Raw genomic sequence first — 55801 nt, 5'->3', positions numbered from 1 at the left:
GCCACGCCGACGGCCCGTTCGAGGAGGACGGACTGCGTCTCGTCCACATCGGTGACGACCCGATCTACCTCATCAGCCGGCAACCTGACGACAGTCTCGCGAACCACCGCCACTCCCCCTGGATCGGCGGTTGCGGCCGGTGCCGGGACGAACTGGAGGCCGTGTGCCTGCGCGAGGGCTTCACCCCTCGCATCGCCTCGCACAGCGACGACATGGTCGTCGTGCAAGCCCTCGTCGCCGCCGGCATCGGCGTCACGATCCTGCCCGGCCTCGCGCTCCGGGCCCATCGCCGGCCCGACATCCACGCCACCGAGGTGCCGCGTTTCCGCCGCCAGATCCACGCCGCCACGTACGGCGACCCACCCGACCCACCGGCCATCGCCGCCGTGCTGGCCGCACTCGCCGACGGCGCCTAGTCCGCGACCTGTCCAGGCGCCGCGGCACTCACAGCCGGCGCAGCGCCTGCATGGCGTCCGTCTCGACGCGGGAGAGCTCGTGGAGGAGGACGCCGGCCTGGTCCAGATGTCCGGGGTCGCCGGTCTCGCCGGCCTTCGTGATGAGGGTGGCCACGTCCGTCCACAGGGTGGCGGCCTCGGTGTACAGCTTGTGGCCGGTACGCAGGTGGGTGTCGTCGACCAGGTCGGCGCACTCGCCGAGGAAGTCGCGGTAGAGGTTGCGGAACAAGGCGCCGCCGGTGCCGGCCTTCTCCATGAGGAGTGCGGCCTGCGGCAGGTCGTGTCGCGGGTCGGCGACACGCGACAGCCACGTGGGGACCAGTTTCGCGGCTTTGCCGATGTCGCGGTGGCCGAGGTTGGCGATGGGTGGGGTGAGGAAGGCGTCCGCGCAGGCTCTGATGGCGGGGACGACCCGGGTCCGCCAGTGGAGCTCGTGCTCCGGCAGGGTGATGGTGAAGGACCGGTTCCTCGCGGTCATGGGGCCGCGTTCGGCGCGTGCCGCGGCCAGGCTCGCTCTGCTGGTGCGCACCGCTCCTCCCTGCTGAGCGGTGTCCACCAGGTGGACGTCGTGGTCGTCGTAGCCGTACATGGCGACGACATGTCCCCCGAAGTGCACCTTCGACCCGAAGTACTCCAGGTGGTGGCTGTCGAGCTGGAGGCCGACGGGACGGCCGGCGTCGACGACGGCGGCGACGTCGTCCCACGCCTTGCGGGGTGAGGTGGTCTCCGCCACGTGGAGGGTCAGTCCGAGCCTCGCGGCCAGGTTCCTGGTGAGCTCGAAGGGCTTGACCCGTCCCCCGAGGAAGGGGAACGGCATGCTCTTGCTGTCCCAGTAGACGAAGGACAGGCCGGAACCGAGCCCGAACAGCATGGGCTCGGACAGGTCGAGTCCTTCGTGCCGCAGCAGCACTCCGAGCGCCGTCGTCTCGCAGTGCTGCGTGCCGCGAGCCTCGACGTCCTTGACGATGGTCACGCGTCGCCCTCCTCACCGGCCCTGCGGACCATGTCTCGGCATCGGTGAGGTCTGGCCGCCTTTCCTCCATTATCCGCCGGTGTGGTCAGGAGATGGTGAGGGTGCCGCCTGAGCCTCGGGTGCAGGTGACGGTGGTGCGAGGGCCGGCGGTCAGTGCGGCGGTGAGGCACTGGCCGAGGACGGCGTGGCCGGCGGCGTTGGGGTGCCAGGACTCCTGGCAGGTCTGGAAGTAGGTGATGCAGGTGTTGGCCATGCGCTGGATGGCGATTTTGTCGCGGCCGGAGAGGCTGGTGACGAAGGTGCCGGAGGGGCCGTCCTGGACGCGCAGCGGGGTGGCGAGCGTGCCGTCGGGGCTGCCGGGGTTCTCGCAGAGGCGTGCGCCGTCGAAGGCTCGTTGGACGTCGAGGACGCGGAGGTCGGCGGTGGGTCGTTCGGCGGCGAGGGTGGTGTAGGTGTTCTTGACGAGGGTGGCGAGGTTCTGGGAGAAGACGTGGCCGGGGGCGAGGCTGGCGCGGTGGATGGGGCAGCCGGCGGCGTAGCGTTCGGCGCCTAAGGCGCGGAACTTGTCGCGGGTGTCGGTGCGGTCGTCCTCGTCGCGGTACTGCGGGGCCACGTCCAGCGGCAGGGGGTTGGTGTAGGTCTGCAGGACCACGCGGTGGTCGCCGTCGGCGTCGACCTGAGCGAGGGTGTCGAGGATCTGGCGTACGGCGGCGGTGGTCTCCGCGGTGGCGGCGGCGACCTCGGCGTCGGTGGCGAGGTCGGAGACGGTGCACGGTTCCTGCGGCACCTCGCCGTTGAGGTAGGCCCAGAACTCCCACCAGCCGGTCCAGGCGTCGGCGATGAAGCGGTTGGCGCACAGCGAGGCCACGTCGCCGAAGGTGAACTGGCTGTTGTTGGAGCCGAGACCGATGAGGACGACGTCGATGTCGTGGGTCTGCGCGACGGCGCGTAACTGGTCGAGCTGCGAGGCGACCGAACGGCCGCCGGCGCGTGCGCTCGACGGGCTCGCGACGTCGGCGGGCCTGCCGCCGGAGCACGCGAGGTTGAAGCGGGCCTGGATGCCGGGGAGTGACGCCTTGAACAGGGAGGCGTTCGCCGAGCGGTGACAGAAGTAGGCGTTGCTGTTGGCCGCGGACCAGCCGGGGAAGCTCTGCGCGGTCCCCGAGGTGTCGGTGACCGGCTGGTAGTCGCCGGCGCCTTCTCCGCTGATGAAGCTGTCGCCGAGCGCGACGGCGGCGGTGGGGAGGGCCGCCTGTGCCGCTCCGCTGTGGATGACCTGGATGCCGGCCGCACCGGCAAGGAGCGCGGCCATGGCGACCGCACGCCGGAGACCCTTCACGCCGTCCTCATTTCCTACTTTGCCAGCATGAAATAACGGGCTTATGGATCTCACCACGCCGTGCGGACGGCGTCAAGATCTCCGTCAGGCCGCTTCACCCTAAGAGATCGCGGATTGTGCGGATCGTCAAGGGTGCGTCTGGTCTCCGGTGGGGACCGGTCAGTCCCCTTCGGACGCCTGGGCCGTCGCGGCGTCGGCGACGGCCGAGAGGTCCTCGATCGTGTCAGGAGCACTGACGACGACGAGGAACCTCTCCGTGTACGAGGCGATCTCCACCTTGCCGTCGTGGCGGGCCACGTGCTGGGGGCCGGGTTCGCTGGACACCTTGCCCACCGCGCCGCATTCGGCGTAGAAGCGCTTGAACGCCTGGACCGGGTCCACACCGGACACCACCAGTTCGTGGAGCGAGGCGCCGCCGGCGGAGGTGAACAGCCGCAGACGTACCGTGGCCTGCTCCGGTGCGATGACGCGCTTGCCGCACGGGATGAACGCCTCGTCCAGCGCGGACCAGCGGACCGAGTCGGTCACGGTGGCCCGCCACGGGCCCCCCGGCACCTTGGCCGGGTCGAGCAGGACCTCGGCAGGGGACGCCGCGGGGGTGGCCGCACCCGCGGCGCAGGACGACAGGGCCAGCACGGCGCAGGCCAGGGGAATCAACGTCCAACGCGTCATCTCGAACCTTTCGCCGGTGCTGGATGGACGGTCCTAGTACTGTCCCCGGCCACCTGAGGTTCCCGTGAGCTCGGCCACCCGTGTCGCGACGACCACCAGCAGCGCCGCGAAGGCGGCAGGCGCGACATGGAGAAGGCGCGTGACCGGTTCCTGCGGCGGCGGGACGGCGCAGGCCGCCGCGCTCGCCGCCGCCAGCAGCACACCGAAGGCGATCTTCACCGGTGACACGCGGCTCACCTCGTCGAGGCAGCCGCACGGCACCCGTCCCCGCACGCGGAGCAGCACGGTGAGGTACACGGCGAGCGCGGCGTGCCACACCGCCGCCGGCACCCAGACGTACCAGGTCCGGCCGCCGGCGACCCACGTCAGGACGGCCGCGGCGCCGATCAGCGGCTCGGCCACCACGGCGCACCGGATGACCCACGGCGGCAGCAGCCCGTGCCCGCGGAGGATCGCGTCCCCGCGGGCACGGCGCCGCAGACCGGCCACCACCAGGAGCACGGCTCCCGCCAGGGCCAGGTCGGCGATGAGGATCATCGGTCAGCCACCCAGCAGGACGACGAGCAGGGCCAGCAGGAATCCGGCCGCGCAGATCCGCCCCACCCAGGCGAGCCGGCGGAGCAGGACGCGATCCCAGCCCTCGGGGTCCCCGCTGAACGAGCGGGTGACAGGCATCAGCACCCGGCCGAGACCGAAGCCGAGCCCGGCGAGCACCCCGGGAAGCAGACCGCCGATCAGCACGATCACCAGCACCAGCGCGTGCGGCAGCGCCGTCGGGGAGAAGGTGCGCACCCCGGTGCCCATCTCGAAGCCGAACTGGAACGGCCCTTCGAACCGGCTACGCGGGATGATCTCCTGCGGGACGAGCCTGCGGTTCTGGATGAGTTGCAACGGCCGGCCCGCGAGCTCGAACACCATGATGACCGCGACGAGCGGCACGAGAACCCAGAACCGCCCGATCTCGGGCACCACTGAAACGAGGCCTCCGAAGGCCCCGACGATCGTCCCCGAGACCAGCCCGCCTACGACGAGACCGGTCGAGAACGCCGTCACCTGTCCCCGCCAGACCGACGAGGTGAGCAGATCCGCCGAGTTGAGGCTTCAAACGGATCCCGACAGGGAGAACCCCGCGGTGATCCCCATCAGCGTCCAGGCGAGCAGGTCGAAACGGCCCGTCAGGACCTGGTCCGTCGCGGTGAGCGCGAGCGCCGCGAGGAGCAGGAGGACGGCCACCCGTGGAGCGGTGAGTGCGCGTGTGCTCATCGGTCAGGGGTTCGCCCGTGAGCAGATGTAGAACGTGGTGCCGGCCCCGTACACCGTGAAGGTGCCGTCGGCGCAGCGGTACGGCGTGCCGCTGTAGGTCCAGCGCCATGCGTTCTTCTTGGTGGCGCTGCCTTCGCCGCAGGCCTTGACGGGGGTGTAGTACGAGTAGGAGTTGCCGTCGGTGCGGAACCAGCCGTCGCTGCCGCAGTAGCCGCTGGAGTACGGCGCGCCGACGCAGGCGGTCTGGGTGGTGCCGTCCTTGTAGCCGGTCCAGTTGTTGTACCCAGGGTCGCCGCAGTTGCCGTACTCGTTCCCCACGGTCGCCGAGGCACCCTTGAGCCGTGCCGGAGGCAGGGCCCCGACGACGTTCAGCGCGAGCGCGCCGCCGAGCACGCCGACCGATTTGAACATCGTGCGGCGGGACACCTTCGGCCACGCCGCGCGCCGCGGCCCCGGGGACGACGGGGTGTCGTCGTCCTCCGCCGACGGCACGTCGGACCAGTAGTCGATCGAGTTGATGGTCATGCGTTCACCTCACGTTCGGGACGTTCGACGATTCGGTCACGCCGAGGAGCCGCTCCAGGTCCCCGTCGGACCCGACGACGCGGCGCCATTCCTCGGTGCCGTCGGCGGCGTACTTCACCAGCGACGGGGTGGCGCCGACGGCGACGGCGCCGAGCAGCTCGGCGTCGGCGACGACGGTGATGTGGTCGGCGCCGTGGACCCACCGCGCGCCGGCGTCGGTCGAGCCGAGCAGCGTCAGGTGGCCCTGGAGGAGGCCGGGTGGGATGACGGCCAGGTGCGCGGCGCGTTCACGGCAGCTCAGGCACTGCTCGGTCACGACCAGGACGTACGTCGGCCGCTCGTCGGGTGACTGGAAGCGCGCGATCCTGCGTACGGCCGGGGTCGCGGGGACGGGGGTGGCGAGCACCGCCTGCCGTAGTTCCCGCACGGTACGCAGCAGTGCGGAGATGGCGAACAGCGCGATGACCATGCCGAGGAACGCGAACACGGCCAGGGAGTTGACGACGTTCTGCATGGCCGTCAGTTGAGCTTGAACTTGATGGAGTCGGCGACGGCCGCGAAGCCCGGGTCGTCGGCCCGCCGTGCGACGAGGGTGGCGGTCGTCGTCTCGTTGACGATGATGGCCGACCGCAGGACCTTGCCGTCCGCGCGCCGCTCGTCGAGCTTCCACAGCGAGCCGCCGCGCACCCGCTTGCCGGTGCCGCCAGGCGCCGGCAGGTCGGCCACGGGGTTCACCTGGACCGAGCACACGTCTCGTAGCGTGTTGAACGCGAGCAGGTTGGTGAGCCGCGTGGCCGAGCCGGGCCGAGGCGCGAGGACGACCCCGTCAGGAGCGTCGTCGATCTCGAAGCCGGAGAGCAGGCCCATGAACGCCTCGAAGGCGACGTTCACGCCGGGGACGTAGGTGTAGATCTCGTGGTGCGGGCCGATCCACAGCATCGTGGTCCCGCCGTTCGCGGGGTCCTCGTGCGACACCAGCCGGGCTCCGTTCCAGGAGACCTCGCGCACGGTGAACCGGTCGTACTCGCCGAGCTGGCGCGAGATGAGTTCCCGCGCTCCGGCGGCCGCGGTGTGGAAGCGGAAGTTGCCGTCCGCGCCGTAGGCCCAGACCATGTAGCTCCAGCCCATGGTGAACGGCTGGGGGCTGTCGACCATCAGGGTGCGGCCGTCGGGGGTTCGTGCCGGCATGGCATCACTCCTAGTGATTCGTGGGTTCCCGCCTCAGCGTCATCGATCGATCCCCACGATCACCACACAGCCGCCATACGGCCGCCACATCGCCGGTTCTACAGGCTCTGGTCCTCCATCAGGATCCGGTCGTACAGGGTCGTCAGCGTCTGGGACGGCCCGACGCCGATCCGTTCGACCATCGCGGCCCGGCATTCGTGGTAGGCGAGCAGCGCGTCGGCCCGCCGGCCGCTCTTGTGCAGCGCCAGCATCAGCTGAGCGCGCAGGTCCTCCCGCAGCGGGGCCCAGGTGACGGCGAGCCGTAACTGGTCGATGGCCTCCTCGTACGCGCCGAGCCGCACGCATCCGGCCGCGTAGTCGCTCACCGCCGCCATGCGGCGCTCGTTGAGCTGGAGCGCGGCGTTCCGCAGCGCTTCGGAGCTGTCGGCGAGGTCCTGCAGCGCCGAGCCGCGCCACAGCACCAGCGCGTCCCTGAGCGTACGCACGGCCGCCGCGTCGTCACGCGCGCTCGCGGCCATCGCGGCTTCCGACCGTTTGGACTCGAACGCCGACAGGTCGAGGCGGTCGGCGACGTCCGTCACCCGGTACCCACCCGGCACGGTCTCGATGGCCACGCCGGAGCAGGTGAGGCCTTTGCGGAGGTCCGCGACGTACGTCTGCAGGTTCCTGCGTGCCGACGCCGGGGCCTGTTCCCCCCAGAGGGTGGCGATGCAGCGGTCGGTCGAGACCGCGTGCGGCGCGTCGAGCAGCAGGAGTGCGAGCAGTTGACGGTGCTTGATCCTGGTGACGGCGAGGAGCCCGCCGTCCGGCCGATGGATCTCGAAGTGCCCGAGCAGGAGAAATCTCATGCGAATTCCAGCCGACCTCACGAGTTGGTTGGCGAACAACCTCATGTCAAGGGGATCGGTGCTCACGACAGGCAGCGGAGACGGACGGGAATCGAACCCGCCGCGCCGAGATCCTCGGCGCCACCGGTTTTGAAGACCAGGAGGGCCACCAGGCACCTGGACGTCTCCACCGGCAAGGTACCAAGATCTTGATCTTTTTTCACTTATTGAATTTCATAGCACTCTGTGAAATATGCCTTGAACGGCATCCTCAAGACCTATGACGGTATTTCCCGGAGCGACGTGTCCGTCCGCCTCGTGACCCCCACCCGGTCGAGGTGTTCGAGCAGCGGGATGACCACCCGGCGGGACGTGCCGAGCGCGACCCGCGCGTCCGCCGCCGTGAACGGCTGAGGCAGCCGCGCGAGCACACCGGCCGCCGCCTCCACCGCGCCGGGTGGCAGCACGACACCGGGGGCCAGGCGCACCAGTGCTCCGGCCGCCTCCGCCGCCGCCAGGGCCCGCGCGTCCAGGCCGAGCGCCGCGAGCCGGTCGGCGTCCGGCGCGGCGAACGGCTCGGCGGCCCAGCCCCGCCGCAGCTCGCCGATCCCCGGAGCGAGCGCCGGCGGCGCGGCCGTCAGCCGGCCGCGTACCCGCCGCAGCGTGGTCCCCTCGGCCAGCGCGCGCACCAGCGCGAGGTCCGGCAGGCCGAGCGCCTGCCGGACCTCCTCCACGGCCATCCCCGGGTCCGCCGGGTCGCGCGCGGTGCGCGCGGTCACGATCTCCACGAGCCGTACCCGCAGCGCCTCCCAGTGCGCCGGATCGGCCACCCACTCCCCCGCGACGGGTTCGATCGTCACCGGAGCCCCCATGGCGGCCAGCTCGCCGCGCCTGGCGAGACCCCGCCGCCGCAGCTCGGCCGTACCGTCGGGGGCCCCGCGCAGGCCGGCCAGCTCGGCGGCGCGGGCCTTCGCGGCTCCTCTGCGGCGCAGCTCGGGGGGCCGTACGTCGAGCACGTCCGCACGCCACACGCGGCGGCTGCCGGGATCGCGGAGCAGCGCGCGGTCGCCGGCGCGCAGCGGCAGCCTCCTGGCCGGCGTCACGCGTGCGGTGTCGTCGCCGAGCGGACGCAGCCGCGCGGGTTCCGCCGCGGTCCCGATGTGCCAGATGACGTGCTCAGGCGGCCGGTCCTCGCCGGTGAACCGGATGTCGGCCACCGTCACGTCGAGCCACTTCCCCGGTGCCACCAGCGCGTCCCCCCGGCGGGGCCGGTCGCCGCCGCGCAGGTTCACCGCGACCCTGGCGGGGCCGGTGACCTCGTCGCGAGCGCGCTGGAGGCTGTGCAGGCCGCGGACGCGCACGTCGCCGCTCCCCAGGCGGAGCCGGTCACCGGTCCTGATCGTCCCCGCGCCGAGCGTCCCGGTGACGACGGTCCCGCGTCCCTCGACGGTGAAGACCCGGTCGATCCAGAGGCGCACGTCCGCCTCCGGCGCGGGCTCCGGTGGCGCGAGCGCCGTCAGCGCCGCGCGCAGCTCGGGGAGGCCCTGGCCGGTGACCGCGCTGACCGCGACCACCGGCACGTCCGCCAGGCCGGTGCCGGCGAGCCGTTCGCGGCAGTCCGCCATGGCCGGCGCGGGGTCGGCGAGGTCGGCGCGGGTGACCGCGAGCACACCGCACGAGATGCCGAGCGCGTCGATGATGTCAAGGTGCTCCTCGGACTGCACGGCCCACCCCGCGTCGGCGGCCACCACGAACAGCACCGCAGGCGCGGGGCCGACGCCGGCGAGCATGTTGGCGACGAACCGCTCGTGGCCCGGCACGTCCACGAAGGCGAGCCCGCCGGTCCACACGAAGCCGAGGTCGATGGTCAGCCCGCGGCGGCGTTCCTCCTCCCAGCGGTCGGGCTCCATGCCGGTCAGCGCGCGCAGCAGGGACGACTTGCCGTGGTCGACGTGGCCCGCCGTCGCGATCACGAGCACGCGGCCACCACCGCGGCGAGCAGGTCCTCGTCCTGTTGCGGCGCGACGGCCCGCAGGTCGAGCAGGCAGCGTCCGCCTTCGACTCTGCCTGCCACCGACGGCGACCCGAGGCGCAGCGGCCCGGCCAGGGCCCCGTCCACGGCGACCGCCGCGCTCGGCAGCTCGACGCCTGGCGCGCCGCCGCCGCCGACCGCGGCCCCGGTGTCCACGGCCTCGGCCTTCACCCCGGCCGCGGCGAGCCGTACGACCAGCGCGCCGGCGCGGCGGCGCAACTGCGCGGGGTCGGCGCGCAGCGCGTCACGTGTGGGGTTGGCGGTGTGGACGAGTGTGGCGGTCAAGGCGGCCAGGGTCAGTTTGTCGACGCGCAGCGCGCGGGCCACCGGATGCCTGCGCACGGTCTCCACCGGTCCGGCGCGGCCGAGCAGCAGGCCGCACTGGGGGCCGCCGAGCAGTTTGTCGCCGCTGGCCGTGACCAGGTCGGCGCCGGCGCGCAGCCACGTCGCCGCGTCCGGCTCGTCCGGCAGGAGCGGCTCAGGCGCGAGCAGCCCCGAGCCGATGTCGCCGACCAGCGGGACGCCGAGACCCGCCAGCTCGCCGACGGACGGTGTGGCGGCGAATCCCTCGATCCGGTAGTTCGAGGGATGGACCTTCAGCACGAACCCGGTACGCGGGCCGATCGCGGCGGCGTAGTCGGCCACCGACGTCCGGTTGGTGGTGCCGACCTCGCGCAGCCGTGCGCCGGTGGACTCCAGCAGCTCCGGCAGGCGGAAGCCGTCGCCGATCTCGACCAGTTCGCCGCGGCTGATGACGATCTCGCGGTCCCGGGCCAGCGCGGTCGCGGCCAGCACCAGCGCGGCGGCGTTGTTGTTGACCACGTGCACCGCCTCGGCGTCCGGTACGGCGTGCGCGAGCGCCGCGAGCGCGGCCCCGCCGCGCCTGCCCCGGCGGCCGGTGCCGACGTCGAACTCGACGTCGGTGGTGCCGCCGGCGACGCGGATCGCGTCGAGCGCGGCCGTGGACAGCGGCGCGCGGCCGAGGTTGGTGTGCAGGAGCACACCGGTGGCGTTGATCACCTGGCGTGGCGCGTCACCCGGCAGCGCGCGCAGCGTCTCGTCGCGGACGTCGGAGGGTCTTATCTCGCCGTTCCTGGCTTTTCGCTGCGCGGCGTTGACGGCCGCCTTCACCCGGTCCCTCCCCATCCGCAGGACGAACGGCGCGAGGCGGGGGTCGTCCAGCACGGCATCGGTCCGTGGAATCTGCCGACGATGATCAGTCACGATTTATCGGGATATCGCAATCGCGGTGAGCGCGCAATGATTCGATCATGCTGAGGTTGACTCAATACGCTCAAGGCGGCGGCTGCGCGTGCAAGATCCCCCCGGGGGAACTGGAGGACGTCCTCGCCGGCATGGGGCTCACCACCCCGGACGACCCGTCAGGTGAGTTGCTCGTCGGGCTCGACACCGGGGACGACGCCGCCGTGGTCCGCATCGAGCGCGGCACGGCCGTGGTGAGCACCGCCGACTTCTTCACCCCCGTGGTGGACGACCCGTACGACTGGGGACGCATCGCCGCCGCCAACGCGCTCTCCGACGTGTACGCCATGGGTGGCCGTCCCCTGATGGCACTCAACCTGCTGTGCTGGCCCCGCGAGACCCTGCCGTACGACCTGGCCCGCGAGGTCCTGCGCGGCGGCGCCGAGGTGGCCGCGCTCGCCGGCTGCCACGTCGCCGGCGGCCACAGCGTCACCGACCAGGAGCCGAAGTACGGCATGGCCGTCACCGGCCTCGCCGACCCCGCGAAGCTCATGCGCAACGACGCCGGCCGTCCCGGCCTCCCGCTGTCGGTGACCAAGCCCCTCGGCCTCGGCGTCCTCAACAACCGGCACAAGGCGACCGGCGAGGTCTTCCCCGAGGCCGTCGCGACCATGACCCGTCTCAACGCCGACGCCGCCGAAGCCGCGGTGACCGCCGGCGTCCGCTGCGCCACCGACGTCACCGGCTTCGGCCTCCTCGGCCACCTGTTCAAACTGGCCCGCGCCTCCGGCGTCACCGCCGTGCTCGACCCCTCCGCCGTCCCCCTGCTCGACGGCGCACGCGAAGCCGTCCGCGCCGGCTACGTCCCCGGCGGAACCCGCCGCAACCTCGACTGGGTCACCCCTCACCTCACCGGCGACGCCGACGAGGAGACGATGCTCCTGCTGGCCGACGCGCAGACCTCCGGCGGCCTGCTGATCGCCGGCGAGGTGCCGGGGGCCACGGTGATCGGCGAACTGACGGTGCGGGGAGAGCATGTGATCGTCGTCCGCTGAGCCGAAAAGACGTTGCGAGAGCGGACCGAGGCGCGGAACGCTCTTCGGCGTGGAGATGCACGCGGGCCAGTTGACCGTGACGGTGGAGACCGTGCGGGCTCTGGTCGACCAGCGGTTTCCCGAGTGGCGTGCGCTGCCGGTCCGGCGGGTCGCGGGGCCGGGGACGGTCAACGCCATCTTCCGTATCGGTGAGCGGTTCGCGGCACGGTTCCCGTTGCGGCCGGGGGACGCCGGTGAGACGCGGCGGCTGCTGGCGGCCGAGGCGGAGGCCGCGCGCGAGCTGGCGGCGTGCACGCGGTTCGCCACTCCTGAACCGGTCGCGCTCGGGGAGCCCGGTGCGGGGTATCCACTGCCGTGGGCCGTGCAGACGTGGCTGCCTGGTGTCGTCGCGGCCGACGAGGACCCCGGCGGATCGGTCGCGTTCGCTCACGACCTGGCCGGTCTCATCGGCGAGTTGCGTGCCGCCGGCACCGGTGGCCGTACGTTCGCCGGTACGGGCCGGGGAGGTGACCTGCGGTCCCATGACGCCTGGATGGAGACCTGCTTCGAGCGCAGCGAGCACCTGCTCGACGTACCCGCGCTGCGCCGCACGTGGCAAGCCCTGCGGGATGTGCCGCGCGCGGGGCCCGACGTGATGACGCACGGCGATCTGATCCCGGGGAACGTCCTCGTCTCCGGCGGCCGGCTGGCCGGCGTGCTCGACGGCGGCGGCTTCGGCCCGGCCGACCCGGCGCTCGACCTCGTGAGCGCGTGGCACCTGCTCGAGACCGGGCCGCGGCTCGAACTGCGCCGGCTACTGGGGTGCGGCGAGCACGAATGGCGGCGAGGCAAGGCGTGGGCCTTCGAACAGGCCATGGGTGCCGTCTGGTACTACGTCGACAGCAACCCGGCGATGAGCGGAATGGGACGGCGCACCCTGGAACGGATCGTGGCCGACGAGTCGTCCTGAGCCGGTCAGCCGGAGCCGGTCGTGCGGGAACGTCGGCGGCGGTGGGACTGCCAGAGCAAGGCGGCGGCGGTGAGGAGGACGGCGAAGGCCGCCGCTATGGCGGCGGGGCCGGTGTGGTCGAGGAGTTCGGACAGGCGGCGTTGTACGGACGTGGCGGTGGTGATCACGGGGTCGGTGGTGGTTGCGCCGTTGAAGAGACGGATCTCGTACCAGCCGTACCAGGCGACGTAGGCGCCGGCGAGGACGAGGAGCGCGCCGCCTAGGCGGGACAGCACGGGGGACGCGCGGCGCACGCGGCGCAGCAGGCCGTCGCGGGCCAGGGCCACGGCGAGCGCGGCCACGGCGACGGTCAGGCCCATGCCGGCGGCGTACGCCACGAAGAGGGCCACGCCGGAGACGAGGGAACCGGCGCGGAAGCTGGTCACGACGATGGCGAGGAACGGGCCCACGGTGCACGACAGGGACGCCACCGCGTACGACATGCCGAACAGCGCCATCGAGAGCGGGGAGGGGCCGACGGCCGGGCCGCGTGACACGAGCGTGCCGAGGCCGGGAAGGCGCCTGCCGGCCAGGAGCAGCATGCCGAGCACGGTCAGCAGGACGCCGACGACGATCGTGACCCACGGCAGGTGCCGCTGCACGGCGCCGGCGACCGGTGTCAGGACGAGGCCGAACACGCCGAACACCGCCACGAAACCGGCGGTCATCGCCGCGGTGGCGGCCAGCGCGCGGCCCACCGCCGCGCCGCGGCCGCCGTCCCCCGCCACCAGGAGCGACAGGTAGGCGGGGAGGAGCGCGAACCCGCAGGGGTTCACCGCGGCCACCGTCCCGGCGGCGACGGCGAGCGCCAGGGGTGCGTCCGGCATCTCAGCCCGCCGTCGGGCGGTGGACGATGTCCGGCATGCCGTGTGCCAGGCGGTGGACGGTGTCGCCGTGCGTCGGGCCGTGCGGAGCGTCCGGCATGTCAGCTCGCCAGCAGCTTGTCGAGAGTCCCAGGCAGGTCGGCGGGGTCGAGGTGGCCGCGTGCGGTGACCTTGCCGTCGGCGTCGAGGACGACGAAGGTGCTCTGCGCGGTCATGCCGAAGCGTTTCCACACCAGGCCCTGCTCGTCGGCGAGCTGGGGGAAGCCGGACAGTTTCGCCATGCGGACGAACTCGTGCATCGCCGGCACCTCGTCCAGGCCGGCCACGCCGACCACGTTGGCCTTGCCGGCGTAGCCGGCGGCCAGCGCGTTCACCTGTTTCGCCTGGCCGAGGCAGGTGGGACACCATGGGGCCCAGAACCACAGCACGGCGGGCCTGCCGGCGAGGCCGCGGCCCTCGAAGGTGCCGCCGTCGAGGGTCGCCACGCTGAAGTCGTACACACCTGTGCTCGCCGTCGCGGCCGGGGCCGGCGCGGCGTCACCCGCCGGGGCCGCGTCACGTGCCGGTGTGCCGCAGCCCGCGAGCCCCAGCGTTCCCGCCATGACGAGACCGGTCACCGCCAGCCGTGCTCTCATCGTCGGCTCCTCGTTGTCGGCGTGCGCCAGCCAGTCTCACCGGTGGACGGCCCGGTGGCCAGAGCGAGGACCGAGCCGTAAGGAACCGATAAGGGGTGGGACGGGGTCAGCCGATGCGCTGCAGTGCCTTCTCGCGGCGTTCGGCGACGCGGGAGCCGGACTCGCGGCGGGCCATGCGGCGCAGGACGACGGGGGCCAGGAGCAGGCCGATCACGGCCCAGGTGCCGAGGACCGCGATGGTCTCCAGGTGGCGCCAGGACTGGCCGACCTCGATGGCGACGGCGTCGGCGGGGAGCAGCGCGGAGCGCATGCCGAGGCCGAGCCAGTACATCGGGAAGGTCTGTGCGATCCATTGCAGCCACTGCGGCAGCGCCGTGATGGGGTAGAAGATGCCGGAGATGGCGATCAGGCCCAGGACCGGCAGGGTGAGCAGGCCCTGGCTGCGGACGCTGGCGAAGACCGAGCCGAGCACGGCGCCGAGCGGCAGGGTGGCGACCAGGCCGAGGGCCAGGACCCAGGCCAGGGTCAGCCAGGAGGCGAGGTCGCCGATCCTGAGTCCGGGGACGAGGAGCAGGCCGGGGACGAGGAGCAACGTGAGGTCGGCGACCAGGCCGAGGGACACTGAGATGATCTTGCCGACGAGGTAGCCGGTCATGCCGTCCGGTGTCGCCTTGGCGCGGAGCAGCGTGCCGTCCTCACGGTCGGCGGTGAGGTGCTGGCTCATCATCGTCATGGCCATGGCGGCGTTCATGCCGAGGATGCTCGGCATGGCCAGGGTGGCGAGCCCGAGACCGGTCTGGCCGAAGGTGGAGCCGCGCATGAAGAACAGGGTCACCAGCATCACGACGGGCCAGAAGAAGTGGTTGAACAGGTCGGCCGCGTTGGTGAACGACTGCCGCAGCTCGATCATGCCGCGGGACCAGCCGGCCCGCCATGCCATGGTCATCGGTCTCCGCCTTCGGTGTGGTCCGCGGACTCGGCCCTGCGCACCAGGGTGAGATAGGTGTCCTCAAGTGAGGCGCGGCGCACCTCGAGGTTCTCGATGGTCTCGCCGTACTGCTTGAACAGCTCGAAGACGAACCGGGTGGAGTCCGTGGCGGTGTGCCGGAAGCTCTGGCCGTCGCGGTCCCAGCGCACCTCGTCCTCCCCCGCGATCTTCCTGGCCAGCTCCGCCGCCGTGCCGTCGGCGACGATGCGGCCCCGGTCGAGCACCATGATGCGGTCGGCGAGCTTCTCGGCCTCGGCGAGATCGTGGGTGGTGAGCAGCACCGTGGTGCCTCCCTCGTCGACGAGCCCCTCGATGAGCTCGTGGAAGCCGTGCCGTGCCACCGGGTCGAGACCCGCCGTCGGCTCGTCGAGGAACACCAGCTCGGGACGGCCCACGAGCCCGATCGCCACGTCCAGCCGCCGGCGCTGGCCCCCGGACAGCGTCCTGACCTTGTGTCCCGCCTGCCGCGTGAGCCCGACGGCCTCGATGAGCAGGTCCACGTCCCACGGCCGCTGGACCGTCTCGGTGGAGTAGGCCACGTAGTACATGCCGAGGTGCCGCAGTAACTCACGCACCCGCCACTTGCCGTGGTCCCGCCACGACTGGAGCACGATCCCGACCCGTGCGCGCCACTGCTCCCCCGCACGCGCCGGATCGGTGCCGAGCACCTCGACCCGTCCCGCCGACCGTGTGCGGAACCCCTCAAGAATTTCGATCGTGGTGGTCTTCCCCGCGCCGTTCGGCCCGAGCAGGCACACCACCTCGCCTTGACGCGCCTGGAAGGTCACGTCACGCAGGACGTCGACGGGGCCGTACCGCATGCGCAGCCCTTCGACGTCGAGCACCACTTCGCCTGTGGCCATCTCTCGCCTTTCCTGTCACGACATCACGCGAAGCAACCGTAGTTGACAAGCTCGAAAATAGTCAACCTGAGTTGCTTAGCTGTGCATCGAGGAGCCGAGGACGCCGAAGGCCCAGGTCAGGAAGGTGTTTCCGACCCGGGCCTTCCGGACGGCGCCGATGTCACGCGCCGGCGACCCGGCGGTACACGCACGCGTTGACACCCTTTTCGCTGGTGGTCACCGAGACCAGCTCGAACGTGCGCAGGTCGCCACCCTCGGAGAAGATCTTCTTGCCGCCGCCGACGAGCACCGGCTCGATCGCCAGGCGCAGCTCGTCCACCAGGTCGGCCTCGACGAGAGCACGAGCGAGCGTCGCGCTGCCCATGACGAGCAGGTCTCCCCCGTCCTTCTCCTTCAGCTCGCGGATGCGGTCCAGGGCCTCACCGCCGGGGATGCGCGTGGTGTTCCACGTCATCTCGTCGTCGCTCAGGCTGTCGGACACGACGTACTTCTGGATGGCGTTCATACGGTCGGCGAACGGGTCGCCGGCCCGCGGCGGCCACGCCACCGACATGCCCTGCCAGGTGCGCCGGCCGTAGAGCAGGGCCTCGGCGGTGGCGAGCCCGCCGTCGAACAGGCCGCCGACCACCTCGTTGTCGAAGAACGGGATCGACCAGGCCCCGTTGGCGAAGCCGCCGTCGGTGTCCTCGTCCACCCCGCCGGGGGCCTGCACGACGCCGTCGAGGGTCATGAACTCAACGATCACGATCCGCATCTCACTCACTCCTTGGTGGTGGTCTCACTTGCCGATGTCCCAAAGGTAGCAGCCGACAAATTTATTTGTCAAGACGCTTTTTGTCGTCGGTGGAGAGGCGGACGTGGACGCGAGGCGGCACGTCGATCCGGCCGCGCTCACCGCCGTCCGCTCCGGTCTCGACTGAGCCATTAATTAGGAAAGCTTCCTATTGACAAGACTTGTGACCCCGGTGTTACATCCTCTTAATCCAGGCAGTGGACGAGCTTCCGGCAAGCACAGAAACAGGACCGGCACACCGTGTCCCGGCTGGTGAGGGTGCCGTGGTGGCCGGAGGGCCGTGCTGCGTGAGAGTCAGCGACCGGAGGTCCTCATGCGTAAACCCCGGCTTCTTCTCGTGGCGATGGCCATGGCCGTCGCGTTGTCCGGTGGGCTGGTGGCCGGCGGTGTGCCGGCGCGGGCCGCCATCGGGCCTGTGGTGTGGTCGGACGAGTTCAACGGCGCCTCGGGGGCGGCCGTCGACGGGTCGAAGTGGAAGTTCGACACCGGTGGCGGCGGGTGGGGCAACAACGAGCTGCAGTACTACACGAACTCCACGCGGAACGTGTACCAGGACGGCCAGGGCCACCTCGCGATCACGGCGCGGAAGGAGAACCCGTCCAACCTGCAGTGCCACTACGGCACATGCCAGTACACCTCAGGTCGCATCCTCACGGCGGACCGGTTCACGCAGGCGTACGGACGGTTCGAGGCGAGCATCAAGATCCCGCGGGGCCAGGGCATCTGGCCGGCGTTCTGGATGCTCGGCGGCGGCAACTGGCCGAACACCGGTGAGATCGACATCATGGAGAACGTCGGCAGCGCGCCGAACACCGTGTACGGCACGGTGCACGGACCCGGCTACTCCGGCGGCTCGGGGGTCGGCGGCAACCGCTCCATCGGCGCGCCGCTGGCGGACGCGTTCCACAACTACCGTGTCGACTGGTCCCCCAGCCTGATCGTCTGGTACCTCGACGGGTCGGAGTACTTCCGCGTGACCCCGGCGAACATCCGCGGCAACCAGTGGGTCTTCGACCACCCGTTCTTCATGATCCTCAACGTGGCGGTCGGCGGCAACTGGCCCGGCCCGCCGAACTCGAGCACGTCGTTCCCGCAGACCATGCTCGTCGACTACGTGCGCGTCTCGGCGTGGACGTCGGACGGCGGCGGTACCGGCACCGCGCTGCGCTCCAACCTCAACAACCGCTGCGTCGACATCCCCGCCGCCAATCCCGCCGACGGCGCGCGCCTGCAGATGTACGACTGCAACGGCACCGTCGCGCAGCAGTGGACGATCAACGGCGACGGCACGGTGCGCGCGATGGGCAAGTGTATGGACGCCGCGGCGGCGGGGACCGCCAACGGCACACCCATTCAGCTCTACACGTGCAACGGCACCAGCGCGCAACGCTTCACCCTCAGTGGCGCAGGCGACCTGGTCAATATCGCCGCCAACCGATGCGTGGACATCGCCGACCGCAACACCGCCAACGGGGCCCTGCTCCAGCTCTGGGACTGCACCGGCGGGCCCAACCAGAAGTGGACCCGCGCCTGATCCACGGTGCGCGCGAAGGCCGGCAGCCACCGCTGCCGGCCTTTCGCGCGGTCGTGCGGATTTTTCTGGTGAGATGTAGAGAACGGGTGGGCCGCTCCGACCGGGGGGTGACGGTGCGCCACCGGGGTGCGCTCGGGAAGGGAAGTGCCGAGATGAAGTACCTCCTGATGATCTACGGGAACCAGGAGAAGTGGGGCGAGGTGCCGCAGGAGACGTGGCCGGAGGAGATCGCCAAGCAGGACGCGTGGAACCGCAAGTACCAGGAGACCGGTGAGCTCATCGGCGCCTACGGCCTGGCGGACGCGGTGAACGCGCGGCTGGTGCGGCGCGAAGGCGGCGCGCCGGCCGTCACCGACGGGCCGTACCTGGAGACCAAGGAGTACGTCGCGAGCTTCTACCTGCTCGACGTCGAGAGCGAGGAGCGCGCGCTGGAGATGGCGGCGGACATGCCGTGGGCCGACCGCGACCCGGTCGAGTTGTGGCCGATCCTGCACGAGGCCCCGGCGGTCCCGTGAGCGACGGCGTCGAGGACCTGCTGCGTGAGCTCGCGCCGCAGGTCCTCGGGGCCCTGGCCCGCCGGTACGACCAGTTCGACGCGTGTGAGGACGCCACGCAGGAGGCACTGCTCGCCGCGGCGACCCGCTGGCCGGCGACGGGGTTGCCGGAGAACCCGCGTGGGTGGCTGCTGACCGTCGCCACGCGCCGGCTGCTCGACGAGTTCCGCAGCGACTCGGCGCGGCGCCGCAGAGAGACGGCCCTCCTCGCGGCCACCCCCCAGTCGGCGTTACTGGAGACACCCGCGGAGCCGGACGTCGGCGGCGACGAGACGCTGACCCTGCTGTTCCTGTGCTGCCACCCCTCGTTGTCCTCGCCGAGCCGGATCGCGCTGACGCTGCGCGCGGTCGGCGGCCTCACCACCGCGCAGATCGCGGCGGCCTTCATGGTGCCGGAGGCCACGATGGCGCAGCGGATCAGCCGGGCCAAGCAGACCATCAGGGCCGGCGGCGCCGCGTTCACGATGCCGGAGGCCGCCGAGCGAGGGGAACGCCTGCTCGCCGTGCTGCACGTGCTGTACCTGATCTTCAACGAGGGCTACACCGCCAGCACCGGCACCGATCTCACCGCGCCGCGCCTGTCGGACGAGGCGATCCGTCTCACCCGCCTGCTGCGCCGCCTGCTCCCCGGTGACGGCGAGGTGGCGGGCCTGCTGGCCCTGATGCTCCTCACCGACGCGCGCAGACCCGCGCGCACCGGCCGCGACGGCTCCCTGGTGCCGCTGGAGGAGCAGGACCGCGACCGGTGGGACCAGGCCCTCATCACCGAAGGCGTCACCCTCGTCACCGAGACCCTGCCGAAAGGAGCGGTCGGCCCCTACCAGTTGCAGGCCGCGATCGCCGCGGTCCACGACGAGGCCAAGGACGTGGACTCCACCGACTGGCCGCAGATCCTCGCCTTGTACGAGCTCCTGGAACACGCGGCCCCCGGCCCGATGGTCACCCTGAACCGCGCCGTCGCCGTCGCCAAGGTCCGCGGCCCCGCCGAGGGCCTGGCCCTGCTCGCCACCTTGGAGTCCGACCCCCGCATGGCACGCCACCACCGCCTGCTCGCCACCCGCGCCTTCCTGCTGGAACTGTCCGGCGACCCCGCGGCGGCCCCCACCTACCGCGAGGCCGCGCGCCGCGCCACCACCGTGCCGGAACAACGCCACCTCACTCTGCGCGCCACCCGCCTCGCGGCGGCCGACGACAAGGCGTCCGAGCGTGCCGGATGAATTCCAGCAGCTCATACGGTTGTGTACGACATGGGACAGAGCGTGCGTGATGCGGAGCTGAGGTTCGAGGTGCTCGGGCCGGTGCGCGCGTGGCGGGACGGCGCGGAGCTCGATCTCGGCGCGCCGCAGCGGCGTGCGCTGCTGGCCGCGTTGCTGCTGCACGGCGGCAGGCCCGTGCCGGGGGACGAGCTGGTGGACGCGATCTGGGGTGACGACCCGCCGCGGTCGGCCGCTCAGGTGATCAGGTCGCAGGTCTCGCGGTTGCGGCGCGTGCTCGACCCGGCGGGTGGCCGCGCGCCGGCCGTGATCGAGGCGGCCGGCGGGGGGTACGTGCTGCGGGCCCGCGGCGCGCAGATCGACCGGACGGTGTTCGAGGAACGACTGTCCGTGGCGCGGGACGCGCGGCGGGCCGGGGACGTGGCCGCGCAGTCCGCGGCGCTGCGTGAGGCGCTGGCGCTGTGGAGCGGCACGCCGCTGGCCGGGCTGCGGGGGGACCACGCCGAGGCGGAACGCACACGGCTGGTGGAACTGCGGTTGTCGGCGGCCGAGGATCTGTTCGCCGCCGACATCGACCTCGGACGGCACGTGGACGCGGCGGCGGGGCTGGCCGCGATGGCCGCCGAGCATCCGTACCGCGAACGGGTCCGTGAGCTGCTGATGCTGGCCCTGTACCGGTCCGGCAGGCAGGCGGAGGCTCTCGGGGTGTTCGACGAGACACGGCGGCTGCTGTCGCGGGAGCTCGGCCTGGACCCCGGTCCGGGGCTGCGTGAGATGCAGCGGCGGGTCCTCGCCGGGGACGCGGCGGCCGGCGAGCCGGTCGCGGTGGCCACCGGCGCCGGGTGCAGGCCCGCGCAGTTGCCGGCTGACCTGACGGACTTCGTGGGACGGGAGGACCTGCTGCGCCAGGTGGTGGCGGCGCTGACCGGCCCGGGTGTCCCGGTGGTCGGACTCACGGGTCTCGCCGGGGTGGGGAAGACGGCCACGGCGGTGCGGGCCGCGCACATGGCGGCGGACCTGTTCCCCGACGGCCGGTTCTTCGTGGAACTCGGGGACGGGCCGGAACCCGCCGAGGTGCTCGGCGGGTTGCTCGCGTCGTTCGGGGCCGCCGACGTGCCGGCCTCGGCGCGCGACCGGGTGGCGCTGTGGCGCAGCATGACGTCGGGCCGCAGGGTGCTCGTGGTCCTGGACGACGTGCGGACGGCCGAGCAGCTCAGGATGCTGCTGCCGGGAGCGGGGGCCGTGGTCCTCACCGCGAGGCGCCGGTGGTACGAGGTCGGCGGCGTCGACTGGCGCACCGTGGACGGCCTGACCGAAGCCGAGGGGCTGGCGTTGCTCGAACGGATCGCGGGGGCCGAGCGCGTCGCGGCCGAACCGGACGTGGCGCGCAGGCTGGTGACCAAGACGTCCGGCCAGCCGTTGCCGATCCGGCTGTTCGGGACCCGGCTGGTGGCCCGGCCGCAGTGGTCGCTCGCCGTGGCCGAGCGGCGCATCGGGCTGATCGAGCCGCGGCTTCCCGAGTGCACGGCGATCGACGTGCCGTACCTGTCGGTGTACGGCATGCTCACCGCCGCGCAGGCGCGCACGCTCCGGCTGACGGCGCTCGCGGGTGACCGGCCGGTGTCCCTCGCCGAAGCCGCCGCGCTGCTGGACCTGCCGCCGTCCGCGGCCGAGGACCTGCTCGAGGCCCTGGCCGACCTGCATCTGATCGAGATCGTCCGCCTCGGGACGTACCGCCTCCTTGATCCGGTGCGGATCTTCGGCGTCCGGCGGGCCCTCGCCGAGGACACCGCCGAGGACCGCGCGGCGGCCCTGGCCCGGCTCACCATGGCCGGCTGACCTCCCGTCAGGAGCCGAAGCGGTCCTTGTTGCGCGCCAGCCAGGCCGGGAAGTCCTCCAGGTCGGGGTCGAGCGCACGGATCGCGGCGAAGTCCCGCGCGGCGAGGATGGTCTGCTCCGCGAACTGGTAGTACCCGAAGGTGTTGGCGAACTCGTCCCCCGCGACCGCGCGGAAATCCGCGAGGGACTGGGGCCGGTAGGCCACCGGCTCGCCGAGCGCCTCGGTGAGGTGCGCGGCGATCTCCGCGCCGGTGAGGTGGTCGCCGGAGACGGCGACGGTCCGTCCGATCAGCTCGGGGTGCTTGAGAACGCCGTAGGCGACCCGGCCGATGTCCTCGGTGGCGATGCCGGCGATCCGGTGACCGGCCATCGGCAGGGTCACGGCGAGCGTGCCGTCGTCCTGGCGGACCGGGGCCATCGGGCCGAGGAGGTTCTCGAAGTAGAACGTCGTCTCGAGGAATGTCGTCGGCACCCCGGCGTCGGTGAAGAAGCCGTTCGCCTCGGCCTTCCCGTCGAAGTGCGGCGTGGTGTACCGGCCGGCCAGCACAGGCAGGCGGTCGTCGTCCAGCGGTATGTCCACCCGCGTGTCCGGCAAGGTGGACCACACGGCGTGCCGCACCCCGGCGTCCGCCGCGGCCCGCGCCAGCGCGCGTGCCTGCGCCTGCTCGCGCTCCACCGACAGGTGGGCCCAGAAGTCGGTGACGAAGAACGCGCCGTGCGCGCCGTCCAGCGCGGCACGCAGGCTGCCGGGGTCGTCCAGGTCGGCGGCCACGACCTGCGCACCGCGCGCCGCGAGCTCCCGCGCGGCCTCAGACCCGGGGTCGCGGGTGAGCGCTCGCACGGCGAACCCCGAGGCCGGGTCTCCGAGTACGGCGCGAGCCACGCCGCCACCCTGGCTTCCGGTGGCACCGACCACAGCGATGATCTTCTTGTCGGACACGGTCGTCTCTCCTGGTTCTCCGGACCTCCCCACGGCGGGGGGCCACAGGAGACAGGCAAGCACCGCGATGTTGTCAGGCCGCTGTCACGATGTTGCGCGGGCCGATTGACGATCTGTCCGGTGGGGCACCTCGCTCGGGTACGAGGCCCGCGCGACCGGCCACAAGAAGATGCGGAAGAGGCCGTATGACCGAGGTCAGGCGCGTCGTCGTCGACACCGACACCGGGATCGACGACGCGCACACCCTGCTCTACCTGGCCGGGAGGCCGGACGCCGAGATCGCCGCCGTCACGTCGGTGTTCGGCAACTGCGCCGAGGAGGACGCGGTGCGCAACATCGGGTACGTGACGGCGCTGCTCGGGCTGGACGTGCCGGTGGCACGCGGCGCCGCGGCGCCGCTGTCGGGGCCGCCGCTCATCGTGAGCACCGCGCACGGCCGGGACGGTCTCGGCGACCTCGGCCACGACCGTCCGCTGCCGGCCGTCACCGGTGAGAGCGCCGCCGGGCTGCTGGTGCGCCTCGGCCGGGAACAGCCCGGTGAGCTGGACCTGCTGGCGCTCGGGCCGCTGACCAACCTGGCCGAGGCGCTGCGCCTCGATCCGGAGCTGTTCACCCGCTACCGTCGGCGCGCTGCGCGCGGCCGGCACGCCGGTGAGCACGTTCGCCACCGAGATCCTCGACGCCTACCTGGACTTCTACCGGCACGAATGGGGCCGCGGGATCATCCCGCTGCACGACCCGCTGGCCGCCGGTGTGCTGCTGGACCCGTCGTTCGCCACGGCGTGGGTCGACGGGCCGGTGAACGTCGTCGGCCACCGGTTCACGAGCCGCGCGCGGCTGATGCGCACCCACGACGGGCTGCCGCCGGCGTTCCCCTCCACCCCGGCGCCACCCACCCGTGTCGTCACCGCGGTCGACGCACCACGTTTCGTCGCCGACTTCGTGGAGGTACTGAGCCGATGACCGATCCTGCCTGGGTCGTGCTCGGCATCGACGGCACGACCGGTTCAGGACGCCGCGAACGGCACGAGTGCCGGTCGTCGCGAGGTGGGGCGGGCCGGGTGGGCCCACAGGCCGCGTTCCTCCAGCAGGGGGAGCACACCTTCGCCGAACCAGTACGCCTCCTCCAGGTGGGGGTAGCCGGACAGGACGAATTCGGAGATGCCGAGCTCGTGGTACTCGGCGATGCGGTCGGCGACCTCCTCGTGGCTGCCGACCAGGGCCGTTCCCGCGCCGCCGCGCACCAGGCCGACGCCGGCCCACAGGTTGGGGGCGACCTCCAGGCCGTCGCGTGAGCCGCCGTGCAGGTCGAGCATGCGGCGCTGGCCCTCGGACTCGCTGCGGCGCAGGCCCGCCTGGACCTTCCGCACGGTGGCGGGGTCGATGCCGTCGAGCAGCTTGTCCGCCTGGGCCCAGGCCTCCTCGGAGGTGTCGCGGGTGATGACGTGCAGGCGGATGCCGAACCGCATGGCGCGGCCCTCGTCGGCGGCGAGGCCGAGGATCCACCTGATCTTCTCGGCGACCGCGTCCGGCGGCTCTCCCCAGGTCAGGTACACGTCGGTGTGCTTGGCCGCCACCGGGCCCGCCGCGGCCGAGGAGCCGCCGAAGTACAGCGGCGGCACCGGGTCGGGGAGCCGGGCCAGGCGTGCGTTCTCCACATGCACGTGCCTGCCTTCGTAGGTGACGGTCTCCCCCCGCCACAGGCCGCGGACGACGTGCAGGAACTCGGCGGTGCGCTCGTAGCGTTCGTCCTTGCCGAGGAAGTCGCCGTAGGCGCGCTGCTCGTGGGTCTCGCCGCCGGTGACGACGTTCAGCAGGAGCCTGCCTTCCGACTGCCACTGGTAGGTGGCGGCCATCTGCGCGGCCAGCGTGGGGCTGACGAAGCCGGGCCGGAACGCGACGAGGAACTTCAGCCGTTCTGTGGTGGACACCAGGAACGCCGTGGTGAGCCACGCGTCCTCGCACCAGGAGCCGGTGGGGGTGAGCGCGCCGTCGAAGCCGAGGTCCTCGGCGGCCTGCGCGATCTGGCCGAGGTAGCGGCGGGTCGGCGGACGGTCCCGGCCCGAGGCGCCGGCGGCGAGCCCGTGGCCGCCGCCGACGATGGTACGGCTGTCGCCGTTGGTCGGCAGGAACCAGTGGAACTTCATCAGATGACTCCGTGTCTCGGCGGACGGGTGCCGTTGAGCGTGTAGCTGCCGATGTGCTGGATCTTCCAGCGCACCGGGTCGTGCGGGGTGTGGGTCCGCTCGGAGCCGATCACGTGTGTCATCCCACCCCTGCGCGCTCACTAACCCACGTACACGGTAGGAAAACTCGGTTTTAGCTGTCAATCACCGGACGCCGCAACCCCAGAGGCGATACACATGCCCTGATCGGCGTTGACAGTTATTCAGGTAATTCCTACCTTGTATATAGGTAAATAGGCGCGGGAGGCTGCCATGGTGAAGGTTCTCGACCGTCCGGCACTGGAACTCACCCCCGAGCGGGTGCCCGCCGGGCAGCCCGTGATCGTCCGCGGCATGGGGACCGGACTCCCCCGCCTGCTCGCGGTGCTCACCGAAGGACGCGGCGGCGCGTTCACCCGTGACGGCCACGGCCGGGTGGCGTACCTGCCAGGCGGCGGCGAGCCGGTCGTCCTCCTCGGGTCCGGCCGCGGTGTGCCGTACCGCGCCGCCATCCCCTACCCGCTCGCGGCCGGCCCGGTGCCGGCGCCGAGGTTCGCCACCCCCAGGAAGCTGCCGCGCCGGGTCTCCCGGTGGCGGCGCGAGGTGTGGCCCCACGTGGCCAAGGACCTGGCGTACGCCTACTACCACGAGCTGATCAACGGTCATCCCCGCCGCGTCCGCACGACGTGGGACGAGTTCGCCGCCGCGTACGCCGCCGAGGAGTGGGACGGCAAGGAGATGCGCGCACTGATCCGCCGGGCCGTGCCGCGCTTCGCCGACCGCCTCAACCTGAGCCGTGTGGACCGGCCACTCGACGGCATCAAGTTCGGCGACACGGCTGCCCTGCGCCGCTGGATGCACGGCTACCTCGACGCCGACCTCACCCGCCGCACCGACCAGGCGCACAGCGCCGACCTGGCCCTCGCCGTCGCGGCCCGCACCCTGCGCGACACCTTGGGGGACACCCACGGCGACCCCTGGCTCGACGGGTTCACCCGTTTCGTCAACGACGGCCCGCCGCCGGCCTGGCTCCCCCGTCTCCAAGCCCTCGCGGCGGCGGGTGTCGTCGTCTTCCTCGGCGCCGACCTCCAGCTCCGTCCCGACGACCACGGCACCTGGCGCGCCGTCGCCACCACCCTTCCCGGCGGCGTGCAGGCCCATGTCGCGCTGGACGTGCGCGGCATCGTGGAGAAGCAGGAGGAGTACCGCTGACGTCAGGGCTACGCGGGCCCGGTGACGGGTTCCTGCAGCTCGGTCACCCAGTCCGCCGGGTCGCCGTGGCCGTACTGGATGTAGACCTCACGCGCGAAGCCGGTGCTCCGGTAACCGTTCTCCTCGATCCACTTGGCGAGTTGCTGCATGGTGACGTCGACGTCGTGCATCGGGCCGTGGTGGATCGTGGTGGCGGCCCGCTCGATGGGAGGCAGGTCGGCGATGTCGAAGTCGTACTCCTTCACGGGGTCGAGGTTGACGGGGAAGCCCGCGTGGACGCGGACGCCGTCGCCGGTCTGCTCGTAGTAGGCGACGCTCGGGCCGGTGATGGCGAGGCCGGCTGCCTCGATCCGGCTCATCAGCTCCGGGTACAGCGGCTGGATCACCGGCCCGATGTGCTCGGCCGCGTAACTCTCGGCGACCGCGCTCAGCTCGGCGAGCCGCACCGCCGGGACACTCTTGATCACGATGTCGGTCGACACGACACCCTCCGTCTCGATCAGCCGGAGTCTCGCCTCGACCCGGGCCAGCCGCTGGTTGCCGGCCTCGACCTGCGCCGCCAGCTCCGCACGGCGCAACCGCAGCATGCCGTGCAGCTCCTCCGTGCCGACCTTGTCGGTGAGGATCAGCCCCACCTGCTGAAGGGTGAGGCCGAGCTCCTTCAGCGCGATCAGCCGGTTGAGCCGCGACAACTGCGCGGCCTCGTAGTAGCGGTACCCGTTGACCGGGTCCACCCGCGCGGGGTGGAGCAGGCCGAGGGTGTCGTAGTGCCGCAACATGCGCACCGACACCCGCCCGATGCGAGCGAAATCTCCGATGTTGTACATGACGTCCCTGGTCTACGACCTCACACGGTGTCAGGGTCAACCTTGCCAGGCGGGTACGACGACACGGCCGGTCAGTCCATCCCCTTCTTCCCTGGTGACCAGAACGCCTTCACCCGTACCGCCGCGCGCGGCCAGCCCCGCTCGCGCACCAGGTGCCGCAGCACGTCCCGGCAAATCGCCGCCTCACCCGCGACGTAGGCCGTGCCGGGTTCCGCAGGCAGCGGCAGCTCGCGGACCACACCGGCCGGCCCGTCCGGCGTCTCGTCCCGGCTCACCCAGGTCAGCTCACCGGAGCGCGGGACCGGCGGCCGTTCGTCCGCCACGGCGACGGCGCCGAACACACGCTCTCCCTCCGGCAGGGTCCGCAACATGGCGCCGAACGCCGGCGCCGCCGTCTCGTCCCCTGCAAACAGGTGGTACGGCGAACCGTCGCGCAGCACCAGCCGTCCCTCCGGCCTGGTCAGCATCACGCGCTGACCGGCGGCGGCCTGCCGTCCCCACCGTGCTCCGGGCCCGGCCGCCTCGTGATCGAGCACGCACACGTCCAGCGCGCCGGCCGGGTCGTACCGCCAGACCGAGTAGCTGCGCAACACATCACGAAACCCGCTCAGCACGGCACGCGTGGACAACACGTCCCCCACTTTGAGCCGGACGTGCTGTCCCGGCACCCAGTCGAGCCCACGCAGCGCCGGACCGGCGATCCGCACCCGCCGCATGCGCGGGGTGAGCGGCTCGCACTCCTCGACCGTCCCCGACAGCAGCAGACGTTCCAGGACGTTCATGGGCCGGTCCTCGCGAGATCTCCGTTGTTCATGCGGCCACGATTAGGGGCAATCCGCGCATGAAGTCAAGCCCTGCTCTCACCGGTTCCCGGCATGAGTGGGCCGCGGGTGCGGAGCTGGTCAGGAGCTCGACGCACCCGCGGCCCTTTCGGGGGGTGTCCCGCGGGGTCCTACGCGGCGGTGCAGGTCACGTTGGCAGGCACCCCGTTGGTGCTACCGGAGAAGGTGCCGTTGAAGCCCAGCGTGGTGGAGGTGCCGGGTGCCAGGTTCGCGTTCCAGTTGGCGGGGCGGATCGTCACGTTGCCGCCGGACTGGGTGAAGGTGCCGCTCCACAGCTGGCTGATGGTCTGGCCGTTGGGGAAGGTGAACGTGACGGTCCAGGAGGTGATGGCGGCCGTGCCGCTGTTGCGCACGGTCACGTCGGCCTGGAAGCCGTTGTTCCACTGGTTGACCACCCGGTAGGTCGCGGCGCAGCCACGGCCGGTCGTCGGCGTCACAGTGGGGGTCACAGTGGGGGTCACAGTGGGGGTCACGGTGGGGGTGACCGTCGGGGTCACGGTCGGCGTCACCGTGGGGGTCGGCGTCGGGGTGGGCTGCACGCCGGTCGGGGGGATGCGCAGGACGCGGTCGTCGGCGGCGACCGGCTGGCCACGGCCGTCGCGGTTGCTCGTGGTCAGCCACAGCCAGCCGTCGGGGCCGACCGCGACGGACCGGATGCGGCCGTACTGGCCCTGCAGCTCGGCCACCGGGGTGCCGGCGCCGCCTGAGCCGTTCAGCGGGACCGTCCACAGGCGGGTGCCGCGCAGCGCGCCGACGAACAGCGTGTTGTTGGCGTACGCCAGGCCGCTCGGGGACGCCTCGGCGGTCGTCCAGATCACGATGGGGTCGCGGAATTGCGCGTTGTTGCAGCGGCCCTCACAGGTCGGCCAGCCGTAGTTGCCACCCGCGACGATCTGGTTGACCTCGTCGTAGGTGTTCTGGCCGAACTCGGCCGCGTACATGCGGCCCTGCGCGTCCCAGGCCAGCCCCTGCGGGTTGCGGTGACCGTAGCTGTACACCAGCGAGTTCGCGAACGGGTTGCCGGACGGCACCCCGCCGGTCGGCGTCATCCGCAGGATCTTGCCGGCCAGGGAGTTGACGTTCTGCGCGTTCGCCGTGTTCGCCGCGTCACCGGTGCTGAGGTACAGCATGCCGTCCGGCCCGAACGCCAGCCGGCCACCGTCGTGGTTGCTCGCCTTCGGCACCCCCGTCAGCAGCACCTGCGGCGACCCCGGCGCGCTCAGCCGGAACCGGATCAGCCGGTTGTCACTGGCCGCGGTGTAGTAGGCGTACACCCACTGGTCACTCGCGTACGTCGGCGACACCGCGAGCCCGAGCAGCCCCGCCTCCCCCTGCGCCACGACCCCGGACACGGTCGCCACCGCCGTGGCCGCCGACCCCGGCCGTATCTGCAGAACGCGTCCGGAGTTGCGCTCACCGACCAGCGCGCTCCCGTCCGGCAGGAACGCCATCCCCCACGGCACAGTGAGCCCCGACGCGACCTGCTGCACGCGGCCGTAGTCGAACCCACCGATCAACGCACCCGCCGACTGCGGGTTGACCAGCACCACGACCGCGGTGACGACCGAGGCCCAGAACGCGAGTATCAAGGTCAAGCGTTTCCGCATCGTGAACTCCCCGGCCGATCTGAATGGTCGCCACTCCGTCAGTTGCCCGAATTCACGCACCGTATATATCGGACATCCACCCCAGCAACGACGTCCCTCCCCACAGAGAGACCGCCTCGCATCTGACCTGCGTTGTCAGGACCGTCCCACCGACCCGGAAGCCTGGAGGACGCGAAACTTTCAGTAATCACCGGCTGAGCGCCGCCGGCCCTTCAGGACCCCGACGCGGTTTGAGCGGCGGCCTCTTCTTTCACGTTCTCGGCGGCCTGCTTGTCCAGTGCGACGCGGACCAGCGCGGCGGTGAATCTGGCCAGGCACTTGTCGGAGCAGGCGCGGGCCGCCAGGGCCGCGAGGGTCTCGGGGCGGTGCGGCAGGCCGAGTCGGCGGGCCCCGTCGAGGACCTTCCTGTCCAGGTACGGCGCGACCTGGGGCCATACCCCCTGCACCTCACGCAGGAAGATGTCGGCCCCCACCGGACCGATCCCGGGGAAAGCCGTCAGCAACCCCCTGATCGCGTCGGCGTCCCCCCGGCCCTCGTCCCGCAGTTCCCGCAGATCGCCGTGCCAGCGCTCGTTGAGCAGCGCGGCCCCGTCCCCCAGCATGGTCGCGGTCCGCTCGTCGTACCGCCGGTAATGTCCCCGTCCGAGCGCGTCCACCCGGTCCTGCCACCCGGACCCCGCCATGCCGTCCGGCGTGCCGTACCCCGCCTCGAACAGCTCGCGCGCCGCCGCCACCGCGATGTCGGACGAGATGCGCGCGCTCAGCAACGTCGCCACCACCAGCAGCCGGTACAACGCCGCAGGACGGTCGGCGAGGCCGACCCCCGCCTCCTCAGCGTACGTCCGTCCGTATCGATCAAGCAGCACCCTGACCACGGCCTCATGCTGCCCCGATTTATCGGCCATGCCGTGTTGCTACCCCCACTCCGTGCACCCACGCCGGCCGAACGCCGGTGGCGGCCACCCTAGGCGTTCTCCGGGGTCTCCTCGGGTTCCTCGCCGGCCAGCAGGGTGAGGATCTGCTCACCGTACTTGGCCAGTTTGGCTTCGCCGACGCCGTTGACCTCGCTCAGAGCGGCGAGCGAGGTGGGTGCGGCGGCGGCGATCTCGCGGAGGGTGGCGTCGTGGAAGATGACGTACGCGGGGACGCTCTGCTCGCGGGCCATGGCGGCGCGCCAGGCGCGGAGGCGTTCGAACACGGGGACGGCGTGCTCGGGGAGCTCCACCGGAGCGCGGCGGGGTTTGGGAGAGGACGGGGTGGATCGGTCGGTGTGGGAGGGCTCGGTGGCGCGGGGACGGGAGGAGTCGGATCTGGAGGTGGCGGGGAGGCGGTCGGGGTCCTGGCGGAGCATCACCTGGCGGCGGCGGCCGAGGACTTCCTGGCTGGCGTCGGTGAGGATCAGCGTGCCGTAGTCGCCTTCCACGCCGAGGAGGCCTTGGGAGAGGAGCTGGCGGACGGTCGCGCGCCATTGGGCTTCGGTGAGGTCGGTGCCGACGCCGAAGACGGTGAGTTTGTCGTGGCCGAACTGGGTGACCTTGGGGGTGAGGCGGCCGAGCAAGATGTCGATGATCTGGCCGGCGCCGAACTTCTGGCGGCGTTCGTGGTGGAGGCGCCAGATGGTGGACAGCAGTTTCTGCGCGGCGATCGTGCCGTCCCACGACTTCGGCGGGTTCAGGCACGTGTCGCAGTTGCCGCAGGAACCTTCGACTTTCTGGCCGAAGTAGGCCAGCAGGCCGGCTCTGCGGCACTCGACGGTCTCGCACAGGGCCAGCATGGCGTCCAGGTGGACGGCGAGGCGGCGGCGGTGCGCGGCGTCGCCTTCGGAGGTGTCGATGAGCCGCCGCTGCTGCACGACGTCCTGCAGGCCGTACGCCAGCCACGCGGTGGACGGCAGACCGTCGCGGCCGGCGCGGCCGGTCTCCTGGTAGTAGCCCTCGACGGACCTCGGCAGGTCGAGGTGTGCGACGAAACGCACGTCGGGTTTGTCGACCCCCATGCCGAACGCGATGGTGGCCACCATCACGATGCCGTCCTCACGCAGGAAACGCGACTGGTTGGCGGCGCGCGTGGCGGCGTCGAGGCCGGCGTGGTACGGCAGGGCCTGGATGCCGTTGTCCACCAGGAACTGCGCCGTCTTGTCGACCGAGGTGCGCGACAGGCAGTAGACGATGCCGGCGTCCCCCTCGTGCTCGGTGCGCAGCAGTTTCAGAAGCTGCCGCTTCGGCTCGTTCTTGGGGACGATGCGGTACTGGATGTTGGGCCGGTCGAAATCGGCGACGAAGTGGCGTGCGTCCTCCAGCTTGAGCCGGGTCGCGATCTCGGCCCGGGTCGCCTCGGTCGCGGTGGCCGTCAGCGCGACCCGCGGCACCGCGGGCCAGCGCTCGTGCAGCGCGGACAGCGCCAGGTAGTCGGGCCGGAAGTCGTGGCCCCACTGCGCCACGCAGTGCGCCTCGTCGATGGCGAACAGCGACACCTCACCCCGGTCAAGCATGCGCGCCGTCGCCTCGGTGCGCAGCCGCTCCGGCGCGAGGTACAGCAGGTCGAGCTCTCCGGCGACGAACGCGGCCTCGACGACCCGCCGCGTCTCGGGGTCCTGCGTGGAGTTGAGGAACCCGGCCCGCACCCCGACGGCGTTCAGCGCGTCGACCTGGTCCTGCATGAGCGCGATGAGCGGCGACACCACCACCCCGGTGCCTTGCCGCACCAGCGCGGGGATCTGGTAGCACAGCGACTTGCCGCCACCGGTCGGCATGAGCACCAGCGCGTCCCCGCCGTCCACCAGGTGGTCGATGATCTCCTGCTGGCTGCCGCGGAAGTCGCTGTAGCCGAAGACCCGCCGCAGCACCCCGATGGCGTCACGCGGCGCGTCCCGGCCGCCGAACAGCTCTTCGTACACCCCCGGCCCGGAGAGCGCGGCCGGTGTGGCCGCCGGGCCGTCGTCGTGCCAGTCGTCGTCCGCCTGCCACGACTCCTCCGGCAGCGGAGCGTCGTCCCAGTCGGGAAACGGGAAATCGTCCTCGGGGGTGCTCACCGGCCGATTCTATGAGGACCGCGAGAGTTACGCCGGGGCTCGCGAGTGACCTGTGGACAACTTGTGGCCGATGACGTTCACACAGGTCGCCGACCGGGATGACCGTGTCCTGTTCAGTCGCGTCCCGGCCGGCGACGGCGTCAGGGACGGACGCCATCAGGACCGGTTCAGAACACTCTGCCGGTGACGTACTCGGCGAGCGCCACGGCGGCCCCCGGCACGTCCCCCACCGGGTGCCGCTTCTCGGCGGACTGCCACGAGAAGTAGCCCCCGCCGTACCCGACGAACACCCACACCGGCGGCCCGGCGCCGGGGCAGCGCACCGTCAGGGCCGGCATCTCCTCGTGCAGGTCGGCCCGCATGCCGAGCCGCTCCAGCGAGTCACGCAGCCTCGACAGCTTGGCCCGCTCCCCGGGCTCCTGCGGCTCCCCGCCCTCGTCACCCAGCGCTCGCGTCGTCATCGCGTCCACGTCGCCTCCAGCCGTGCTCCTTCCAGGTGAACACCCGTCCCCCCACATCGGTCACCCCAGCACCGCCCCACATGTGATCGCGTAGGTCCCCCTAGGTCCGGCATCGTCCCCGGATGGTGATCTATCCACATCGACGCCGGGTAACCTGGAACGTTCGTCCGGACCCTGTGGTGTTGAATTGCCTGATGACGATCATCGCGCCTACCGGCACACAGCACACCATCACGGCCGGCGGCCTGCGTGCCGTGGTCACCGAGGTCGGAGCGGGTCTGCGTGAGCTCACCCACGAGGGACGGCCCCTTGTCCTCGGGTACGGCGAGAGCGAGACGCCGTTCGGCTCGGCGGGCCTGCCGCTGCTGCCGTGGCCGAACCGCATCGAGGACGGGAAATACGACTTCGACGGCCAGACCCGGCAACTGGCGATCACCGAGCCGAAGTTCGGCAACGCCTCGCACGGCCTGACCCGCACCCTGCCGTGGCGCGCCGAGACCCACGAGGAGTCGTCGATCCGGCTCGGCCTGCGGCTGTTCCCCCAGCCCGGCTACCCGCACATCCTGGACCTCGGGGTGACCTACACCCTGGACCCGTCCGGCCTGACCGTGGAGTTCGACGCGCACAACCTCGGCGGCTCCGACGCGCCGTACGGCTTCGGCGCGCACCCCTACCTCACCCTCGGCGGCCCGGTGGACGACGCCGTGCTGGAGCTGCCGGCGTCCCGGTGGCTGTCGGTGGACGAACGCAAGATCCCCGTCGCGGGCCACGACGTCGACGGCACGCCGTACGACTTCCGCACCCCGCGGCCCGTCGGCGGCACGGCCCTGGACACGGCGTTCACCGGCCTCACCCCCGGCCCCGACGGGGTGGTGCGGGTCCGCCTCACCGGCGGGTCGCACGGCGTGGAGCTGTGGGCCGGCGAGGGGGTCCGCTGGCTCCAGCTCTTCACCGGCGACGCGCTGCCGGGGCCGTACCGCCGCGCGGGCCTCGCGGTCGAGCCGATGAGCTGTCCCCCGAACGCCTTCCGCACCGGTGAGGACGTCATCAGGATCGCGCCGGGGACGCGGACCGGCCACCGGTGGGGTATCCGTCCCCTGTGACCCGGCCCGTGTGATCATGGAGTCATGGCGGACACGATGACCGCGTGGGTCGTGACCGACCCCGGCCCCATGCGCACCGGCCCCCTCAAGCGGGTACGGCTCCCCGTCCCCGGCCCCGAGGCGGGTGAGGTGCTGGTGAGGGTCGAGGTGTGCGCGGTCTGCCGCACCGACCTGCACCTGGCCGAAGGCGACCTGCCGCCGCGCCGTCGCGGCACCGTACCCGGCCACGAGGTGGTGGGCCGCGTGGTCGCGCACGGCCTCGGCACCCGGCTTCCGCTCGGCACGCGCGTCGGCGTGCCGTGGCTGCACTCCACGTGCGGCGAGTGCCGGTACTGCCGGCGCGGCACCGAGAACCTGTGTCCTTACTCGCGGTACACCGGCTGGGACGTCGACGGCGGCTACGCCGAGTTCGTCACCGCGCGCGAGGACTACGTCTACCCGCTGCCGGAGGGCCCCGCCGACGCGCTGGCCCCTTTGCTGTGCGCCGGCATCATCGGCTACCGCGCCTTGGTGCGCGCCGACCTTCCGCGAGGCGGCCGGCTCGGCGTGTACGGCTTCGGCGCCTCCGCGCACCTCACCGCGCAGGTCGCGATGGCGCAAGGCGCCACGGTGCACGTGCTCACCCGTTCGGCCAAGGCCCGTGAGCTGGCGCTCGAACTCGGCGCCGCCTCGGCCGGCGACGCCGACGACTCCCCACCCGAGCCGCTGGACGCCGCCGTCCTGTTCGCACCGGTAGGCGACCTCGTGCCGGTGGCACTGCGGGCCCTGGACCGCGGCGGCACGCTGGCCGTCGCCGGCATCCACCTCAGCGACATCCCGGTGCTGAACTACGAAAGCGACCTGTTCTACGAACGCACCCTGCGCAGCGTCACCGCCAACACCCGCGCCGACGGCCAGGCCTTCCTCGGCCTGGCCGTCCGGCACCCGCCGGCCGTCACCACGACGCCGTACCCGTTCGACCGCGCCGACGAGGCCCTCGCGGACCTGGCGGCCGACCGGGTGAACGGCGCAGCGGTGCTGCGGATCGGCGGCTAGGCCTTACGCGCCAGTCCGCCGTAGTACGTGTGGTACAGCAGCGCGTTCCTGACCGCGAGGTCCGGCTCGGCACGCCACTCGGGAAGCGGCACGAGTCCCGGTTCGAGGACCTCGAAGTCGCCGAAGTACTCGGTGATCTCCTCGCGGGTGCGCCAGCGGCCGGTGCCGAGGTTCTCGTTGAAGACCTTCTCGACCGTCGCGGCCTGCTGGGACGCCGCGGGGTCCACGTCACCGGGGTTGCAGAAGTGCGACACCGCCACGAAGCTGCCGGACACCAGCGGCGCGCGCAGCGTGGCGGCCACCCCCTTCGGGTCCTCGGCGTCGTTCAGGTGGTGCAGGATGCTCAGCAGCAGCAGCCCCACCGGCTGGCTGAAGTCGATGAAGTCGCGCACCTGCTCGTGGTCCAGGATCGCCTGCGGCTCACGCGCGTCGGCCTGGATGACCGTCGTGCTGCCGTTGGTCGCGAGCAGCGCTCGTCCGTGGACCAGCACCATGGGGTCGTTGTCGACGTAGACGACCTTGGCCGCGGGGTCCACCTGCTGCGCCACCTGGTGCACGTTGCCCTGGGTGGGAAGGCCGGAACCGATGTCGATGAACTGCCTGACCCCCGCCTCGGCCGCCATGTGGTACACGACCCGCTGCAGGAACTCACGGTTCTGCTGGCCGGCCTCCTTGGCGCCGGGGGAGATCTTCAGCGCCATCTCGGCGACCTGGCGGTCGATGGCGAAATTGTCCTTCCCACCGAGGAACCAGTCGTAGACCCTGGCGATGCTGGGCTTCGTCGTGTCGATCTCCGGGGGAAGCGGATCGGTCTTCGGCTTCGCCCAGTCCCAACCCTCGCCGTGCTCGGACACCTCGCCCATCCTTGCTCCGATCGAAGGCCCCGCTTGATCGCGGGGAACTGGGCCTGATAATAACCCCGGAGCACCCCTCAAAGAGGTATGTACCGATAACGAGTCATCAACCTCACGTATAGCCACTCTCACCCGTTATCTTCTTACAGCCCAAAGAAACCCCACAAAATACGCATTCATCCACGTATCGGTAGTCGCGGCCCTATCGAGGACATGGCCTCCCGCAGCAACCACGCCTCACGGTCCAGCAGCCTGCGCTCCCTCGGCTCGCAGTCCGCGTCGATCACGAAGTCGTCGTCGGCGAACCTCGGGAACACATGCATGTGCGCATGAGAACCCTCGACGTCCTCAAGCAGCATGTTCACCGCGTCGCACCGCAACCCGCAACGCCGCAACCCCCGCGCCACCCGCCGCGCCGTACACCACAGCCGCGCGCCGAGCTGGTCGTCCAGGTCCTCGAGCGAGGACCCGTGCCGCCGCACCACCACCAGCGTGTGGCCGGGATTCACCGGATGAGAGTCCATCACCACCATGAGGCCGTCGTCCTGCCACACCAGGCTGACCTCCGCCGTTCCGGAAGCCACCTCGCAGAACACGCAGCCGTCCCCCGAATGCTCCATGTCCCCATAATCCACCTGACCAGGGAAAACCTGACACCCCCCCTGGCCAGACCCGCTATCCGCCGTCCCGGCCGGCCGTCTCCGCGCGCCGCACCTCCGACTCGACCTCTCCAGGCAGGCGCCGTCGCGCCGAGATCGCGTGCGGCAGTCGCCTGAGCGCGCTCAGCATCGCCGACCGCGCGTCCGGATCGGCCCACATACGGCCCGCGACCCGTAGCGTCTCCCGCAGCGCGACCCGGCCGGGCCGCCGCAACCACGCCGTCAGCAACGCGTTGCGCAGCTCCAGCCGCCGCCTGCCGGACGCCACCGGACGCCGCTTCGAGGGCTCGTGCACCGCCACCACCTCCGGCACATACCTGCGCTCCCACCCGAGCGCCGCCAGGTCGTACGCCACGAGCTGCTCCTCACCGGCGAAGAACAGCAGGTCGTTGAACCCGCCGGCCTCAAGGAACGCCTGCCGCCGCACGATCGCGCCGCACGCCAGGAACCCCATCACCGGCGACCCGTCACCGAGGTCGTCGTTGACCGGATCCGACGCACGCGCACGTCCCACCAGCAGCCGCGCCGCGATCAACCCGAGCCGCGGCTCGGCGTCGAAGAGCATCGCCGCCTTGTCCAGCGACCCCGGCTCCCACCAGGAGTCGTCATCACAGAACGCCACATACGGCGTGGTGGCCGCCTGTACCCCGACATTGCGCGCGGCGGCGCCGTGATTGCGTCCCAGCCTGATCAGCTCGACGCCGGGGAACCGCTCCGCCACATCGTCCGGAGTCCCGTCCAGCGAGCCGTTGTCCACCACGATCACATGCGGCCGTTCCGGAAGATCCGTCAGCCGCTTCAGCGTCCTCAGCAGTTCCGTGCGCCGGTCCCTGGTGGCGATGACCACGCTGACCGTTCCACCCCAGGGAGTCCCCACTCTTCCCCCCTTGCGTGCTTTCCTACCACCTGCCCATAGCCCGCACTGCCCGTCCCAAACCCTTCTCAACCTTTCGGGAAACGAGGTGTGGCCCGCCGGCTCGTCCGGCCCGGCGGGCCACACCTCGCGAAATCCGTCAGCGCAGCACGCTGTACAGGGCCGATGTGAGCGACGCCTTGCCGTCGTCCCCGTCGATCGACCACATCATCGACCCACCGAGCCCGTGCAACCTGATGTACGCCGCCTTGGCCACCAGGGTCGCCGGGTCGTCGTACGACCAGAACTCGTTACCGTCGTACAGCCACTGCGTGCCGGTCAGCACGTCGTGGTAACGCCGGCCCGGCTTGCCGGCGAGCACCTTGTAGTCCTCGTTCCCCGCGGCCCACGTCCCCGGCGCCGGCCCCGCCGCCGCCTGGTACAGCCCATGCGCCACCGGCCCCACCCCGGTCCAGCCCTGACCGTACGCCGGCACCCCCACGACGATCTTCTTCGCCGGCGCTCCCCGCGTGAGATACGCCTTCACCGTCGCGTCCACGCTGTACCTCACCGGATTCGGATCCCTGCGATCGGTGAACAGGTTCCCGTTGTGCCCCGTACGGCTCTCCCACGTGCCGTGCAGGTCATACCCCTGCACGGTGGCGAAGTCGAGCTGACCGAACACCTGCCGCACCTCGAACCCCGCGTCGATCTTCGCCTCGGCGGCCGGCAGGAACGCAGTGAGCTGCGCCTTGGCGTCGAAGGCCCGCATCTGCCGCCGCAGCTCGGTCACGAACAACGTGAAGTTCCGCTTGTCCTCCGGCCTGATGACGTTGCCGACGTCCCCGTCCGACCCCGGCCACTCCCAGTCCAGGTCGATCCCGTCAAACACCCCCGCGCCGGCCCCCGCGGGAAGCCCCGGCAGGTTCCCCTTCAGCCAGAGATCCACACAGGACGCCGCCAGCCTGCCGCGCGCCTCGGCCGTCAGCACCGCGTCCGAGAAGTTCTTCGACCCCGTCCATCCGCCGAGCGAGATCAGCACCTTGAGCTTCGGATACTTGGCCTTGAGCTTCTTGAGCTGGTTGAGGTTCCCGTTCAGCGCCTGACCCGGAGCGTCCGCGACCCCGTCCACACTCTGCTCGGCGGGTACCGGCCGCTGCCAGTCGGCCCAGGCGTCGAACGAGACACACGTCCCCTCCGCCCCGACGTTCCCGAACGCGTAGTTGACGTGCGTGAGCTTCTTGGCCGCACCACTCACGTCCATATCCCTGACGTGGTAGTTCCGTCCGTAGATTCCCCACTGGATGAAGTAGGCGACCCGCTTGAACCGGTCACCCCCGTCGCTCGGGCCGGCCGACGCCTGAGCCGGAACGGCCACCGCGCCGAGTCCGGCGGCCAGCACCGCCGCCGTAAGAAGATGCAGGAAGGGTCGTCGCACGGCCATCTCCACTGTGAAGGGGTGCATTTCATAGGAAAGTTTCCTATTAGTTCTGACGGATCGTAGATCCCCGATTCGACCCCGTCAATAGACCCGCAAGCAGCCTGGACGTCCGCCGCCTTCCCTCCAAGGCCGTCACGCGACCGGACGTCCACCACCCCACCCGGCCACCGAACCACGCGGCCGGACCAACGAGAAGCCCCGGCGTCCGCGACCCCTCGTCCTCATCCGGCCATGACACTCACCGGCGCACCGAACCACACCGTCAGCGCCTCCCGAAGCCCTTCGACGTCCGTCACCGTCCCGTCCGCGGCCCACGCGATGTGTCCGTCCGGCCGGATCAGGACAGCCCCCGGCGCCGCCACCCGTCCCACCCCGGGAATCCCCCACGTCCGCGCCGTCCCCCTGGCCCGCACCAGCTCGACCCGGTCACCCCACCCGGCCACGTCCACATCACCGAGCCCCCCGAGATCGAGCACCACCCCCCGACCCGACCGCAGCAACGCGAACGCCGGCTCCGGCGCACCCCCCTCCCCCCGGAGCAGATCGACATCCGGCATCCGGCACCCCGCGAGCACATGCCCCGCGCTCGGGTACCGCACGTCCAGCGCCGACACCATCCCCCCGAGCAGATCGTTCACCTCCCCGGCCCGCAGGACGTCCGCCATCAGCTCCCGCAACGCACCCGTCTGCGCGTCCGGCCGCGACAACGCCGACTGGGCCCGCGTGTTGTGCAGAACCCGAGCCCCCACCGGATGCCGTTCCGCGTGATAGGTGTCCAGCAGCCCGTCGGACACCTCCCCCCGCACCACCGCCGCCAGCTTCCACCCCAGGTTCACCGCGTCCTGCACCCCCAGATTGAGCCCCTGACCCCCCGCGGGAAAGTGCACGTGCGCCGCGTCCCCCGCCAGGAGCACCCTCCCCACCCGGTACCGATCCACCTGCCGCGCCGCGTCCCCGAACCGCGACAACCACCGCGGCCGGCGCATCCCGAAGTCCGTCCCCGCGATCTTCAGACAGGCCTGCCGCAGCGTCTCCAACGTCACCGGCTCATCCCGCCGAGCCACCCGGTCGTACTCCGTGGTGATCACCCGATACCACCCCGGCTCGAAACTCAGCACCCCCACCGTCCCGTGCTCATACCGCTCCTGGAACATCGGCCACGCAGGCGGCTCCGCCAGCTCCACATCCCCCAGCAGCGCTGTCAGCGTCGCCTCGGTCCCCGAAAACCCCACCCCCGCCAGCTTCCGCACCGCACTCCTCCCCCCGTCGCACCCCACCAGATAGCGACCTCGGATCCACTCCCCTTCGTGCCTCCGCGAATCGATCCCCCCAGCCTCCCCCTGCACACTCCCCCCGTCGTCCTGCCTCTCTCCGTACACCACCTGCACGTCCACCCCACCGTCGTCCTGCCGCAGCCCGACGACCTCCACCGGCCGCCGAAGACGAACCCCGAGTTCCAGCGCGCGCTCCTCCAGCAACTTCTCGATCCGCGTCTGAAGCAGCATCAACAGATAGGGATATCGCGTTGCGAACCCGCTCAGATCCAGCGGCAACGCCGAGAAGTGAGCCCCCGGCATGGCCCGTCCCTGCGCCAGGAACGGCGCCAGCCACCCCCGCTGATCGAGCACCTCCATGGTCCGCGCGTGCATCCCCCCGGCCCGCGACTCCCCCGTCTCCCGCGACCCCCGCCGCTCCAGCACCAGCACATCCACCCCCGCGAGCCGCAGCTCACAGGCCAGCATGAGCCCCGTGGGCCCACCCCCGACGACAACGACCTCTGCCTCCACGACAGCCTCCTTAACGCCGTTAAACTCTAACGTCGTTAAGGATTACCCGAACACCGTTAAGCTGTCAACCGCACACCCCACCCACCTGGAGCACCAGCAATGAAGATCAACCGCGAAGCCATAGCCCGAGCAGCCCTGACCCTGCTCAACGAAACCGGCCTAGAGGGCCTGACCATGCGCCTGCTCGCCAAGTCCCTGAACGTCCAGGCCCCAGCCCTCTACTGGCACATCAAGAACAAACAAGAACTCCTGGACGCCATGGCCACCATCATCTCCGTGGTAGCCACCGAGTCCCTCCCCTTGGACACCATCTCCCCCGAGAAGGGCACCCCCTTCTGGCAGACCTGGCTCCACACCTGGGCCCAGGCCCTCCGCACCACCCTCCTCACCTACCGAGACGGCGCCAGGGTGGTAGCAGGCACCTACGTCACCCACCCCGCCATAACCACCCATTTGGAAACCACGCTCCGCATCCTCGAAGACGCCGGCTTCCCCCCCGACAAGTCAGCCCAAGCCCTCTCCCTGGTCCTCCACTACACAATCGGCCACACCATCGAAGAACAAGCAAGACAAGGCCACCCCTACCCACCCGACCAAAACCCGTACGCCACCCCAACTTCCCCGACAACTCCCACCCGCCACCCAAGAACCACCCAGGCCCTGAACTACCTCTCCACCACAGACCCCACCGACCAGTTCGACCAGTCCCTGAACACCATCCTCACCGGCCTGAAATCAACCCTACCGACCTGACGTCCCTCCCCCTCAGACCTCCACCCGGCCCTACCCCAACCGAGCTGGAAACCCCCCAGTAGCCACCGGCCCCCAACGAGTAGGCGTAACCCGAATCAACGACTTCCCCTGCCGCACCATGGCAGCCCGATAGTCGTCCCAATCCGGATGCTCCCCCGAGATCACCCGAAAGTACTCAACCAACGGCTCCAAAGCCTCCGGCATATCAAGCACCTCAGCCATCCCATCCACCTGCACCCAGGCCCCACCAAAGTCATCCGACAGCACAACCACACTCACCCGCGGCTCCCGCCGAGCATTGACCACCTTGGCCCGCTCCGGGTATGACGACACCACGATCCGTCCCTCCCCATCCACCCCACAGGTGACGGGAGACCCCTGCGGCATCCCATCCCTCCGCAAGGTCAGCAGGATCGCCTGATGCCGCTCACGAACGAAGTCGAGCAGCTCTTCCCGGGTGACCATGTGGTTCGTCGCAATCTTCGGACTCATGCCCCCACACTACGACGACCGTTGTGTCTCCACGGCGTCACTCAACTCCATCCCCAACGGACGCTCCCGATCCCCGTCCCGATGGGCAGGACACTCTCCGGCCAACTACATGACCTGCCTCATGCACTCACGACCGCTCAAGAGACCTGGTGCGCATCGGGGCATACCCATCGACGAACCGTACCTTGACCGCTCGCATGCACGCTCTGGTCGTCAGCAGGTGCCTGAGCTCGGCACCAATACAGGATGTTGCACCATCAACCCCATCATTCGAGACACATTCCGTCGGCACTTTGTGGTCGACTTTGCTCTACTCGGCTAAGTTTCTCCCTCTAGGCATGGGAATGGGTGATAAATCTTGGGCCTGTACACCGTCTTCGCGGACTGGGCCAGACGTCACGGCGTCGAGGCGGCCGTGACCAGTTTCTCGGACTCGTTGCCACAAGCTGACATCGACAAGTTCCGGCGTCAGTTCGAGGCCGACATGGCGAAGGTACAAGCCGGCGGCCCGCCGATCATCACCGCCGGTTCGGACGACTGGTACAGCGGCCCGGGAGAGTCCGACCGCTACTGGTTGGCGCTGAAGGACCGGTTCAAGAACGAAGAATGGCCAGGCGATCGAATCGACTCAGTGGATCACTCCTCCAGTACTGTCGTCGCCCATACCCCAAGGCCGGACCGTTCCACATGGGACTCCAAGGGTCTCGTGGTGGGATACGTGCAGAGCGGGAAGACCACCAACTTCACCGCCGTCATCGCGAAACTAGCGGATGTGCGTTACCGCCTCGTCATCGTGCTTTCCGGCATCCACAACGGGCTACGTCGCCAGACCCAGGTGCGGCTGGACCAGTATCTAAAGGACCTCAACCCCGACCGTTGGATAACGCTGACAAGCGAGTCCCGTGACTTCGTCGTGCAGACCCACGAGGCCTCCGCCGCACTCAGTGCGGAGAAGACGGTCCTGGCGGTCGTCAAGAAGAACTCGGCCGTTCTGAACAAGCTCATCAAGTGGTTGGGCACACCTAACAGTCGGAACGCACTCGCTTCCTCGCCGGTTCTGATCATCGATGATGAGGCGGATCAGGCCTCAGTGGCCACGGGACGGATCAACCCGCTCATCAGAAAGCTTCTGAGCCTGATGCCGCGTTGCACCTATATCGGATACACCGCGACGCCTTTCGCTAACGTCTTCATCGATCCCACGCAGACCGACCTGTATCCGAAGTCGTTCATCCTCAACCTTCCGCGTCCGGACGGCTACTTCGGCCCTGAGAAGATCTTCGGTCGCGATGCGGTCGAATGGGAGACGACCGACGAACAGGGTCCACCTGACGGCTACGACATGGTTCGACTGGTGACCGAAAGCGACGTCCCTTTGCTGCGGCCTGGTAGCAAAGAGTCTGTGGACGGGTTTATCCCTACAATGATCCATGAGCTGGTAACGGCCGTCCACTGGTTCTGGCTGGCTACAGCAGCCCGACGGGCACGCGGAGACAGCGACCACAGCACGATGCTCATCCACACGTCCGTCAAGATCGCGGTCCACGAAAGCTACCGTGCACCCTTGCATGACCTCCAGCAGCAGGCCCTCGCTGGCCTCGCCTCCGGCCGCTCCGAGATTCTCGACGAGTGGCGGAACCTTTGGGAGAAGGAGTCGTCACGGGTCCCGGCCGAGGAATTCGACCGGCCGCAAAACACCTTCGACGACGTACTCCCGCACCTAAGTGAGGTCATCGCCACCACGCGCATAGTGCTCGACAACTACCGCAGTCAGGATCGACTCGACTACTCCAAGGACTCCGTGGTGGCCATCGCCGTGGGTGGGAACACCCTCTCCCGCGGGTTGACACTCGAAGGGCTCGTTGTCAGTTTCTTCGTCCGAGGGGCGACCGCCTACGACACCTTGCTCCAGATGGGTCGCTGGTTCGGGTACCGAACCGGGTACGAAGATCTTCCAAGGATCTGGATGACCCCGAGCCTGGCTGCTGCGTTCCGCCACCTCGCCACCGTCGAACATGAGATGCGCGACGACATCGACCGCTATCAGAGGGAGAACCTGACTCCGACCGACGTGGCGGTGCGGATCCGGACACACCCGTCATTGCGAATCACTGCCAAGATGGGCGCAGCTCAACCGACCTACATCTCCTACGCCGGACGTCGGTTGCAGACCCGGTACTTCAGGCACCGGGACGTCGAATGGCTGGACAGGAACCGTCAGGCCGCAGAGAATTTGGTCCAGGAAGGCGTACGGCATGGCCAGGTCGAAGACCTAGGCGCCGCACGGCTGATCCGGGAAGTCCCTGTGTCACTCGTGAAGACCTTTCTCTCTCGGTACCAGGTGCACGAAGATTCACCGGATCTGGAACCGTCGCTTATGGTCAAGTACATCGACCATCAGCTCACCAGCGATCCACCGAGCTTGGTGATGTGGTCCGTCGCTGTCGTCAAGGGAGAAGGCGCAGAAGCGAGACTGGGCGGCCTGGACCTCAAGTACTCGATCCGATCTCGATTGAATGACGGCAACACCGAACGCGCCGACATCAAGACGCTCATGAGCAAGCAGGACCGTGCGCTGGATCTCGGTCTGACGGCCGCACAGGCCAGAACGAAGACCGAGAGCGAACTCGTCACGCTCCGCAACAAGCATCCGGTCTGTCATGACCGTGGACTGATCGTCCTGTACCTGATCGACGCGACGAGTGAACCCGCCACCCCGCAGCCGAGCACCCAGATCGCACACCCACCGCGTACTGCGCTGGATGCGGTACAGCCGGTGGTCGGCCTTGGCATCACCTTCCCCGGGGATGTCGAGACGAAGTACATCCAGGCGACCCACGTCGCCGTGGATCTCACCGATGTCGAGAGCGAGAACGTCGACGAGGCCCTCGGCGTCGACACCGAGGACACGGCGTGACGGACAACTTCCGGCCGACCGTGTTGGAGCGCGCCTGGGCGGTCCTGAGCCGGCCAAGTGGGAAGGAACTGACTTCGTTCCCGCTCGGGATGGCGTGCCATGGGGAACCTTGCCGCGTGGCGATCGACAGCAAGGGTGCCCGTCATCTGCTGGTCCCGGCGGGTGACGAGGACGTGTCCGTCGACCCCAGAACCGCGGTGCTCGGGACGGTGGTCCGCAGGTTGAGCTTCGGCGGTCCTGCTGTCGCGTACGTCGACGTGTCGTGCGCCGAGTCGGACCTCTTCCCGGAATTCGACGAAGTCGTGTCCGACGTGCTGGAGGCCATGACCGGCGCACCACGACCGGCGACGGTGGCCGTGGCCACCATCGCACGATGGCGGCGTCTGTTCCGGAACGGCCTGCTGCGCGGACTGTCCCGTCAGGCCAAGATCGGCCTGTTCGCGGAACTTACCGTGCTCTCGTCCCTCGTCGAGGCGGACCGCACGTTCCCGGTGGACAAGTGGCGGGGACCACTGGGCGAACCACATGACTTCGAGGGCGTCCTACGCTGTCTCGAGGTGAAAGGACTGAGCCCGACGAGCGACAGCATCGTCGTCCACGGTCTGGAGCAGCTGAACACGCACGGTGGACGACCACTGGACCTCCTTCTTCTGCGTGTCACAGAAGACCCGGACGGCCGGACCGTGAGTGATCTCGTCGAACAACTCCGCAGCACAGTGGTGTCGCGGTCCACCCTCCGTGCACGACTCTCTGCGGCAGGATGGACGGAGTATCCGGACCGTCCCGACCTGGACTCGTTCACAGTCGAGGAGACACACAGGATCATGATCGGCCCGGGCATTCCTCGTCTCGTCCCGTCATCCCTCGTCACGGGCTCACTGCCGGACGGTGTCATGGACATCGATTATCAGATCGATCTCACCGCCATGCTTCCGTTCACCTCCGGGGCGTCGCTGGCCGAGATTGCCGAGGAGGTGGTCCGTTGAACCCTCGCTGGTGGTCACAACCGTTCGCACCGGAGGGCTCCGCCGCGGCCGAGGGCATCGTCAAGCAATTAGGACGCCCGGCCCTCGACCCGTTGACCGTCCTGGTTCGGGAGGCGGCACAGAACAGCTGGGACGCGCGCCTGCCCGAGGGCGTGGTCGAGTTCGGCGTGGATGTCCGTGTGCTCGGCGATCACGCCGACACCTTGCGAGAGCTGCTGTTGCCGGGGCCGCACAGCGAGTCGAACATCGATCTCTCCAAGGCGCTGCGCCGGGATGCCGTCGTGTTGGTGGTCTCCGACCGGAACACCAGGGGACTGGGTGGTCCTCTCCGCGCCAGTGTGCGAGCCCACGACGACGAGACACCGGATTTCGTGCAGTTCCTCCGGAACGTCGGAGAGCCCAGTGACCACGTGTTCGGTGGAGGGACGTACGGATTCGGGAAGGGCATCTTCTACAGTCTCAGCCGGGCCGGCACGATCCTCGTGGACACCCACACCGCGGCGGGCGGCCCGGATGCCCGCCGGCTGATGGGTGCAGCTCTCGGCCACAGTTGGTACCTCGGCAAGCGTCGTTTCACCGGCCGCCATTGGTGGGGCACCATCGCCGACGATGAAATACCAGACCCGATCCTGGACGCACAGGCCGACACGATTTCTCATCGCCTGGGACTGTTGGGGTTCGGCGACGGCAGAACCGGAACGGACGTCGTCATCCTGGCAGCCGACCTTGGTGGCACGGTCGGATCCGAGCCCGACGTGCGTGAGCGCACCGCCGAGGAGGCCGCGACCTTCATCGCGTCTTCCATCCTCTGGAATCTGTGGCCGAAGATGGTCCCGGACCAGCACGGCCGTCACATGCGCTTCGTCGTGGGTGTCAACGGTTCCGCTGTCCCTGTTCCCGATCCCCAGAGCTTCGACGAGCTGGCACCCTTCGTCGATGCTCTGCGGGAGGTCAGGGCAGGTAACGGCGAACCCTTCTCACGTACCGTCCGCCCGAAGCACGCCGGAAACTTCGCCATGGCCTTGGGCTCCGCCGACAGTGCGACCACACGTCTTCTGATCGACGCGGCGAAGCCGTTCGAGGGACCGTCCCACCACGTCGCACGCATGCGCGTGGCCGAACTCGTGGTCGACTACCTCGCCGGTCCTCCTCATACCGACCCTCGCCTCGCCTACGCCGGGGTGTTCAAGACATCCGAGGACGCCGACGCACTGTTCGCTTTGGCAGAACCACCCACGCACGACGACTGGATCTCCAAGGGGCTGACCGGAGCCGCACGAGGAGTCGTCCAGGGAGCACGCACCTTTGTACAGAAACAACTGGACGAACGACTCGGACTCGGCCCTCAGTCCGGCGGCTCAGGCGGCCAGGGACTGGGGCAGCTTTCGGTACTGCTGGCCGGCATAGTTCCCGCGCGGTCGCACCTGGGAGCCAAGGACGGCGAGTCAAGGGACGGTGCCATCGGTGGAGCGCCTGGAGCGACCAACACCAACCGCGGTGGCGGCGGCGAGCATGGTGGTTCGTCAGCGCGACGGGGAGGAAGGGCTCGGTTGCACGGCAATCCGGAATTGCTGGTTCACGCAGGAAAGCCATACCTGGTCGCCATGGTGAAGGTTCCTGCGGCGGAGACCGCCAGAGTCCTTGCCGCTGACGTTGAGGTCGTGGTGGAAGGGGGCGGCCGCGAAAGTGAACCACCGCTCGGTGCCCCAGTGCCACAGATAATGCAGTGGCAATCCGCCGCCGGAACCGTCGCTCGCGGAAGGACCGTCACGATACCCGCGGGTCAGGAGTCGGACTGGTACGTCTACGCCACACACGTGCCCGACGCCGTCGTGCGCTTCAAGGTGATTCAGGAGACGTCCGATGCCGGCTGACGTCCGCCCTTACTTGGTACCACGTCCGGGCACAATCATGTGGGAACCATGGTTCCTGCTCGACGCAGGGGAGTGGAGACCTTTGCCGGACGCCATCGAGGGATGGGATCCAGGCACAGATCTACGCGCAGCACGACATGTACGGATCGATGTTGCACGCTTCGTACAGGAGACAGGACTCGATCTCACGGACATCGCGCTGACGGTCTCTTGGACCAGTTCGACCACCGATATGACCGAGGCCGCGCCAGCAGTGAAATTCGACCCGAACGGCATGGCATCGATCGACACGATACTCGCCGGGGAACGCCTGGCCGGAACCCTCTCCCTCCGCAGCACCATCAGCCTTGTCCGCTACTCCGTCGAGCGACACGTCGGCGTCGCGACCGTACCGGGCTCGGTGCTCGCAGAGCACATCCAGCGAATGGTGCTGGAGAGCATGTCCTCCATGTTCCCGGTTCACGAGATCGACTTCTCGCACACACGCCTCTCCCCCACCGCCAGTTGGCATCTGGAGACGAGCACGGACCTGACTGCACCTTTCTACGGTGTGTTCCGCGTGCTCATCAACAAACGCGACCGTGAGTTACGGACAGCCGTGTCCCGAGGGGTCAAGGACAGACGACAGCAGGCTCTGCTCGACGAACTTCAGGCCGGAGTCGCCGCATTACTGCTGGAACTCGCCCTGCACCTCCGCACCGAACTGGAGGAACGCGAGGACTGGCCACCCGACAGCGTCGGGGACGTCCTTGCGAGGACCATCGCCGCATCACCATTGCATGTCGTCGCCCCACCGTCGGCGGTGGACCTCGCGGACTTCAGGACCCAGGTCTCGGGTGCCGTGCGGAGCCTCGGCAGGGGGCGCATCTTCCAATGAGCGAACTGTGGCCCCATCTCCCCGCCGTTGTCGGCGCAACCCTGTATGCCGATATCTACGCCGGGCGACTCCGCGAGCCACGAGAGAGTCATCCGGAACAGACATGGGCACCCGTCGGGGGCCGTGTCGCACCGAAGCACGTACGGGAACTGATCGATGCGGTTTCGACAGTGGCCCGTGAATACCGTTTCCCGGAAGCTGCCGGAAGCGACGCGCGGGTGGCCTTTGATCGTGACGCCGCCAAGGTGATCCGCGCTCACTTAAATCTGTCATGGGCGGAAGCCGGCAACCGGGACCTCTGGTCCTTCCTCTCCCTCGTGGCCCTGCCGCATGTGACCATGTGGCGCTTCGGACCGAACAACAAGGAGCGGTGGATCGCCACCGATCTCACGCGGCACACCTGGGCTCGGCTGTGGTGGCAGGCCGTTGTCTTCGCCGGCCACGAGCACATCCTGGCTGCGCTCAGCGAGAGCGACCTCAACCAGCTTCTCGAACGCCGCAGCATTGGCGGTGACCCTCGTCTGGTACGGGAGATGGCCGGAGCTGTCACCGAACTCGCCACGAATGTCTCTCGTAGACCGGTGATCCGAGATGTCACAGCTCGCCTGCGCAGGTACTTGGCGTTCCTGGACGTACGAGCCCTCTCCGACCAGCAGGTGCGAGACATCTGTCGAGCATTGACGTCCGAGACGGTCACGCGGCTGACCGGACGGTCTGGGGATTCCAGAGAACGCGGCCTCGAACCGTAGGGCACCTCGGACCGGGCAAACGCTGGACGTCATCGCAGGACGAGTCAACACTCGGCCTGTGCACGTGTGACCGCTTCGACGATGCGCTCGACCGCTCGGGACGGGTCCTCGTGCTCCCAGATCCGGATGACTCGCCACCCTGCCTGCTTGAGATGCTCGTTCGTGGCCATGTCTCGCGCCACGTTCTTCGCCAACTTCTCAGACCACCATGTATCGTTCACAGCCGGACGAGTGGCGTGCTCCGGGCAGGAGTGCCAAAAACACCCGTCCACGAAGATCGCCACCTTAGCTCGCGTGAAAGCGATGTCGATCGAGCGGCGCTTCATACCTGGTATGGACCAGGCCACCCGGTACCGCAGACCGCTGGCATGCAGAAGTTTGCGAATCGAGACCTCTGGCCCGGTGTCCCTGCGACGCTGCTTGCTCATCCGCGCCGACACACCGGGCGAACTGGGAGAAGGCATGGTTGCCACACCAGAACGCTATCCCCTGTCCCCTGTCCCTGACACCGAGATCGTGATCATCTGTTCGCCGACCTCTCGCTGGGAAGGTGCACGTCATGAACTGATGCTTCGTCTGTCCATGGATACGCCTGATCTCCTCACCCCACCGGACTTCAGACAACGAAAACTGTGGCAGCATCTCACGGGTGACACACCGCCCTAAGATCGATTGGCGTCCTGCCCAGATGGTCGACTTGTTCGCTGGGCCTGGCGGACTCGACGTGGCGGCGGAGAAGCTCGGTGTCGCGACTGTGGGTCTGGAATGGGATGCCTCGGCATGTCAGACGCGGCGAGCAGCTGGTCTGGTCACGGTGGAAGCAGACGTACGTGACTATGGCCCCCTGAACTTCCCCAGGGCGAACGTGCTTGCGGGAGGACCACCGTGTCAGACCTTCACCGTCGCCGGCCGGGGGACCGGGCGCAAAGCTCTTGACGAGGTCCAGCACTTCATCAAACGCATGGTTGCCCGGGAGGAACGGACGGAGATCGTAAAGGATCTTTCCAGGCTTAGGGACGAGCGAACGCGCATGGTCCTGGAGCCTCTTCGCTGGGCGCTCGCAGCGATCGACGTAGAGAACGCCACCCCGTATGACGCAATAATCCTTGAGCAGGTTCCGGCGGCGCTCCCTGTATGGGAGGCGTACGCGGCTGCTCTTCAGCACGAAGGCTATGGCGTGGACTGCGCAATCCTCCGCACTGAGGAATACGGCGTACCTCAGACACGCAGACGGGCAGTGCTCATCGCTCGTCTAGGCGACGAAAAAGTGTCTCTGCCATCGCCTACACATCGGCGTTACCGCAGAGGCATCTCACGCGAGGCAGGGGATCGAGCACTCCAACCGTGGAGAAGAATGGCTGACGCGCTCGATCGACCGTCGGACTTTTTCGTGATCTCGAACTACGGAACCGGCGGGGATCCCAAAGCTCGCGGTCGTAGGGCCTCCTGGGAACCGTCTGCCACTGTTACAGGAAAGATCTTTCGTAACCGTGTCGTGTCTGCAAGGGACATCGAGCTGCCGCGGTTCTCCCTCTCCGAAGCCGGTCGCCTGCAGACTTTCCCAGTGAACTACCCCTGGTCCGGGCGGGACGTGGGTCAGCAGATCGGAAATGCTGTGCCTCCTAGATTGGCAATGCACATCCTTTGTGCTGCATTCGGTTGGGACGCTCCGGACGACTATCTGCTGCAGAGCCTTGAGACCTGGGACATCCGGAAGTGTTCGGGCCCGATCCACGACGCCGAGCCATCAATGGTTCACTATCGGGAGCAAGACCGACCGCTCGCAGGCGGCCGTCTCCACAGCGGCCCTTAGACAATCCGCACCGCAGCGGCACTGAGCGCACGCCATCGGAGCATGGAGAAGCTCAGAGTTCGCCGCTCCGTACGGCTTGCCGGAAGGCCGACCATACGGCATCTGTGAGCCTCAGCGGCATCGTACCCAAGTGCTTGGAGTCACGGATCGCCTTCCCGCCGGACGGGATATCAGCGATTTCCACGCAGTCACCTTCGGCCGCGCTGGCGGAGGACTTGCGCCACCTCAGTGTGGCCAGGTCGCAGGTGTCTTGGCTGGGGCAATTAGGGGTCACTGCCTGGTGCCTTTCTCCATGCGGGCGATCAGGGCCTTGGAGTCGTCTACCGGAGAGGCGGCGGCGACGATTCGACTGAAGGCGTCGGTAAAGGTGTTCACCTCCGAGTCCTCTTCAAGATAGGCGAGGCCCAGGAGGTTTTCCAGCGTCACTACGTCGGGGAGGGCTGAGGGGAAGCCGACGACGCTGAAGCCTCCTGCGTAGCCGGGGTGTGGGGTGGCGTCCAAAGGCATGACCTGGATGGTGACGTTGGGGAGGTCTGCGCAGTCGGTCAGTCTGCGTAGTTGGTCGCGCATTGTGGACGGGCGTACGGCGAATCGCTGGTGGAGGACGGCTTCTGAGATGACGGCCCAGAGCTTCAGTGGACCACTGGGGCGGGTCAGTACGGACTGTCGGGCCAAGCGGAGTTCCGCCAGGGCTGCTATCTCCTCGGGGGTTCGGGTCATGGTGATGCCGGAGATGGTCTCGCGCGCGTAGGCGGCTGTCTGGAGGAGACCGGGGATGAGGAGTGGGGCGAAGACCTTGATGCTCTCGGCGTCGGACTCAAGGGAGATGTAGTCGGCGTACGCGGGGGCGACCACTCCGCTGTACGTCTGCCACCAACCCTTCTTGCCGGCGTCCTTGGCGAGTGCCTCCAGTGCGCTGTAGATCTCGGGGTCGGTGACGCCGTACACCTGTAGCAGCGTGGTCACCTCTGCGGAGCGGATGGTCGCGAAGGCATTCTCGATTTTGGACATTTTTGGCGCCTTCCACCCCATAGCGACAGAAGCCTCGTCCAGTGTCATTCCCGCTTTATTTCGCAACATTCTCAGAGTTGAACCCAAGCGGCGGCGTCGGACGGTCGGGATCACAGGCGCGTTCGGCATGAGCGCAAGTCTGGCACTCCACCATAGGCAAAGCGATGCCTTTCAAAAAAAGCTGGCGAGGAGTTGGGTAGAAACCTTGCGCCAAAACTTGGAAACCCTCCATCATCCCTACCAGTGACAATGACTCAGGGTCAGACTACAGATACTTTGAGTAAATTGTCGGATTCCAGTCACCACAGGGTCGGAGATGAGGAACGGGGTGAAAATGTCCAATATAGAAGAATACGCATCGTTCGCCAGGTTGGGCTTCTATCCATCAACTCGGACAAACGGTTTCGCGGTACACATGAATGTCTGTGCGGAAAACCTGAGTGCCGTTCGGAAGATGATCAAAGAGGTCCTTGCCGTGCTCGGCGTCGACGGTGAGACGGTGGAGTCGGCGCGGCTGGTCGCGTCGGAGTTGGTGGGGAACGCGGTGCGGGCCTGTGGGCACTGGGCTCCGGTGATCGTGGAGGTGGAGGTCGGCGGTGCGGGGGTCTGGGTCAGGGTTCATGATCCGGATCCGGTTCGGCTGCCGGTTCGAGCCGGGACGAGTGCGGATGATCCGGAGGTCGAGTCGGGGCGGGGGCTCTGGTTGCTGGATGCGCTTACTCCTGGGTGGGACGTGGCGGTGACGCCGATCGGCAAGCAGGTTCGGTGTCTGTTGCCTCGGGAGGGGTCGCTGCCGTTGGCCTGCGCGGCGGGGACGGAGGGGACAGATGCTTGAGGAGCTTGGGTCGCTACCGGCGCCGGTGTTGGGGCTGGAGGAGTACAAGGAGGACTTTCGGCGGCACTTCTGGGTCGCCGATGTGACGTGGAGGTTGGAGAGGGGGCTGACGTTTCGGGAGCCGGGGTCGCCTAGTTGGGTGGCGATGCGTGGCGGGGACTGGGATGGGGCTCTTCGGCTTGCGGAGGGGATGCGGGCCGGGAGAGTGGAGCACCAGAGAGCACTGGATCGGCGGGGGATCGTGCAGCGGCGGGTTCGGTTTGTTTGTGAGCCGCTTACGGCTTACTTGCAGTGGGAGCTGCATGTGCTGACGATCTGGGCCGAGCTCGGGGAGCAGATCACGGTGCTTCCTACGGCGGCCGTCGCTCATCTGGAGGCGCGGGAGGAGCTGCCTGAGGTGCTGATCCTTGGGGAGCGGGTGGCTTCACCCGTGATGTACGTCATTCAGTACAGCGCGGGGGTGCTCTCTGGGGCTCGCAGGTTCGTCGACCGGGAGCTCATCGAGGTCTGCAGGCGGGAGGTCGCGGCTCTCTGGCGATGCGGGGAGGACATCTTGCGGTACTTTCCCCGGCGGATCGAGAGCCTTCCACCGCCTGATGTGCGGGAGGAATGAGGGCTCGTCAGCCGCCGAAGGATACGTTGAGCTGGGTCAGGCGGAACTGGTTGCCTGAGGGGTCGCGGAAGCCGGCGTCTATGCCGTAGGGCCGCTGCTCGGGGGTTTCGGTGAATTCGACGCCTCGGGACTTCAGGTCGCGGTAGGTGGCTTCGCAGTCGTCGGTGGTGAGGAAGACGGTGCCGGCGAAGCCCTTGGACATGAGGTCGTGGACCTGGGCTGTGGTGGCGTCGTCCATCAGCGGGGGGCCGGGGATGGCCATGAGGACGATGGCGAAGTCGGGCTGGTTGGTGGGGCCTACCGTCAGCCAGCGGAAGTTGCCCATCTCGGGGACGGTGACGTCGGAGCGGACTTCCATGTCGAGTTTCTTGGTGTAGAAGGCGAGGGCTTCGTCCTGGTCGTGGACCCAGAGCTGTGCGTTGGCGATATTGATCATCAGAGGTCTCCGGTGGGTGGTGAATCGGACATCTCTGACGTTAGTGGGGTGGGTTCGGGGGTGTCTTCTCGAAACGTCCGGTGTTGGGGACGGGAGTGGGCTCGGACGACGCAGGCGGGGATCAAGGCGTACTTGGCGGGGTCGGGGAACTGGGCTCGGTATGTGGTGGGGGGCATGCCGTAGGTGTGGGTGAAGCTGGTGGTGAAGGAGCCGATGCTTTGAAGGCCTACAGCCAGGCAGATGTCGGCTACTGAGCGGTCGGTGTTGCGGAGGAGTGCGGCGGCGCGTTCCAGGCGGCGGGTCAGGAGGTAGGTGTGGGGGGTTTCGCCGAAGGCGCGGTGGAACTGCTGGCTGAAGTGGGAGCGGGAGAGGCCGGCCGCCTTGGCCATGTCGGCGACGGTTATGGGGTCGTGGTAGCGGGTGTCTACCAGGTCTTTCGCGCGGACGAGGTGGCGTGCGGGTGGGACGGACGGCATGGGGTCAGTATCGCTGGTGGGACTGACAACCTCGGTGGAGAGGTCAGTTCGTGTGGTGGAGCGGTCGGGTCGTCTGGGGAACGGCCGGGTCGTGGTGGCGGGGTGGGGGCTGATGGATGTCGTACGTGCGGAGGTGGGGAGTCTGGTGGCGGGGCCGGAGGTCGGGGGTCTGGGGGATGTGGGGTTCGCGGGGATGAGGGCTCGTTGGCGGAAAATCTTGGCTCGGGGGTCGGGAGTCGGGTGGATGGGATGAGAATTCGCTGGTCAGTGGGTGGGTGGGGGGTGTGGGACAAATTTGTGGGTGGGGGGTCTTGGTGGGAGGCGTGAAAGGTGTTTTTGCAGGTCAGAGGTGGATGTGCACATCCGTTTCACGTTTGCCAAGACGGTTCTGGGGGGTTCAGGATGAGTCATCTTCTGATGCGGGCCTGAGCAGGGCTTTCTTTGGCGTGCCTGCGGATCGGGCTTTTCTCGGTGGGAGGGGTGGCGATGATTCGTGCTCGTGGGCTGACTCGGCGGTTCAAGGTCAGGCGGGGGGTGGTGGAGGCCGTTCGGGGGGTGGATATGGATGTGGAGCAGGGACAACTGGTGGCGTTTCTCGGGCCTAACGGAGCGGGGAAGTCGACGTGTCTGCGGATGTTGACGACTCTGCTGCGGCCTACGGCGGGGTCGGCGGTGGTGGCGGGACGGGATGTGGTGCGGGATCCCGTCGGGGTGCGGGGACGGATCGGGTATGTGGGGCAGAAGAACGGGGCCGGCGAGGGGTTTCGGGTCCGGGATGAGCTGGTCACGCAGGGGCGGGCTTATGGGATGAGCCGGGCCGTGGCGCGGGTGCGGGCCGATGAGGTGATGGGGCTTTTGGAGCTCGAGTCGCTGGCGGATCGGACTCCTGCGACGTTGTCGGGAGGGCAGCGGCGGCGGCTTGACATCGCGCTGGGGCTGGTTCATCGGCCCGAGTTGCTGTTTCTGGATGAGCCTTCCACGGGGCTCGATCCGCAGAGCAGGGCTGATATCTGGGGGCACATTCTGCGGCTGCGGGAGCGGCATGGGATGACGATCTTCCTGACCACTCACTATCTGGAGGAGGCGGACAGCATGGCGGAGCGGGTGGTGATCATCGACCGGGGACGGGTCATCGCGGACGGGACGGCTGACGGGCTCAAGGCGGGATTGGCCGGGGACCGGGTGACGGTCGAGGTCGAGGAAGGGTTCTCGGGGAGGGCCGCGGAGATGGCTCGGCGGGTGGTGGAACCCGGTGAGGTCGTGGTGGAGGGGACGGTGGTGCGGCTGCGGGTGGCGCGAGCGGCTTCCGCGGTGCCGGGGTATTTGCGTGCGCTGGATGAGGCGGGGGTGAAAGTGCTGTCCGCGGAGACGGCGCGGCCCACTTTGGA

The 55801-nt window shown here is 69.3% G+C and carries 58 protein-coding genes, 1 tRNA gene and 1 pseudogene (2 of these 60 cut by a window edge); 22 read left to right on the top strand and 38 right to left on the bottom strand.

Annotated elements, in window-relative coordinates:
* On the top strand, positions 1 to 416 hold the end of the coding sequence (locus tag BJ992_RS05325) for a LysR substrate-binding domain-containing protein (RefSeq protein ID WP_184978814.1). Its footprint begins 445 nt before the window's first position; the window shows 416 of its 861 coding nt (coding positions 446-861); its start codon lies beyond the left edge, outside the window; it ends in the stop codon at positions 414 to 416.
* A gap of 28 nt (positions 417 to 444) precedes the next feature.
* Here BJ992_RS05325 and BJ992_RS34140 read toward each other — a convergent pair whose 3' ends face one another.
* The 13 genes from BJ992_RS34140 to selA all read right to left on the bottom strand — a co-directional run bounded on the left by BJ992_RS34140 (position 445) and on the right by selA (position 10498).
* On the bottom strand, positions 445 to 1428 hold the full coding sequence (locus BJ992_RS34140) for a DUF4872 domain-containing protein (protein ID WP_184978813.1): 984 nt from the start codon (positions 1426 to 1428) through the stop codon (positions 445 to 447).
* An 85-nt stretch (positions 1429 to 1513) separates the two neighbouring features.
* Positions 1514 to 2767 (bottom strand): SGNH/GDSL hydrolase family protein, encoded by a 1254-nt coding sequence (locus BJ992_RS05315; protein ID WP_184978812.1) that lies wholly within the window; start codon positions 2765 to 2767, stop codon positions 1514 to 1516.
* Positions 2768 to 2926: 159 nt separating this feature from the next.
* Positions 2927 to 3439, bottom strand: a complete 513-nt coding sequence (locus BJ992_RS05310; protein ID WP_184978811.1) for a hypothetical protein — start codon at positions 3437 to 3439, stop codon at positions 2927 to 2929.
* 33 nt (positions 3440 to 3472) lie between these two features.
* Positions 3473 to 3976, bottom strand: a complete 504-nt coding sequence (locus BJ992_RS05305; protein WP_184978810.1) for a MauE/DoxX family redox-associated membrane protein — start codon at positions 3974 to 3976, stop codon at positions 3473 to 3475.
* Between the two features lie 3 nt (positions 3977 to 3979).
* Positions 3980 to 4408: a hypothetical protein gene (locus BJ992_RS05300; RefSeq protein ID WP_184978809.1), complete on the bottom strand. Its 429-nt coding sequence runs from the start codon at positions 4406 to 4408 to the stop codon at positions 3980 to 3982.
* Between the two features lie 132 nt (positions 4409 to 4540).
* Entirely contained in the window at positions 4541 to 4702 is a 162-nt protein-coding gene (locus BJ992_RS05295) for a hypothetical protein (protein ID WP_184978808.1), read from the bottom strand.
* A gap of 3 nt (positions 4703 to 4705) precedes the next feature.
* Positions 4706 to 5227 (bottom strand): hypothetical protein, encoded by a 522-nt coding sequence (locus tag BJ992_RS05290; RefSeq protein WP_184978807.1) that lies wholly within the window; start codon positions 5225 to 5227, stop codon positions 4706 to 4708.
* A 4-nt stretch (positions 5228 to 5231) separates the two neighbouring features.
* On the bottom strand, positions 5232 to 5741 hold the full coding sequence (locus BJ992_RS05285) for a hypothetical protein (protein WP_184978806.1): 510 nt from the start codon (positions 5739 to 5741) through the stop codon (positions 5232 to 5234).
* A 5-nt stretch (positions 5742 to 5746) separates the two neighbouring features.
* Entirely contained in the window at positions 5747 to 6415 is a 669-nt protein-coding gene (locus BJ992_RS05280) for a hypothetical protein (protein ID WP_184978805.1), read from the bottom strand.
* 98 nt (positions 6416 to 6513) lie between these two features.
* Positions 6514 to 7263 (bottom strand): AfsR/SARP family transcriptional regulator, encoded by a 750-nt coding sequence (locus BJ992_RS05275; protein WP_184978804.1) that lies wholly within the window; start codon positions 7261 to 7263, stop codon positions 6514 to 6516.
* A 74-nt stretch (positions 7264 to 7337) separates the two neighbouring features.
* Positions 7338 to 7431, bottom strand: a tRNA-Sec gene (locus BJ992_RS05270).
* A gap of 89 nt (positions 7432 to 7520) precedes the next feature.
* Entirely contained in the window at positions 7521 to 9221 is a 1701-nt protein-coding gene (locus BJ992_RS05265; protein WP_184978803.1) for a SelB domain-containing protein, read from the bottom strand.
* Positions 9212 to 10498, bottom strand: a complete 1287-nt coding sequence (gene selA, locus BJ992_RS05260; RefSeq protein WP_184978802.1) for an L-seryl-tRNA(Sec) selenium transferase — start codon at positions 10496 to 10498, stop codon at positions 9212 to 9214. The genes BJ992_RS05265 and selA overlap by 10 nt, the downstream gene beginning before the upstream one ends.
* 47 nt (positions 10499 to 10545) lie before the next feature.
* On the opposite strand from selA, the gene selD reads away from it, so the two are divergent.
* Positions 10546 to 11532, top strand: coding sequence for a selenide, water dikinase SelD (selD, locus tag BJ992_RS05255; protein WP_221474697.1), 987 nt, complete (start codon positions 10546 to 10548; stop codon positions 11530 to 11532).
* Between the two features lie 55 nt (positions 11533 to 11587).
* Complete coding sequence (locus tag BJ992_RS05250; RefSeq protein ID WP_184987620.1) at positions 11588 to 12481, top strand: aminoglycoside phosphotransferase family protein; 894 nt, start codon at positions 11588 to 11590, stop codon at positions 12479 to 12481.
* 5 nt (positions 12482 to 12486) lie between these two features.
* On the opposite strand, the gene BJ992_RS05245 is transcribed toward BJ992_RS05250, so the two are convergent.
* The 5 genes from BJ992_RS05245 to BJ992_RS05225 form a co-directional block, all read right to left on the bottom strand.
* On the bottom strand, positions 12487 to 13347 hold the full coding sequence (locus BJ992_RS05245) for a cytochrome c biogenesis CcdA family protein (RefSeq protein WP_184978801.1): 861 nt from the start codon (positions 13345 to 13347) through the stop codon (positions 12487 to 12489).
* 98 nt (positions 13348 to 13445) lie between these two features.
* A complete protein-coding gene (locus BJ992_RS05240; protein ID WP_184978800.1) occupies positions 13446 to 13979 on the bottom strand; it encodes a redoxin domain-containing protein in 534 nt (177 codons plus the stop codon).
* Positions 13980 to 14085: 106 nt separating this feature from the next.
* Positions 14086 to 14925, bottom strand: coding sequence for an ABC transporter permease (locus tag BJ992_RS05235; protein ID WP_184978799.1), 840 nt, complete (start codon positions 14923 to 14925; stop codon positions 14086 to 14088).
* Complete coding sequence (locus BJ992_RS05230) at positions 14922 to 15830, bottom strand: ABC transporter ATP-binding protein (protein ID WP_184978798.1); 909 nt, start codon at positions 15828 to 15830, stop codon at positions 14922 to 14924. The genes BJ992_RS05235 and BJ992_RS05230 overlap by 4 nt, the downstream gene beginning before the upstream one ends.
* A 160-nt stretch (positions 15831 to 15990) precedes the next feature.
* A complete protein-coding gene (locus BJ992_RS05225) occupies positions 15991 to 16584 on the bottom strand; it encodes a dihydrofolate reductase family protein (RefSeq protein WP_184978797.1) in 594 nt (197 codons plus the stop codon).
* Positions 16585 to 16936: 352 nt separating this feature from the next.
* Here BJ992_RS05225 and BJ992_RS05220 point away from each other — a divergent pair, with 352 nt between their 5' ends.
* The 4 genes from BJ992_RS05220 to BJ992_RS05205 all read left to right on the top strand — a co-directional run bounded on the left by BJ992_RS05220 (position 16937) and on the right by BJ992_RS05205 (position 21764).
* Positions 16937 to 18157: a glycoside hydrolase family 16 protein gene (locus tag BJ992_RS05220; protein ID WP_184978796.1), complete on the top strand. Its 1221-nt coding sequence runs from the start codon at positions 16937 to 16939 to the stop codon at positions 18155 to 18157.
* Positions 18158 to 18309: 152 nt separating this feature from the next.
* Positions 18310 to 18672 carry a YciI family protein gene (locus BJ992_RS05215; RefSeq protein ID WP_184978795.1) on the top strand — a complete coding sequence of 121 codons (363 nt, stop codon included), beginning with the start codon at positions 18310 to 18312 and terminating at the stop codon, positions 18670 to 18672.
* Complete coding sequence (locus BJ992_RS05210; protein ID WP_184978794.1) at positions 18669 to 19928, top strand: DUF6596 domain-containing protein; 1260 nt, start codon at positions 18669 to 18671, stop codon at positions 19926 to 19928. Before BJ992_RS05215 ends, BJ992_RS05210 begins: the two co-directional genes overlap by 4 nt.
* Before the next feature lie 42 nt (positions 19929 to 19970).
* Positions 19971 to 21764 carry a BTAD domain-containing putative transcriptional regulator gene (locus tag BJ992_RS05205; protein WP_184978793.1) on the top strand — a complete coding sequence of 598 codons (1794 nt, stop codon included), beginning with the start codon at positions 19971 to 19973 and terminating at the stop codon, positions 21762 to 21764.
* A 7-nt stretch (positions 21765 to 21771) separates the two neighbouring features.
* Here BJ992_RS05205 and BJ992_RS05200 read toward each other — a convergent pair whose 3' ends face one another.
* Positions 21772 to 22704, bottom strand: a complete 933-nt coding sequence (locus tag BJ992_RS05200; RefSeq protein WP_184978792.1) for an NmrA family NAD(P)-binding protein — start codon at positions 22702 to 22704, stop codon at positions 21772 to 21774.
* An 89-nt stretch (positions 22705 to 22793) separates the two neighbouring features.
* Here BJ992_RS05200 and BJ992_RS34505 point away from each other — a divergent pair.
* Positions 22794 to 23267, top strand: a pseudogene (locus BJ992_RS34505) (nucleoside hydrolase); the annotation flags it as partial.
* Between the two features lie 88 nt (positions 23268 to 23355).
* Complete coding sequence (locus BJ992_RS05190; protein ID WP_184978791.1) at positions 23356 to 23667, top strand: nucleoside hydrolase; 312 nt, start codon at positions 23356 to 23358, stop codon at positions 23665 to 23667.
* Positions 23668 to 23711: 44 nt separating this feature from the next.
* On the opposite strand, the gene BJ992_RS05185 is transcribed toward BJ992_RS05190, so the two are convergent.
* Together BJ992_RS05185 and BJ992_RS33635 are read right to left on the bottom strand one after the other, a co-directional pair.
* A complete protein-coding gene (locus tag BJ992_RS05185; RefSeq protein ID WP_184978790.1) occupies positions 23712 to 24851 on the bottom strand; it encodes an LLM class flavin-dependent oxidoreductase in 1140 nt (379 codons plus the stop codon).
* Complete coding sequence (locus tag BJ992_RS33635) at positions 24851 to 24973, bottom strand: hypothetical protein (protein WP_281390305.1); 123 nt, start codon at positions 24971 to 24973, stop codon at positions 24851 to 24853. Before BJ992_RS33635 ends, BJ992_RS05185 begins: the two co-directional genes overlap by 1 nt.
* 169 nt (positions 24974 to 25142) lie before the next feature.
* Here BJ992_RS33635 and BJ992_RS05180 point away from each other — a divergent pair, with 169 nt between their 5' ends.
* Complete coding sequence (locus tag BJ992_RS05180; RefSeq protein WP_184978789.1) at positions 25143 to 26081, top strand: hypothetical protein; 939 nt, start codon at positions 25143 to 25145, stop codon at positions 26079 to 26081.
* An 8-nt stretch (positions 26082 to 26089) separates the two neighbouring features.
* Here BJ992_RS05180 and BJ992_RS05175 read toward each other — a convergent pair whose 3' ends face one another.
* From BJ992_RS05175 to BJ992_RS05150, 6 genes are all read right to left on the bottom strand, one after another.
* A complete protein-coding gene (locus BJ992_RS05175; RefSeq protein WP_184978788.1) occupies positions 26090 to 26908 on the bottom strand; it encodes a MerR family transcriptional regulator in 819 nt (272 codons plus the stop codon).
* 71 nt (positions 26909 to 26979) lie between these two features.
* Entirely contained in the window at positions 26980 to 27690 is a 711-nt protein-coding gene (locus tag BJ992_RS05170) for a siderophore-interacting protein (protein ID WP_184978787.1), read from the bottom strand.
* Positions 27691 to 27860: 170 nt separating this feature from the next.
* A complete protein-coding gene (locus tag BJ992_RS05165) occupies positions 27861 to 29357 on the bottom strand; it encodes a PQQ-dependent sugar dehydrogenase (RefSeq protein ID WP_184978786.1) in 1497 nt (498 codons plus the stop codon).
* A gap of 212 nt (positions 29358 to 29569) precedes the next feature.
* Positions 29570 to 30262 (bottom strand): HhH-GDP family DNA glycosylase, encoded by a 693-nt coding sequence (locus tag BJ992_RS05160; protein ID WP_184978785.1) that lies wholly within the window; start codon positions 30260 to 30262, stop codon positions 29570 to 29572.
* A 59-nt stretch (positions 30263 to 30321) separates the two neighbouring features.
* Entirely contained in the window at positions 30322 to 32253 is a 1932-nt protein-coding gene (gene recQ / locus BJ992_RS05155; protein ID WP_425503721.1) for a DNA helicase RecQ, read from the bottom strand.
* A 302-nt stretch (positions 32254 to 32555) separates the two neighbouring features.
* Positions 32556 to 32858, bottom strand: coding sequence for a hypothetical protein (locus tag BJ992_RS05150; RefSeq protein ID WP_184978784.1), 303 nt, complete (start codon positions 32856 to 32858; stop codon positions 32556 to 32558).
* A gap of 185 nt (positions 32859 to 33043) precedes the next feature.
* On the opposite strand from BJ992_RS05150, the gene BJ992_RS05145 reads away from it, so the two are divergent.
* Complete coding sequence (locus tag BJ992_RS05145) at positions 33044 to 33952, top strand: aldose 1-epimerase family protein (RefSeq protein ID WP_221474695.1); 909 nt, start codon at positions 33044 to 33046, stop codon at positions 33950 to 33952.
* 24 nt (positions 33953 to 33976) lie between these two features.
* Positions 33977 to 34987: a zinc-dependent alcohol dehydrogenase family protein gene (locus BJ992_RS05140; protein ID WP_246496524.1), complete on the top strand. Its 1011-nt coding sequence runs from the start codon at positions 33977 to 33979 to the stop codon at positions 34985 to 34987.
* On the opposite strand, the gene BJ992_RS05135 is transcribed toward BJ992_RS05140, so the two are convergent.
* The 5 genes from BJ992_RS05135 to BJ992_RS05115 form a co-directional block, all read right to left on the bottom strand.
* Positions 34984 to 35841 carry an SAM-dependent methyltransferase gene (locus BJ992_RS05135; RefSeq protein ID WP_343072505.1) on the bottom strand — a complete coding sequence of 286 codons (858 nt, stop codon included), beginning with the start codon at positions 35839 to 35841 and terminating at the stop codon, positions 34984 to 34986. The genes BJ992_RS05140 and BJ992_RS05135 overlap by 4 nt on opposite strands.
* 176 nt (positions 35842 to 36017) lie before the next feature.
* Positions 36018 to 36461, bottom strand: a complete 444-nt coding sequence (locus BJ992_RS05130; RefSeq protein ID WP_184978782.1) for an HIT family protein — start codon at positions 36459 to 36461, stop codon at positions 36018 to 36020.
* A 55-nt stretch (positions 36462 to 36516) separates the two neighbouring features.
* A complete protein-coding gene (locus BJ992_RS05125) occupies positions 36517 to 37377 on the bottom strand; it encodes a glycosyltransferase (protein ID WP_184978781.1) in 861 nt (286 codons plus the stop codon).
* A 136-nt stretch (positions 37378 to 37513) separates the two neighbouring features.
* A complete protein-coding gene (locus BJ992_RS05120) occupies positions 37514 to 38791 on the bottom strand; it encodes a glycoside hydrolase family 18 protein (protein ID WP_425503642.1) in 1278 nt (425 codons plus the stop codon).
* 224 nt (positions 38792 to 39015) lie between these two features.
* Positions 39016 to 40581: an FAD-dependent oxidoreductase gene (locus BJ992_RS05115; RefSeq protein WP_343072504.1), complete on the bottom strand. Its 1566-nt coding sequence runs from the start codon at positions 40579 to 40581 to the stop codon at positions 39016 to 39018.
* Between the two features lie 99 nt (positions 40582 to 40680).
* Between BJ992_RS05115 and BJ992_RS05110 the strand changes: the two genes are divergently transcribed.
* Positions 40681 to 41334 (top strand): TetR/AcrR family transcriptional regulator C-terminal domain-containing protein, encoded by a 654-nt coding sequence (locus BJ992_RS05110; protein ID WP_184978779.1) that lies wholly within the window; start codon positions 40681 to 40683, stop codon positions 41332 to 41334.
* Between the two features lie 30 nt (positions 41335 to 41364).
* Here the strand turns inward: BJ992_RS05110 and BJ992_RS05105 are convergent, their stop codons facing one another.
* Positions 41365 to 41826: a PPOX class F420-dependent oxidoreductase gene (locus BJ992_RS05105; protein ID WP_184978778.1), complete on the bottom strand. Its 462-nt coding sequence runs from the start codon at positions 41824 to 41826 to the stop codon at positions 41365 to 41367.
* A gap of 358 nt (positions 41827 to 42184) precedes the next feature.
* Between BJ992_RS05105 and BJ992_RS05100 the strand changes: the two genes are divergently transcribed.
* Genes BJ992_RS05100 through BJ992_RS05080 form a run of 5 tightly spaced genes read left to right on the top strand, consistent with a single transcriptional unit; the run spans position 42185 to position 49229 of the window.
* On the top strand, positions 42185 to 44743 hold the full coding sequence (locus BJ992_RS05100; RefSeq protein WP_184978777.1) for a Z1 domain-containing protein: 2559 nt from the start codon (positions 42185 to 42187) through the stop codon (positions 44741 to 44743).
* A complete protein-coding gene (locus tag BJ992_RS05095; protein ID WP_184978776.1) occupies positions 44740 to 45729 on the top strand; it encodes a PD-(D/E)XK motif protein in 990 nt (329 codons plus the stop codon). Before BJ992_RS05100 ends, BJ992_RS05095 begins: the two co-directional genes overlap by 4 nt.
* Entirely contained in the window at positions 45726 to 47603 is a 1878-nt protein-coding gene (locus BJ992_RS05090; RefSeq protein WP_184978775.1) for a hypothetical protein, read from the top strand. Before BJ992_RS05095 ends, BJ992_RS05090 begins: the two co-directional genes overlap by 4 nt.
* Positions 47593 to 48480 (top strand): hypothetical protein, encoded by an 888-nt coding sequence (locus BJ992_RS05085; RefSeq protein ID WP_184978774.1) that lies wholly within the window; start codon positions 47593 to 47595, stop codon positions 48478 to 48480. The genes BJ992_RS05090 and BJ992_RS05085 overlap by 11 nt, the downstream gene beginning before the upstream one ends.
* Positions 48477 to 49229, top strand: a complete 753-nt coding sequence (locus BJ992_RS05080; protein WP_184978773.1) for a DUF6339 family protein — start codon at positions 48477 to 48479, stop codon at positions 49227 to 49229. The genes BJ992_RS05085 and BJ992_RS05080 overlap by 4 nt, the downstream gene beginning before the upstream one ends.
* A gap of 44 nt (positions 49230 to 49273) precedes the next feature.
* Here the strand turns inward: BJ992_RS05080 and BJ992_RS05075 are convergent, their stop codons facing one another.
* Complete coding sequence (locus BJ992_RS05075; protein ID WP_184987610.1) at positions 49274 to 49693, bottom strand: very short patch repair endonuclease; 420 nt, start codon at positions 49691 to 49693, stop codon at positions 49274 to 49276.
* Positions 49694 to 49917: 224 nt separating this feature from the next.
* On the opposite strand from BJ992_RS05075, the gene BJ992_RS05070 reads away from it, so the two are divergent.
* Positions 49918 to 51042 (top strand): DNA cytosine methyltransferase, encoded by a 1125-nt coding sequence (locus tag BJ992_RS05070; protein WP_184978772.1) that lies wholly within the window; start codon positions 49918 to 49920, stop codon positions 51040 to 51042.
* A gap of 52 nt (positions 51043 to 51094) precedes the next feature.
* Here the strand turns inward: BJ992_RS05070 and BJ992_RS05065 are convergent, their stop codons facing one another.
* Both BJ992_RS05065 and BJ992_RS05060 read right to left on the bottom strand, forming a co-directional pair.
* Positions 51095 to 51316: a DUF397 domain-containing protein gene (locus tag BJ992_RS05065; protein WP_184978771.1), complete on the bottom strand. Its 222-nt coding sequence runs from the start codon at positions 51314 to 51316 to the stop codon at positions 51095 to 51097.
* Entirely contained in the window at positions 51313 to 52182 is an 870-nt protein-coding gene (locus BJ992_RS05060) for a helix-turn-helix domain-containing protein (RefSeq protein ID WP_184978770.1), read from the bottom strand. The genes BJ992_RS05065 and BJ992_RS05060 overlap by 4 nt, the downstream gene beginning before the upstream one ends.
* 187 nt (positions 52183 to 52369) lie before the next feature.
* Between BJ992_RS05060 and BJ992_RS05055 the strand changes: the two genes are divergently transcribed.
* Positions 52370 to 52888: an ATP-binding protein gene (locus BJ992_RS05055; RefSeq protein WP_184978769.1), complete on the top strand. Its 519-nt coding sequence runs from the start codon at positions 52370 to 52372 to the stop codon at positions 52886 to 52888.
* A complete protein-coding gene (locus BJ992_RS05050) occupies positions 52881 to 53501 on the top strand; it encodes a DUF6879 family protein (RefSeq protein WP_184978768.1) in 621 nt (206 codons plus the stop codon). The genes BJ992_RS05055 and BJ992_RS05050 overlap by 8 nt, the downstream gene beginning before the upstream one ends.
* A 7-nt stretch (positions 53502 to 53508) precedes the next feature.
* Here the strand turns inward: BJ992_RS05050 and BJ992_RS05045 are convergent, their stop codons facing one another.
* Together BJ992_RS05045 and BJ992_RS05040 are read right to left on the bottom strand one after the other, a co-directional pair.
* Positions 53509 to 53937: a VOC family protein gene (locus BJ992_RS05045; protein WP_184978767.1), complete on the bottom strand. Its 429-nt coding sequence runs from the start codon at positions 53935 to 53937 to the stop codon at positions 53509 to 53511.
* On the bottom strand, positions 53937 to 54413 hold the full coding sequence (locus tag BJ992_RS05040; protein ID WP_184978766.1) for a helix-turn-helix transcriptional regulator: 477 nt from the start codon (positions 54411 to 54413) through the stop codon (positions 53937 to 53939). Before BJ992_RS05040 ends, BJ992_RS05045 begins: the two co-directional genes overlap by 1 nt.
* Positions 54414 to 54899: 486 nt before the next feature.
* Here BJ992_RS05040 and BJ992_RS05035 point away from each other — a divergent pair, with 486 nt between their 5' ends.
* Positions 54900 to 55801: the 5' portion of an ATP-binding cassette domain-containing protein gene (locus BJ992_RS05035; protein WP_184987608.1), read on the top strand. 55 nt of this gene lie beyond the right edge of the window; only the first 902 of its 957 coding nucleotides appear in the window; the start codon lies at positions 54900 to 54902; its stop codon lies off the right edge, out of view.

The sequence above is a fragment of the Sphaerisporangium rubeum genome, assembly GCF_014207705.1.
GTDB lineage: Bacteria > Actinomycetota > Actinomycetes > Streptosporangiales > Streptosporangiaceae > Sphaerisporangium > Sphaerisporangium rubeum.
The sequence above is the reverse complement of the archived record's forward strand: the minus strand, read 5'-3'. Positions and strand labels throughout refer to the sequence as shown.

Excerpts from the sequence above, each read along its gene's own strand:
- BJ992_RS05220 (WP_184978796.1), top strand. The coding sequence starts at position 16,937 with ATGCGTAAACCCCGGCTTCTTCTCGTGGCGATGGCCATGGCCGTCGCG.
- BJ992_RS05305 (WP_184978810.1), bottom strand. The coding sequence starts at position 3,976 with ATGATCCTCATCGCCGACCTGGCCCTGGCGGGAGCCGTGCTCCTGGTG.
- BJ992_RS05140 (WP_246496524.1), top strand. The coding sequence starts at position 33,977 with ATGGCGGACACGATGACCGCGTGGGTCGTGACCGACCCCGGCCCCATG.
- BJ992_RS33635 (WP_281390305.1), bottom strand. The coding sequence starts at position 24,973 with ATGACACACGTGATCGGCTCCGAGCGGACCCACACCCCGCACGACCCG.
- BJ992_RS05045 (WP_184978767.1), bottom strand. The coding sequence starts at position 53,937 with ATGATCAATATCGCCAACGCACAGCTCTGGGTCCACGACCAGGACGAA.
- BJ992_RS05280 (WP_184978805.1), bottom strand. The coding sequence starts at position 6,415 with ATGCCGGCACGAACCCCCGACGGCCGCACCCTGATGGTCGACAGCCCC.
- selD (WP_221474697.1), top strand. The coding sequence starts at position 10,546 with ATGCTGAGGTTGACTCAATACGCTCAAGGCGGCGGCTGCGCGTGCAAG.
- BJ992_RS05245 (WP_184978801.1), bottom strand. The coding sequence starts at position 13,347 with ATGCCGGACGCACCCCTGGCGCTCGCCGTCGCCGCCGGGACGGTGGCC.
- BJ992_RS05105 (WP_184978778.1), bottom strand. The coding sequence starts at position 41,826 with ATGAGTCCGAAGATTGCGACGAACCACATGGTCACCCGGGAAGAGCTG.
- BJ992_RS05275 (WP_184978804.1), bottom strand. The coding sequence starts at position 7,263 with ATGAGATTTCTCCTGCTCGGGCACTTCGAGATCCATCGGCCGGACGGC.
- BJ992_RS05175 (WP_184978788.1), bottom strand. The coding sequence starts at position 26,908 with ATGTACAACATCGGAGATTTCGCTCGCATCGGGCGGGTGTCGGTGCGC.
- BJ992_RS05225 (WP_184978797.1), bottom strand. The coding sequence starts at position 16,584 with ATGCGGATCGTGATCGTTGAGTTCATGACCCTCGACGGCGTCGTGCAG.
- BJ992_RS05055 (WP_184978769.1), top strand. The coding sequence starts at position 52,370 with ATGAGGAACGGGGTGAAAATGTCCAATATAGAAGAATACGCATCGTTC.
- BJ992_RS05285 (WP_184978806.1), bottom strand. The coding sequence starts at position 5,741 with ATGCAGAACGTCGTCAACTCCCTGGCCGTGTTCGCGTTCCTCGGCATG.
- BJ992_RS05145 (WP_221474695.1), top strand. The coding sequence starts at position 33,044 with ATGACGATCATCGCGCCTACCGGCACACAGCACACCATCACGGCCGGC.
- BJ992_RS05185 (WP_184978790.1), bottom strand. The coding sequence starts at position 24,851 with ATGAAGTTCCACTGGTTCCTGCCGACCAACGGCGACAGCCGTACCATC.
- BJ992_RS05080 (WP_184978773.1), top strand. The coding sequence starts at position 48,477 with ATGAGCGAACTGTGGCCCCATCTCCCCGCCGTTGTCGGCGCAACCCTG.
- BJ992_RS05170 (WP_184978787.1), bottom strand. The coding sequence starts at position 27,690 with ATGAACGTCCTGGAACGTCTGCTGCTGTCGGGGACGGTCGAGGAGTGC.
- BJ992_RS05040 (WP_184978766.1), bottom strand. The coding sequence starts at position 54,413 with ATGCCGTCCGTCCCACCCGCACGCCACCTCGTCCGCGCGAAAGACCTG.
- BJ992_RS05250 (WP_184987620.1), top strand. The coding sequence starts at position 11,588 with ATGCACGCGGGCCAGTTGACCGTGACGGTGGAGACCGTGCGGGCTCTG.
- BJ992_RS05110 (WP_184978779.1), top strand. The coding sequence starts at position 40,681 with ATGAAGATCAACCGCGAAGCCATAGCCCGAGCAGCCCTGACCCTGCTC.
- BJ992_RS05085 (WP_184978774.1), top strand. The coding sequence starts at position 47,593 with ATGCCGGCTGACGTCCGCCCTTACTTGGTACCACGTCCGGGCACAATC.
- BJ992_RS05290 (WP_184978807.1), bottom strand. The coding sequence starts at position 5,227 with ATGACCATCAACTCGATCGACTACTGGTCCGACGTGCCGTCGGCGGAG.
- BJ992_RS05235 (WP_184978799.1), bottom strand. The coding sequence starts at position 14,925 with ATGACCATGGCATGGCGGGCCGGCTGGTCCCGCGGCATGATCGAGCTG.
- BJ992_RS05075 (WP_184987610.1), bottom strand. The coding sequence starts at position 49,693 with ATGCCTTCTCCCAGTTCGCCCGGTGTGTCGGCGCGGATGAGCAAGCAG.
- BJ992_RS05160 (WP_184978785.1), bottom strand. The coding sequence starts at position 30,262 with ATGGCCGATAAATCGGGGCAGCATGAGGCCGTGGTCAGGGTGCTGCTT.
- BJ992_RS05060 (WP_184978770.1), bottom strand. The coding sequence starts at position 52,182 with ATGCCGAACGCGCCTGTGATCCCGACCGTCCGACGCCGCCGCTTGGGT.
- BJ992_RS05130 (WP_184978782.1), bottom strand. The coding sequence starts at position 36,461 with ATGGAGCATTCGGGGGACGGCTGCGTGTTCTGCGAGGTGGCTTCCGGA.
- BJ992_RS05240 (WP_184978800.1), bottom strand. The coding sequence starts at position 13,979 with ATGAGAGCACGGCTGGCGGTGACCGGTCTCGTCATGGCGGGAACGCTG.
- BJ992_RS05050 (WP_184978768.1), top strand. The coding sequence starts at position 52,881 with ATGCTTGAGGAGCTTGGGTCGCTACCGGCGCCGGTGTTGGGGCTGGAG.
- BJ992_RS05230 (WP_184978798.1), bottom strand. The coding sequence starts at position 15,830 with ATGGCCACAGGCGAAGTGGTGCTCGACGTCGAAGGGCTGCGCATGCGG.
- BJ992_RS05180 (WP_184978789.1), top strand. The coding sequence starts at position 25,143 with ATGGTGAAGGTTCTCGACCGTCCGGCACTGGAACTCACCCCCGAGCGG.
- BJ992_RS05165 (WP_184978786.1), bottom strand. The coding sequence starts at position 29,357 with ATGCGGAAACGCTTGACCTTGATACTCGCGTTCTGGGCCTCGGTCGTC.
- BJ992_RS05295 (WP_184978808.1), bottom strand. The coding sequence starts at position 4,702 with ATGAGCACACGCGCACTCACCGCTCCACGGGTGGCCGTCCTCCTGCTC.
- BJ992_RS05310 (WP_184978811.1), bottom strand. The coding sequence starts at position 3,439 with ATGACGCGTTGGACGTTGATTCCCCTGGCCTGCGCCGTGCTGGCCCTG.
- BJ992_RS05215 (WP_184978795.1), top strand. The coding sequence starts at position 18,310 with ATGAAGTACCTCCTGATGATCTACGGGAACCAGGAGAAGTGGGGCGAG.
- BJ992_RS05070 (WP_184978772.1), top strand. The coding sequence starts at position 49,918 with ATGGTCGACTTGTTCGCTGGGCCTGGCGGACTCGACGTGGCGGCGGAG.